Annotated in this window: 52 protein-coding genes (1 of these 52 running past the window's edge); 20 read left to right on the plus strand and 32 right to left on the minus strand. The window is 58.9% G+C overall.

All coding sequences use genetic code 11. The features are described 5' to 3' along the window. Nucleotides 1–599: 599 nt before the first annotated feature. The 7 genes from GE543_RS15940 (at nt 600) to GE543_RS15975 (ending at nt 9,380) form a co-directional block, all read left to right on the plus strand. On the plus strand, nt 600–1,415 hold the full coding sequence (locus GE543_RS15940; RefSeq protein WP_003348489.1) for a class II aldolase/adducin family protein: 816 nt from the start codon (nt 600–602) through the stop codon (nt 1,413–1,415). Nucleotides 1,416–1,485: 70 nt separating this feature from the next. After that, nucleotides 1,486–2,394, plus strand: coding sequence for a glutaminase B (gene glsB / locus GE543_RS15945; protein WP_004412672.1), 909 nt, complete (start codon nt 1,486–1,488; stop codon nt 2,392–2,394). Between the two features lie 87 nt (nt 2,395–2,481). Beyond that, complete coding sequence (locus GE543_RS15950; RefSeq protein WP_153221844.1) at nt 2,482–3,552, plus strand: DUF1615 domain-containing protein; 1,071 nt, start codon at nt 2,482–2,484, stop codon at nt 3,550–3,552. 195 nt (nt 3,553–3,747) lie between these two features. Then, entirely contained in the window at nt 3,748–5,559 is a 1,812-nt protein-coding gene (locus GE543_RS15960) for an ABC transporter ATP-binding protein (RefSeq protein ID WP_003409888.1), read from the plus strand. Nucleotides 5,560–5,656: 97 nt separating this feature from the next. Continuing rightward, nucleotides 5,657–6,694: an NADP(H)-dependent aldo-keto reductase gene (locus GE543_RS15965; RefSeq protein ID WP_004418008.1), complete on the plus strand. Its 1,038-nt coding sequence runs from the start codon at nt 5,657–5,659 to the stop codon at nt 6,692–6,694. A gap of 66 nt (nt 6,695–6,760) precedes the next feature. Next, nucleotides 6,761–7,561, plus strand: coding sequence for an SDR family oxidoreductase (locus tag GE543_RS15970; protein ID WP_153221845.1), 801 nt, complete (start codon nt 6,761–6,763; stop codon nt 7,559–7,561). Then, nucleotides 7,554–9,380 carry a glycoside hydrolase family 15 protein gene (locus GE543_RS15975; RefSeq protein ID WP_153221846.1) on the plus strand — a complete coding sequence of 609 codons (1,827 nt, stop codon included), beginning with the start codon at nt 7,554–7,556 and terminating at the stop codon, nt 9,378–9,380. The genes GE543_RS15970 and GE543_RS15975 overlap by 8 nt, the downstream gene beginning before the upstream one ends. A 55-nt stretch (nt 9,381–9,435) precedes the next feature. On the opposite strand, the gene GE543_RS15980 is transcribed toward GE543_RS15975, so the two are convergent. Genes GE543_RS15980 through GE543_RS16000 form a run of 5 tightly spaced genes read right to left on the minus strand, consistent with a single transcriptional unit; the run spans nt 9,436 to nt 15,383 of the window. Then, nucleotides 9,436–10,863 carry a glycosyltransferase family 39 protein gene (locus tag GE543_RS15980; protein WP_153221847.1) on the minus strand — a complete coding sequence of 476 codons (1,428 nt, stop codon included), beginning with the start codon at nt 10,861–10,863 and terminating at the stop codon, nt 9,436–9,438. 53 nt (nt 10,864–10,916) lie between these two features. Continuing rightward, nucleotides 10,917–11,885 carry a YbhN family protein gene (locus GE543_RS15985; RefSeq protein WP_371927179.1) on the minus strand — a complete coding sequence of 323 codons (969 nt, stop codon included), beginning with the start codon at nt 11,883–11,885 and terminating at the stop codon, nt 10,917–10,919. After that, nucleotides 11,882–12,622, minus strand: a complete 741-nt coding sequence (locus GE543_RS15990) for an SDR family oxidoreductase (RefSeq protein WP_003409905.1) — start codon at nt 12,620–12,622, stop codon at nt 11,882–11,884. Before GE543_RS15990 ends, GE543_RS15985 begins: the two co-directional genes overlap by 4 nt. Continuing rightward, nucleotides 12,619–13,935, minus strand: a complete 1,317-nt coding sequence (locus GE543_RS15995) for an FAD-binding oxidoreductase (protein ID WP_153221849.1) — start codon at nt 13,933–13,935, stop codon at nt 12,619–12,621. Before GE543_RS15995 ends, GE543_RS15990 begins: the two co-directional genes overlap by 4 nt. Next, entirely contained in the window at nt 13,932–15,383 is a 1,452-nt protein-coding gene (locus GE543_RS16000) for a UbiA family prenyltransferase (protein WP_153221850.1), read from the minus strand. The genes GE543_RS15995 and GE543_RS16000 overlap by 4 nt, the downstream gene beginning before the upstream one ends. A 426-nt stretch (nt 15,384–15,809) precedes the next feature. Here GE543_RS16000 and GE543_RS16005 point away from each other — a divergent pair, with 426 nt between their 5' ends. Next, a complete protein-coding gene (locus GE543_RS16005; protein WP_003407519.1) occupies nt 15,810–16,034 on the plus strand; it encodes a DUF6555 family protein in 225 nt (74 codons plus the stop codon). Between the two features lie 21 nt (nt 16,035–16,055). Here GE543_RS16005 and GE543_RS16010 read toward each other — a convergent pair whose 3' ends face one another. Beyond that, nucleotides 16,056–17,474: an MFS transporter gene (locus tag GE543_RS16010; RefSeq protein ID WP_153221851.1), complete on the minus strand. Its 1,419-nt coding sequence runs from the start codon at nt 17,472–17,474 to the stop codon at nt 16,056–16,058. 303 nt (nt 17,475–17,777) lie between these two features. Between GE543_RS16010 and GE543_RS16015 the strand changes: the two genes are divergently transcribed. Both GE543_RS16015 and GE543_RS16020 read left to right on the plus strand, forming a co-directional pair. After that, nucleotides 17,778–19,097, plus strand: coding sequence for an Nramp family divalent metal transporter (locus GE543_RS16015; RefSeq protein ID WP_371927180.1), 1,320 nt, complete (start codon nt 17,778–17,780; stop codon nt 19,095–19,097). Between the two features lie 61 nt (nt 19,098–19,158). Then, on the plus strand, nt 19,159–20,610 hold the full coding sequence (locus GE543_RS16020; RefSeq protein ID WP_153221852.1) for an MFS transporter: 1,452 nt from the start codon (nt 19,159–19,161) through the stop codon (nt 20,608–20,610). Nucleotides 20,611–20,616: 6 nt separating this feature from the next. On the opposite strand, the gene GE543_RS16025 is transcribed toward GE543_RS16020, so the two are convergent. From GE543_RS16025 to GE543_RS16045, 5 genes are all read right to left on the minus strand, one after another. Continuing rightward, the gene (locus tag GE543_RS16025; RefSeq protein WP_003349205.1) at nt 20,617–20,814 is read right to left on the minus strand and encodes a hypothetical protein; all 198 of its coding nucleotides are present in this window, start codon (nt 20,812–20,814) and stop codon (nt 20,617–20,619) included. Between the two features lie 154 nt (nt 20,815–20,968). Further along, entirely contained in the window at nt 20,969–21,172 is a 204-nt protein-coding gene (locus tag GE543_RS16030) for a hypothetical protein (protein WP_003349206.1), read from the minus strand. Between the two features lie 63 nt (nt 21,173–21,235). Further along, nucleotides 21,236–21,724 (minus strand): DUF3828 domain-containing protein, encoded by a 489-nt coding sequence (locus GE543_RS16035; RefSeq protein WP_178118619.1) that lies wholly within the window; start codon nt 21,722–21,724, stop codon nt 21,236–21,238. A 344-nt stretch (nt 21,725–22,068) separates the two neighbouring features. Beyond that, complete coding sequence (locus GE543_RS16040) at nt 22,069–22,377, minus strand: RcnB family protein (protein WP_003409930.1); 309 nt, start codon at nt 22,375–22,377, stop codon at nt 22,069–22,071. Between the two features lie 97 nt (nt 22,378–22,474). After that, entirely contained in the window at nt 22,475–23,338 is an 864-nt protein-coding gene (locus GE543_RS16045) for an SDR family oxidoreductase (RefSeq protein WP_153221854.1), read from the minus strand. Nucleotides 23,339–23,426: 88 nt separating this feature from the next. Here GE543_RS16045 and GE543_RS16050 point away from each other — a divergent pair, with 88 nt between their 5' ends. The 4 genes from GE543_RS16050 to GE543_RS16065 all read left to right on the plus strand — a co-directional run bounded on the left by GE543_RS16050 (nt 23,427) and on the right by GE543_RS16065 (nt 30,131). Then, nucleotides 23,427–23,891: a helix-turn-helix domain-containing protein gene (locus GE543_RS16050; RefSeq protein WP_046270359.1), complete on the plus strand. Its 465-nt coding sequence runs from the start codon at nt 23,427–23,429 to the stop codon at nt 23,889–23,891. A 138-nt stretch (nt 23,892–24,029) separates the two neighbouring features. Continuing rightward, nucleotides 24,030–25,919, plus strand: a complete 1,890-nt coding sequence (gene mrdA, locus GE543_RS16055; protein ID WP_003409936.1) for a penicillin-binding protein 2 — start codon at nt 24,030–24,032, stop codon at nt 25,917–25,919. Nucleotides 25,920–26,078: 159 nt separating this feature from the next. Next, complete coding sequence (gene poxB / locus GE543_RS16060; RefSeq protein WP_153221855.1) at nt 26,079–27,797, plus strand: ubiquinone-dependent pyruvate dehydrogenase; 1,719 nt, start codon at nt 26,079–26,081, stop codon at nt 27,795–27,797. 372 nt (nt 27,798–28,169) lie between these two features. Beyond that, nucleotides 28,170–30,131, plus strand: a complete 1,962-nt coding sequence (locus tag GE543_RS16065) for a methyl-accepting chemotaxis protein (protein ID WP_153221856.1) — start codon at nt 28,170–28,172, stop codon at nt 30,129–30,131. Between the two features lie 224 nt (nt 30,132–30,355). Here GE543_RS16065 and GE543_RS16070 read toward each other — a convergent pair whose 3' ends face one another. Further along, nucleotides 30,356–30,616, minus strand: a complete 261-nt coding sequence (locus tag GE543_RS16070; protein ID WP_153221857.1) for a hypothetical protein — start codon at nt 30,614–30,616, stop codon at nt 30,356–30,358. Between the two features lie 133 nt (nt 30,617–30,749). Between GE543_RS16070 and GE543_RS27150 the strand changes: the two genes are divergently transcribed. The 3 genes from GE543_RS27150 (at nt 30,750) to GE543_RS16085 (ending at nt 32,343) form a co-directional block, all read left to right on the plus strand. Further along, nucleotides 30,750–31,067, plus strand: a complete 318-nt coding sequence (locus tag GE543_RS27150) for a hypothetical protein (protein WP_178118620.1) — start codon at nt 30,750–30,752, stop codon at nt 31,065–31,067. 206 nt (nt 31,068–31,273) lie between these two features. Then, complete coding sequence (locus tag GE543_RS16080; RefSeq protein WP_153221858.1) at nt 31,274–31,792, plus strand: chalcone isomerase family protein; 519 nt, start codon at nt 31,274–31,276, stop codon at nt 31,790–31,792. 17 nt (nt 31,793–31,809) lie between these two features. Beyond that, nucleotides 31,810–32,343 carry a DUF3833 domain-containing protein gene (locus tag GE543_RS16085; RefSeq protein ID WP_003409945.1) on the plus strand — a complete coding sequence of 178 codons (534 nt, stop codon included), beginning with the start codon at nt 31,810–31,812 and terminating at the stop codon, nt 32,341–32,343. A gap of 39 nt (nt 32,344–32,382) precedes the next feature. Here the strand turns inward: GE543_RS16085 and moaA are convergent, their stop codons facing one another. From moaA to GE543_RS16130, 9 genes are all read right to left on the minus strand, one after another. Further along, a complete protein-coding gene (gene moaA, locus GE543_RS16090; protein WP_003317890.1) occupies nt 32,383–33,381 on the minus strand; it encodes a GTP 3',8-cyclase MoaA in 999 nt (332 codons plus the stop codon). A 265-nt stretch (nt 33,382–33,646) separates the two neighbouring features. Then, entirely contained in the window at nt 33,647–34,993 is a 1,347-nt protein-coding gene (locus GE543_RS16095; protein WP_153221859.1) for a sodium:proton antiporter, read from the minus strand. A 148-nt stretch (nt 34,994–35,141) separates the two neighbouring features. After that, a complete protein-coding gene (locus GE543_RS16100) occupies nt 35,142–36,194 on the minus strand; it encodes an ABC transporter substrate-binding protein (RefSeq protein WP_153221860.1) in 1,053 nt (350 codons plus the stop codon). Beyond that, nucleotides 36,191–37,375, minus strand: coding sequence for an FAD-binding oxidoreductase (locus GE543_RS16105; RefSeq protein ID WP_116816930.1), 1,185 nt, complete (start codon nt 37,373–37,375; stop codon nt 36,191–36,193). Before GE543_RS16105 ends, GE543_RS16100 begins: the two co-directional genes overlap by 4 nt. Further along, the gene (locus GE543_RS16110) at nt 37,372–38,763 is read right to left on the minus strand and encodes an NAD(P)/FAD-dependent oxidoreductase (RefSeq protein WP_153221861.1); all 1,392 of its coding nucleotides are present in this window, start codon (nt 38,761–38,763) and stop codon (nt 37,372–37,374) included. Before GE543_RS16110 ends, GE543_RS16105 begins: the two co-directional genes overlap by 4 nt. Then, entirely contained in the window at nt 38,760–39,050 is a 291-nt protein-coding gene (locus GE543_RS16115) for a (2Fe-2S)-binding protein (RefSeq protein WP_153221862.1), read from the minus strand. Before GE543_RS16115 ends, GE543_RS16110 begins: the two co-directional genes overlap by 4 nt. A gap of 17 nt (nt 39,051–39,067) precedes the next feature. After that, nucleotides 39,068–39,862: an ABC transporter permease gene (locus GE543_RS16120; RefSeq protein WP_003348289.1), complete on the minus strand. Its 795-nt coding sequence runs from the start codon at nt 39,860–39,862 to the stop codon at nt 39,068–39,070. A 3-nt stretch (nt 39,863–39,865) separates the two neighbouring features. Then, complete coding sequence (locus GE543_RS16125; RefSeq protein WP_153221863.1) at nt 39,866–40,738, minus strand: ABC transporter permease; 873 nt, start codon at nt 40,736–40,738, stop codon at nt 39,866–39,868. After that, nucleotides 40,735–41,763 (minus strand): ABC transporter ATP-binding protein, encoded by a 1,029-nt coding sequence (locus GE543_RS16130; RefSeq protein WP_153221864.1) that lies wholly within the window; start codon nt 41,761–41,763, stop codon nt 40,735–40,737. The genes GE543_RS16125 and GE543_RS16130 overlap by 4 nt, the downstream gene beginning before the upstream one ends. A 241-nt stretch (nt 41,764–42,004) precedes the next feature. On the opposite strand from GE543_RS16130, the gene GE543_RS16135 reads away from it, so the two are divergent. Further along, entirely contained in the window at nt 42,005–42,844 is an 840-nt protein-coding gene (locus GE543_RS16135) for an IclR family transcriptional regulator (RefSeq protein ID WP_024961343.1), read from the plus strand. A 45-nt stretch (nt 42,845–42,889) separates the two neighbouring features. On the opposite strand, the gene GE543_RS16140 is transcribed toward GE543_RS16135, so the two are convergent. From GE543_RS16140 to GE543_RS16160, 5 genes are all read right to left on the minus strand, one after another. Beyond that, nucleotides 42,890–43,852: a class I SAM-dependent methyltransferase gene (locus GE543_RS16140; RefSeq protein WP_153221865.1), complete on the minus strand. Its 963-nt coding sequence runs from the start codon at nt 43,850–43,852 to the stop codon at nt 42,890–42,892. 65 nt (nt 43,853–43,917) lie between these two features. Continuing rightward, a complete protein-coding gene (locus GE543_RS16145) occupies nt 43,918–44,622 on the minus strand; it encodes a YoaK family protein (RefSeq protein WP_153221866.1) in 705 nt (234 codons plus the stop codon). Between the two features lie 50 nt (nt 44,623–44,672). After that, nucleotides 44,673–44,900 carry a hypothetical protein gene (locus GE543_RS16150; RefSeq protein WP_003317903.1) on the minus strand — a complete coding sequence of 76 codons (228 nt, stop codon included), beginning with the start codon at nt 44,898–44,900 and terminating at the stop codon, nt 44,673–44,675. Nucleotides 44,901–45,029: 129 nt separating this feature from the next. After that, nucleotides 45,030–45,371: an FKBP-type peptidyl-prolyl cis-trans isomerase gene (locus GE543_RS16155; protein ID WP_178118621.1), complete on the minus strand. Its 342-nt coding sequence runs from the start codon at nt 45,369–45,371 to the stop codon at nt 45,030–45,032. A 154-nt stretch (nt 45,372–45,525) separates the two neighbouring features. Continuing rightward, nucleotides 45,526–45,807, minus strand: a complete 282-nt coding sequence (locus tag GE543_RS16160) for a hypothetical protein (protein WP_003424123.1) — start codon at nt 45,805–45,807, stop codon at nt 45,526–45,528. A gap of 647 nt (nt 45,808–46,454) precedes the next feature. Between GE543_RS16160 and GE543_RS16165 the strand changes: the two genes are divergently transcribed. Further along, the gene (locus tag GE543_RS16165) at nt 46,455–48,023 is read left to right on the plus strand and encodes a TerC family protein (protein WP_032653745.1); all 1,569 of its coding nucleotides are present in this window, start codon (nt 46,455–46,457) and stop codon (nt 48,021–48,023) included. A 70-nt stretch (nt 48,024–48,093) separates the two neighbouring features. Here GE543_RS16165 and GE543_RS16170 read toward each other — a convergent pair whose 3' ends face one another. From GE543_RS16170 to GE543_RS16195, 6 genes are all read right to left on the minus strand, one after another. Continuing rightward, nucleotides 48,094–48,669 carry a GNAT family N-acetyltransferase gene (locus tag GE543_RS16170; RefSeq protein WP_153221868.1) on the minus strand — a complete coding sequence of 192 codons (576 nt, stop codon included), beginning with the start codon at nt 48,667–48,669 and terminating at the stop codon, nt 48,094–48,096. Between the two features lie 56 nt (nt 48,670–48,725). Further along, nucleotides 48,726–49,469, minus strand: coding sequence for a permease (locus GE543_RS16175; protein ID WP_153221869.1), 744 nt, complete (start codon nt 49,467–49,469; stop codon nt 48,726–48,728). Nucleotides 49,470–49,473: 4 nt separating this feature from the next. Beyond that, on the minus strand, nt 49,474–52,854 hold the full coding sequence (locus GE543_RS16180; protein WP_153221870.1) for a toxin VasX: 3,381 nt from the start codon (nt 52,852–52,854) through the stop codon (nt 49,474–49,476). Further along, complete coding sequence (locus tag GE543_RS16185) at nt 52,844–53,725, minus strand: DUF4123 domain-containing protein (RefSeq protein WP_153221871.1); 882 nt, start codon at nt 53,723–53,725, stop codon at nt 52,844–52,846. Before GE543_RS16185 ends, GE543_RS16180 begins: the two co-directional genes overlap by 11 nt. Beyond that, complete coding sequence (gene tssI / locus GE543_RS16190) at nt 53,722–55,755, minus strand: type VI secretion system tip protein TssI/VgrG (RefSeq protein WP_153221872.1); 2,034 nt, start codon at nt 55,753–55,755, stop codon at nt 53,722–53,724. Before tssI ends, GE543_RS16185 begins: the two co-directional genes overlap by 4 nt. Nucleotides 55,756–55,823: 68 nt before the next feature. Next, nucleotides 55,824–56,342: an Hcp family type VI secretion system effector gene (locus GE543_RS16195; RefSeq protein WP_046237595.1), complete on the minus strand. Its 519-nt coding sequence runs from the start codon at nt 56,340–56,342 to the stop codon at nt 55,824–55,826. Nucleotides 56,343–56,931: 589 nt separating this feature from the next. Between GE543_RS16195 and tssA the strand changes: the two genes are divergently transcribed. After that, nucleotides 56,932–57,671, plus strand: partial view of a type VI secretion system protein TssA gene (tssA, locus tag GE543_RS16200; protein WP_371927182.1) — the 5' end (the start) only. It continues 811 nt past the right edge of the window; the window shows 740 of its 1,551 coding nt (coding positions 1–740); the start codon lies at nt 56,932–56,934; its stop codon lies off the right edge, out of view.

A 57,671-nucleotide genomic window follows, 5' to 3' on the forward strand; every position in this document is an offset into this window, starting at 1 on the left:
TGCACACTCAGCGCGGTTCTACCCCGAGGGCACAGACGCCGCAGAACGCGACGTCAGTGACGGCTGAGTCCTGGCGCTGATCCGGGGGTAGCCTGGCAGGACGCCAGGCTCGCCGCACCGGGCCATGGAGGGCCCGTTGCGGCGACCCCCGGATCAGTGACAGGGCGAAGGAACCCGACGAAGTCGGGCCGGAAACGGAGCCAGGGGCTTTGGTCACTTTGGCCCCATCAAAGTGACTCGCCGAGGGGCGAAAAGGTGACCTGAGTCGGACCCCAATCTACCTGACATCAAAAAACCGCCGTGTGACGCAGAGCGTCGGCCGCTGTGAAGCGACTGATACGGAGCAGAAATCTTGCGGTATTGGACATGCGATGATCTATAGGGGTTTGCCAATTCTGGAGCATATCGCTATATAAAAAGTTATTTAAATAACCTTTAGAAATAATCATAGACTTTCGTGGACATGTGCAAAGCCGGTAGCAGGACTGATTTTAATATTCTCATTTTTTATAATTAGCTTAGAAGTAAATGTGATTTTTAATTGAATCCCCATGCGCCTAGTCTTGCTGATCAGTCAGCAGTCATCCAGGAGCAATACCATGAGCAACGTCAGCGCTTTGCCAGCCCACTCAGGTACGACGCCGTCGGGTAGCGGCAGCGTGCGCGACAGAGTGTCGCCGGAGGAATGGGAAGTCCGGGTCAAGCTGGCGGCGGCCTATCGACTGGCGGCGCTCAAGCGTTGGACCGATCATATCTATACGCACTTCTCGGCACGCGTGCCGGGCCCCGACGAGCACTTTCTGATCAACGCGTTCGGGCTGTTGTTCGATGAAATCACCGCGTCCAACCTGGTCAAGGTCGACATTGACGGGACGATTGTCGATGACCCCACCGGGCTGGGTATCAACTACGCCGGTTACGTGATTCACAGTGCCATTCATGCCGCGCGCCACGACCTGCAGGCCGTGCTGCACACCCACACCCGTGACGGTATCGCCGTGTCGGCGCAAAAGGACGGCCTGCTGCCCATCTCCCAGCACTCGATTGCCTTCTCCGGCCGGGTTGCTTACCACGGCTATGAAGGCATTGCGCTGGACTTGAGTGAACGCGAACGGCTGGTCGCCGACCTGGGTGACAAGAGCGTGATGATCCTGCGCAACCACGGGTTGCTGACCGGCGGGGTGAGTGTCGAGCATGCGTTTCAGCAGCTTCATGCCCTCGAGTACGCCTGCAATATTCAGATTGCAGCACAGTCGGCGGGTAACGCCGAACTGGTGTTCCCGCCGCGCGAGGTGATTGCCAAGGTGGAGCAACAAGCAAAGGCCATCAAGGACGGCCATGCGCCGGGTGTCGCACGGCACTGGAATGCCCTGATTCGCGAGCTGGAGCGTAACGACACCGACTACAAGACCTGAGCCTGCAACGCAGTGATGCGAGGCGCTTGAGGTTGGTGTAGTGTGCGCAGCCAAAACAAGGGGCGCACACATGCAAGACCTGCTGAACGAAATCCTCGATGAAGTAAGACCCTTGCTTGGTCAGGGCAAGGTGGCCGATTACATCCCGGCACTGGGCGGGGTCCGGCCTGATCAACTGGGCATTGCGGTGTACGGCAACGATGGCCAGGTGTTCAGCGCCGGTGACGCCGAAACAGCGTTTTCGATACAGAGCATTTCCAAGGTGTTCAGCCTGGTACAAGCCATCGGTCACTCGGGCGAGGAGATCTGGCAGCGCCTCGGGCACGAGCCTTCTGGCCAGCCTTTCAACTCGCTGGTGCAGCTGGAATTCGAGCAGGGCAGGCCGCGCAATCCGTTCATCAATGCCGGTGCGCTGGTGATCTGCGACATCAACCAGGCGCGGTTCGCAGCACCGTCGCTGTCGATGCGCGACTTCGTTCGACGCCTGTGCGGCAACCGGGCGATCACCTCCGACTCCAAAGTCGCCGACTCCGAATACCAGCACCGTTCGCGTAATGCGGCGGCGGCCTATCTGATGAAGTCCTTTGACAATTTCCACGGCGATGTGGAAGACGTGCTGCGCAGCTACTTCCATCATTGTGCGCTGAGCATGAACTGCATCGATCTGGCCAAGGCATTCGGGTTTCTGGCTCATCAGGGCTTTTGCGCTCACAGCGGCGAGCAGATCGTCACTGCGCGGCAGGCCACCCAGGTCAACTCGATCATGGCCACCAGCGGCCTGTACGACGAAGCCGGCAACTTCGCCTATCGCGTAGGCCTGCCGGGCAAGAGCGGTGTAGGCGGTGGTATCGTTGCGATCGTGCCCGAGCGTGCTTCAGTCTGTGTATGGTCCCCGGAGTTGAACGCAGCGGGCAATTCCCTTGTCGGTATGGCTGCGCTGGAAAAACTCAGCGCGAGGGTCGACTGGTCGGTCTTTTGAGGTAAAAAGCCTTCTGAAGTGAACCGCGCCTCGAAGCGCGAACCAGACAGGAGTCATGGATTGAATCGAAGGCTATGCAAATCGCTCATGCTGAGCGTCGGGTTGCTGGTATTGGCAGGCTGTGGCACGCAGCGCGTCCAGGAACCCGAACTGACGCCTGAACAGGCGCGCGCGCAGATCGTGCGCCTGATGCCGGCGACTGTCACGGATCGCCAGGCATGGGCCACGGATATTCACGCCGCGTTTGCCGCGCAGAAGATCCCGCTGACCACCGAAAACCTGTGTTCGGTGATGGCCGTTACCGAGCAGGAGTCGACCTTTCAAGTCGACCCTGCGGTGCCGGACATGGGCCGGATTGCCCGCGCCGAAATCAATCGCCGCGCTGCGCGACTGCACATTCCCAATGCGCTGATCGCCACCGCGTTACGTGTTCGCTCGCCGGACGGCAAGACTTACGGCAAACGCCTCGATTCTGCGCGCACCGAGAAAGACCTCAGCGCGATCTTTGATGACTTCATCGGCATGGTGCCGCTGGGTCAGGCGTTGTTCGGCAACTTCAACCCGGTCAAGACCGGCGGCCCGATGCAGGTCAGCATCGCCTTTGCCGAAAAGCACGCTGAGGATTACCCCTACACGGTCGACGGTTCGATCCGTCGTGAAGTCTTTACCCGCCGTGGCGGCATGTACTTCGGTATCGCCCACCTGTTGGGCTACCCGGTCAACTACACCCAGTCGTTGTACCGCTTTGCCGACTTCAATGCCGGTTGGTACGCAAGCCGCAATGCTGCGTTCCAGAATGCCGTGAGCCGGGCTACGGGCATCGAGCTGGCGCTGGATGGCGATCTGATCCGCTTTGACTCCACCTCGCCAGGCTCCACCGAGCTGGCAGTACGCACGCTGGGCGATCGGATGGGCATGAACAAGTCGCAGATATGGAGCCAGCTCAAGCAGGGTGACACGCTGGAGTTCGAGGAGACCGATCTGTACAGCAAGGTCTTCGCCCTGGCGGACAGGGCGGCGGGCAAACCTTTGCCCAGGGCCATCCTGCCCGGCATTACCCTGAAAAGCCCGAAAATCACCCGCAACCTCACCACCGCCTGGTTTGCCGAGCGCGTCGACGACCGACGCGAACGCTGCGTGCAGCGTGCGCCCAAGTGAGGTTGAGTCCTAAAAAGCTGCTCAGAAAGGCGGGCCGACGCGGAGCGTTGCACGACAGTTCCGATTATCGTTCCGCACGCTCCAGCGTGGGAATGCCGTTCTGGACGCTCTGCGTCCGCTCCTGAGAGGGCTGCGCGGCGAGACATCTGGTGGTTTCAGCCCTTTATTCAAGCTCTTCAGGACTTTTTTAAGCGTATGCCGGTTTTCAAGCGTTTCATTTCGTTCATGCACCAGGCCTTGCGCGCCATGCATCTGGTCTGGACCACTTCCCGAGCGCTGTCCATCGGGCTGATCGTCGCCACGCTGATCGCCGGCCTGCTGCCCGCGCTGGCCGCCTGGCTCGGCCAGCGCATTGTCGATGCGGTGGTCGCTGCCATGCAGTTGCACGCCAGTGCAGGCGAGGCACCGTTGTGGCCGGTGTTGCGCTATGTGTTGTTCGAAGCCGGTGTGCTGGCTCTGCTCGCGGCAGCACAGCGCGGGCTTTCCGTGCAGCAGGCGTTGCTGCGGGTGCTGCTGGGGCAGAAGGTCAATACCCTGATTCTGGAGAAGGCCCAGACTCTGTCGCTGTCGCAGTTCGAAGACTCCGAGTTTTACGACAAGCTTGTGCGCGTCCGGCGTGAAGCCTCGACACGGCCGCTGGCACTGGTGACCAAATCGTTGGGGTTGCTGCAAAACCTCATTTCGCTGATCAGCTTTGCCGTATTGCTGGTGCATTTTTCGCCCTGGGCGTTGCTGATTCTGGTGCTCGGCGCGTTGCCGGTGTTCTTTGCCGAAGCGCATTTTTCCGGCGACGCGTTCCGCCTGTTTACCCGGCGCGCTCCGGAAACCCGTCGGCAGAATTACATCGAAACACTGCTCTCCCACGAGGGCTATATCAAGGAGGTCAAGCTGTTCGGCTTCGCGCCGCTGCTGCTCAAGCGCTACCGCGACACCTTCGAGCGTCTGTATGCCGAAGACCGGCGCCTGACGGTGCGCCGTGATGGCTGGGGCTTTTTGCTCGGTCTGCTGGGCACGGCTGCGTTTTACCTGGCCTACGCCTGGGTGGTGGTCGATGCGGTGCATGGGCGGATCACCCTGGGGCAGATGACCATGTACCTGGTGCTGTTCAAACAGGGGCAGGCGGCGGTAAGCAGCAGTCTCAGCGCCATCAGTGGTTTGTACGAGGACGGACTGTATCTGGCCGACCTTTATGTCTACCTCGGTCAGCCGGTGACGCCGTCTGCTGGCAGCCTCACCGTGGGCGCGCAGCCCGGTGATGGCATGCGCTTCGAGAATGTCAGTTTCACCTACCCGGGGACCAGCCGTCCGGCGCTGGAAAACATCGACCTGCACCTGGCGCCGGGGCGCAGCGTGGCCCTGGTGGGCGAGAACGGCTCGGGGAAAACTACGCTGATCAAGCTGCTGACGCGTCTTTACCAACCTGACCAAGGCCGCATTCTGCTGGACGGCAGCGACCTGCAGGAGTGGGACGAAGATGCTTTGCGCTCGCGCATCGGGGTGATTTTTCAGGACTTCATTCGCTATCAGTTTCAGGTCGGCGAGAACCTCGGCGTTGGCGACACTCAGGCCTTCCATGATGAAGGCCGTTGGCGCGAAGCGGCGGCGCAGGGCATGGCCGCGCAGTTCATCGAACAGCTCGACAATGGCTACGCCACACAACTGGGCCGCTGGTTTGCGGGGGGTCAGGAACTGTCCGGCGGGCAGTGGCAGAAAATCGCGTTGTCACGCGCTTACATGCGCCGCGACGCCGATATCCTGATTCTCGACGAGCCGACTGCCGCCCTGGATGCCGGGGCAGAAGCGGCGGTATTCGAGCATTTTCGCGAGTACGCCAAAGGGCGCATGACGCTGCTCATATCGCATCGGTTTTCCAGCGTGCGCAACGCCGAACACATCGTCGTGCTGGAGCATGGGCGGGTGCTGGAACGCGGTGATCATGACAGCCTGATTGCCGCCGCAGGGCGCTACGCCGCGCTGTTCGATCTGCAGGCACAGGGTTATCGCTAGGTAAAACCGCATAAAAAGTGTTGCAGTGAATGACCAGTCGGCGTTTTATGGGAGCCCTGTTTCAAGCTGTATCTTTTTGAATCAAACGGAGACATCGATGCAATTTCGTAAATTGGGCAAAACCGATCTGTCGGTCAGCGCGATCTGTCTGGGCACCATGACCTGGGGCGAGCAGAACACCCAGGATGAAGCATTCGAACAGATTCGTATGGCCAAGGATGCCAAGGTCAACTTCCTCGACACGGCAGAAATGTACCCGGTGCCGCCGCGTGGCGAGACCTACACCAAGACCGAAAGCATCATCGGCGAGTACTTCAAGAAGTACGGCGACCGCAACGACTGGGTACTGGCCAGCAAGGTCGCCGGTCCAGGTCGCATGGATCACATCCGCGATGGCAATCCGCGCCTCGACCGCAAGAACATCACTGCGGCGCTGGAAGCCAGCCTCAAGCGTCTGAACACCGATTACCTGGACCTGTACCAGTTGCACTGGCCGGATCGCAAGACCAACTTCTTCGGCGTACTCGGTTACACCCACGACCCGGATGATCAGGCTGTCGAAATCGAAGAAACCCTGTCGGTACTGGGCGATCTGGTCAAGGCGGGCAAGATTCGCCACTTCGGTCTGTCCAATGAAACGCCATGGGGCACTCAGCGTTTTCTGCACCTGGCCGAAACCCTCGATCTGCCGCGTGCCGTCTCCATCCAGAATCCCTACAACCTGCTTAACCGCACCTTTGAGGTCGGTCTGGCGGAAATCGCCATTCGCGAACAGATCGGCCTGCTGGCTTACTCGCCGCTGGCGTTCGGTGTGCTGGCGGGCAAGTACCTGGACGGCGCACGTCCGGCCGATGGCCGTCTGACCCTGTTCGAGCGTTTCCAGCGCTACAACAACCCGCAGGCCGTCACCGCCACAGCCCAATACGTTGCGCTGGCTCGCGAGCATGGTCTGGATCCTTCGCAGATGGCGCTGGCCTACGTGACCAGCCGTCCGTTCGTGACCAGCAACATCATTGGTGCCACGAAACTGGATCAACTGAAGATCAATCTGCAGAGCATCGACGTCACGCTGTCCGATGAAGTCATCGCCGGTATCGAAGCCATTCACACCTCGCAGCCCAACCCTGCGCCATAACCTGCACTGAACTTAATTTCAGCCTCGCCAGTCAGCACTAGTACGCTTACTCCGAGGCTGAAATTGATGCACATCTCACTCAAGCAACAAGTCGCAATCGTTACCGGCGCCAGTTCCGGTCTGGGCGCAGGTGCTGCACGCGCGCTGGCAGAGGCCGGTGCCGCCGTGGTGATCAACTACAACTCCAAACCTGAACCTGCCGAGAAGCTGGCCGAAGAAATTCGTGCAGCCGGGGGCAAGGCTTTGGCCGTGGGGGCCGACGTCTCGAAAGAAGAAGACGTCGAGCGGCTGTTTGCACAGACCATCGAACATTTCGGCGCGCTGGATATTCTGGTCGCCAATTCCGGCTTGCAAAAGGACGCGTCGATCGTCGACATGTCCCTCGAAGACTGGAATACCGTCATCAACGTCAACCTGACCGGGCAGTTTCTCTGCGCCCGCGCGGCATTGCGCCAGTTCATCAAGCAGGGCTTGCGCCCTGAAGTGTCACGGGCCATGGGCAAGATCATTCACATGAGCTCGGTGCATCAGCTGATTCCATGGGCCGGGCACGTCAATTACGCAGCGTCCAAGGGCGGCGTCGACTTGTTGATGCGCAGCATCGCCCAGGAAGTCGGCGAGCTGAAGATTCGCGTCAACAGTGTTGCACCGGGTGCCATCCGCACACCGATCAATGCCGATGCACGCAAGGGCGACGCCGAGAAGGAAATGCTCAAACTGATTCCTTATGGCCGTATAGGCGAGCCGGAAGACGTCGCCAATGCGGTGCTCTGGCTGGCGTCCGATGCCTCGGATTATGTGCACGGCACCACCCTGTTCATCGATGGGGGCATGACCCTCTATCCGGAGTTCCGTGGCAATGGCTGACTTTCCCGCAGAGGCGCAAAACCGTATCGAGGATCACGGCATCATCGGCGACATGCGCAGTGCTGCGCTGATTGCCAACACCGGCAGTATCGATTTCTGCTGCTGGCCTGACTTCGACAGCCCGTCGATTTTCACTGCGCTGCTGGACACGCCCGACGCCGGGATCTTTCAGCTGGCGCCCGATCTACCTGACGCCAGGCGGCTGCAGATCTATCTGCCGGATACCAACGTCCTGCAAACCCGCTGGATTTCCGAGGACGCGGTGGTGGAAGTCACCGACCTGATGCCGATCGGCGAGGATCAGGATGATCTGCCGCGTATCGTGCGCCGCGTTCAGGTGCGTTTTGGCGAGGCCACGCTGCGCATGCGCTGCCGGGTGCGCATGGATTACAGCCGTGCCGACACCAGCGCGCGAATCGATGGTCAGGACATCTGTTTCGAAGCCGTCGGGCAACCGGGCATGCGTTTGTCGGCAACGACGCCGTTGCGTCTCGAGCAGCACGACGCCGTGGCCGAATTTCATATGCACAAGGGCCAGACCATAGAGTTCATCCTCGGCGGAATCGATGATTCGAATGTCGCTGCTGGCCGGTGCTCGCGCTATTTCGATGACACCTTGAAGTTCTGGCGGCGCTGGTCCGGGCAATCGCAATACACCGGGCGCTGGCGTGAAATGGTCACTCGTTCGGCGCTGGCCCTCAAGCTGCTGACCTCGCGCAAGCATGGCGGCATCGTTGCCGCCGCGACGTTCGGTCTGCCGGAAACCGAGGGCGGCGAGCGCAACTGGGATTACCGCTACACCTGGATACGTGACGCGTCGTTCACCGTGTATGCGTTCATGCGCCTCGGGTACACCGACGAAGCCAATGCGTTCATGAGCTGGGTGCGCGGGCGACTGGATGACTGCTGCGAACAGACCGAGAAGCTCGGCATTCTCTATGCGCTGGATGGCCACGCTGAGCTGCCGGAAGATAATCTCGATCACCTGTCCGGCTACGGCGGGGCTCAGCCGGTACGCATTGGCAACGAAGCCTACAAGCAGGTTCAGCTGGATATCTACGGCGAGTTGATGGACGCCGTGTACCTGGCCAACAAATACGGCGATGCCATTTCCCATGACGGCTGGCAGCATGTGGTTCGCCAGGTCGACTATGTGTGCGAGCACTGGAACGACCGGGACGTGGGCATCTGGGAAATGCGCGGCGGCGACCAGCACTTCCTGCACTCGCGGCTGATGTGCTGGGTGGCCCTGGACCGGGCTCTGCGCCTGGCCTTCAAGCGTTCACTGTCGGGGCCGTTCGAGCGTTGGACCAAGGTGCGCGAGGAGATCCACGACGATATCTGGAAGAACTTCTGGAACGACGATCTGGGGCACTTCGTGCAGCACAAGGGCAGCCGCAACCTGGATGCCTCGATGTTGCTGATGCCATTGGTGCGCTTCGTCGGCGCCAACGATCCCAAGTGGCTGGCGACGCTGGATGCCATCGAGGGCGCGTTGGTGCGTGACGGAATGGTGTTCCGTTACCGCAACGACGACGATCATGATGACGGCCTGGCAGGTGAGGAGGGCGCCTTCGTGGCCTGCTCGTTCTGGTACGTCGAATGTCTGGCCCGCGCCGGTCGGGTCGAACAGGCGCACCTGGAGTTCGAGCAACTGCTGCGTTACGCCAATCCGCTGGGCTTGTACGCCGAGGAATTCGACGCGCATGCTCATCACCTCGGCAATACGCCGCAGGCCCTGAGCCATCTGGCGCTGATCAGTGCGGCCAGCTTTCTGGACCGCAAACTGGGCGGCGGGCAGGCGCTCTGGCAGCCTTGATACGGTGAACAAACGGATCATGAATGAACGTTCAACGCTTCAGCCATGATTCGTTTCACTCGGCGTGTAATGAATACCCCACTGGCTGTTCTTCAAGTCGGTGGTCTTGCGCCACAGTCGCACAATAACTCAACCGCGGCAGATAAACGCCGTTGCTGCGCATGGCTGCCCGAATCGCCACGTCGTCATCACAGGTCGCCAGCGTGCGTCCGGCAAGCAGCCCGATCGCTTGCGCCGAGCGCATCGCGCCCATCGGTGTCCAGTCGGCAATGATCAACGCACCTTTGGGCACTACCGGCTCGTAGGCGCGCACGAAATGCTCAGCGGACCGGTCGCGCAGGTAGGGCACCATGAAGTAGCGAATATCGTCACGATAGGGCAGTTGCTCCTTGTGCGCCGGAAGGGTGATGACCCCGTTGGCGTATAGTGAATACGTCAGCAGGATGACTGCCGGTGCCGACAATGCCGAGAGATTGAGCAATGTGCCGCGTGCCGCTGTGCGGGGCAGGATACGCCGCAACTGAATCATGCCGAGGATCGTCAGTAGCGCTGCACCGGGCAGAAAAAAGGTAAAGCGGTCGGTCACATTGTAGGAAATGGCGAACACCAGATTCAGCAGCGCGGCGCTCCATAACAAGCGCAGCCGGCTTCCCCTGGGAAACAGCAGCAGCCCCGCCAGTTGCGGCCCGATCAGCGACAGCAGCAACAGCGCTACCGCGCTCTTCTCCTCGAGGAGTTTGTCGAAACGCAACAGACTGCCTTCCCACTCCGGCCCTGCAACGGTCGCGCTGGCCCCGGTCATGTAACGATGCGCAATATCCAGCAGGCCCATCCCGGCGTTCAGGTCATTGATTACCGCAACAGCGGCCGCCGCGAAACCAAGCATGAAGCCGGGCAGGGTGATCAATACTCGCGCCTTGTGCTGAAACAGCAGGTGCAGGTAAAGCGGCAGCAGAACCACGAACGTCAGTTGATGAACCGAGGCCGCCAGCCCCGTGAGGACGCCAATCGCGAAGAGTTTTTTCAGCGGCGACAAAACGGGACTGTCATTGAAATACAGCGCATAGGCCAGTAGCACGATCAGCGTGTGCAACAGGTAGACCTCAGCCTTGGTCGACACCCAGAACACGCCATGGGTCAGTGTTGTCGCCGCAGCAGCGAGCAGCGCCTGGCGTGCACCCGCGCCAACGCTCTGCGCCAATCGGTAGACGACCCAAGCCAGCGGCAGGAGAAGCACCGAATTCAGCAGGCTGAGCGAGCGTGCACCGAACAGGTTGAAAAAAACCGTATTGAACAGCTGATAAAACGGATGCTCCAGTGGCCCGAGCGACTGGCTGAAATACTGACCCTCATGGGCGTTGGCCAGGAACATGCCATTGTCCATCCATTGCACGGGGCCACTGGAGGCTAGAAAACTCGCCGTGATGGCGGCACCTAGCAAAAACAGGGGGATACACATCGATGTGCGCGAATCGAGTGGCATTGAACCGCTCCTCCGTGAGGTGAACAAAAATGTCGAGGGTCTGTGTTATGGCCTCAAGGCTGAGGATTCGGTACGGGTGTCGAGCCGGTAAAGCGCGAGAGCATCACGGCGCCGATGGCCACCGCAAACCACAGGGTCGCCAGACGTATCAGCACTGTGGCAGCCACCGCATCCGCCCCCGGCATGCCCTTGAACATCAGCAGCCCGACCATCACCGCTTCGGCGCTGCCCAGCCCGCCCGGCATGAAGCTCAATGCTCCCGCGAGCATCGCCAGTGCGTAGGTGAATACGGCAAAGGTCAGCGGAATCTGTGCGCCCATCCAGCCAAGCATCCAGTAAAACGCCAGTGCCTCGGCGCTCCAGGCCAGCAGACTGAGCAGGCTGGCAGTCAGCAGCACGTTGCCATGCAGGCACTGGCGAGCGGCAAGCAGCACGTTGAACAGCTGCTGCCACAGGCTACTGACGCGCGTGTTTTTTGTGGGCAGTGAAACCTGTAAACGCTCCAGCAAGTGACGGCGAGACAGCACCAGCGAGCCCGTCAGAACCAGTGCCAGACCGAGCAGGATCATCGGCTGCGCCTGCGGATACCACGACAGGCCGAACAGCGTGAGCAGTACGATGGCCAGCAGATCGGAAAGACGCTCGCTGACAAACGCGGCAAAGCTTTGCGGGTAAGGCACGCCCAGCGGCCTGAGCAATACGCCACGCAGCGCTTCACCGGCCTTGCCGGGAGTCGTGGTCAGGGCGAAGCCAGCCAGATAGATCCGCAGGCTTTTTCGCCAGGCCAACGGATGCCCCAGCACTGAAAGGTAGAGTTGCCAGCGGACGAAGCGCAGCGCGTAGTTGATTGCAGACATCAACAACGCCACGCCGATGCCGAGCAGCCCGACCTTGCCCGTCGCTGCGCTGACCGCCTGCCAGCCGCCCCACAGCGAGAAACCCAGATACCCCATGGCCGAGAAGACGATCGACAGAAGCACTGCCCGATAGCGCCATCCGGACAGCAACAGCGAGCCGGTCACAGGTTGAGCCTTTTGAACAACGGCTGCGGGATCGAGCGAATCACCCACATGATCCATGCCCAGAAGCCCGGCGCGTAAAGGCTGGTGGATTGGCGTGCGATGCCATTGACGATGCGTTCGGCAACGTCTTCCGGTTGCGCCACCAGCCAGGCCGGCAGTGGCAGACCCCGGGTCATGGGCGTGTCGACAAAGCCTGGTTTTATGGTCACTACGTGTACGCCCAGCTTGAACATCCGCGCCTGTAACCCGTCGCAGAACGTCGAGACGGCAGCTTTGGCCGAGCCGTACAGATAATTGGAAGGGCGCCCGCGATCCCCCGCGACCGAGGAAATCACCGCCAGTGTGCCGCAACGCTGGACCTCGAACTGCCTGGCCAACACGGTCAGTAAGGCAATTACCGATGCACCATTGGTGATGAATTCCTGCACGGCCAGCCCTGCGTTCTGCTCGCAAGCCTTCTGATCGGGCAAGGTGCCGTGAGCCAGAAGCACGACATCGATCTGCTGCAGTACAGCCAGGCAATCAGCCAGCATCGCCGGGTGCGCCGAGAAGTGAGTGATATCCAGTTGATAGGTGTCTACGTGTCCGGCACCGCGGGCCCTGAGGTCTGCGGCATTAACCGCGAGCTTGTCCGTATTGCGCGCGACCAGGAAAAAATCGCAGCCTTGCGCAGCCCAGCGCCGGGCGCAGGCATGGGCAATGGTTGATGTAGCGCCAATGATCAGAATCTTTTTCATGACATCACTCGTTTCCAGAAGCGGGACATCAAAGAGGGGTCGCGCAGGGCTTCCAGTTGTTCCCACGCCGGATAGGCCTGACGGAAGTCGCTGCCGCTCATGTGTGCATCCTTGGCCGGGTACAGTCGTCCACCCGCGTCACGGACAATGGCGTCCAGACGCGGGAACAGTGACTCGGCCAGATCGCGCGTTTGCGCAAAGTCCAGTGCCAGCGAGGTGCCCTGCATCGGAAAAGACAGCAGCCCGGGCGAGGCGATGTCACCGCAACGCTTGAGCACCGCGAGGAATGACCCCTGTCCCGAGGCTGCGATGGCATCGAGCAGCAGTTTCATGGCCTGGGGTGCACAATGCTCGGGAATCACGCACTGGTATTGCTGAAAGCCCTTGCGACCATAAAGACGGTTCCAGTGCAGCACTCGATCCAGCGGGTAGAAAAACGCCTCGCAGGGGCTGCGGCGGGGCGTCGGCAGGTCTGAGTGCGCGTGCCAGTACAGCGAATTGAACGCACGCAAGGACAGGGTGTTGATCAGCGACACTGGAGGCGTGAACGGCACGCTCAGGCGATTGCGCGCCTCAACCGACAGTGACCCGTAACGGGCGTGGTCGCCGACAATGTAGACCCCGCGGCCGCTATGCGCACCACGGGCCAGGCAGTCGATCCAGGCCACGCTGTATTCATGCTGCGCATCCAGCTCGTGCGACAGCGTAAAGAACTCCTCCAGATTGGCGAAGCGCACTGCCGTACTGTCGATCTGGCTGCTGCGGATCGGCATCAGTTGCAGCTCGACCCAACTGATAACACCGGTCAGACCGAGGCCGCCAATGCTGGCGGCGAAAAACCGGGAATTGTCCACGGCCGAGCAGACCATGGGCGGCTGGTCATGACGGATCAGCTCGAAGCGCATCACATTACAGCCAAAGGTGCCGCGCCGATGATGGTTCTTGCCGTGCACATCATTGGCCAGCGCGCCGCCTATGGTCACGTACTGTGTGCCAGGCGTGACCGGTAGAAACCAGCCGTGCGGGATCGCTGCCGCGAGCAGTTGCGACAGTGTCATGCCCGCTTCCAGTTGCACCACACCGCGCTGCCAGTCGGCAGCAATGAAACGATCCAGTCCGCGCATGTCCAGTACGTGATCGCTGCTGGCCAGACAGCTGTCGCCGTAGCTGCGGCCGTTGCCGAAGGGCAGGCTGGTGTGATGGCGTGCAACGGTTTGCGAGATGTGCGCAGGCAAGCGTTTTATCGAATCACATTCGTGACCCTGCTGGGCAACCTGCGGATAGCGGCCCCAGGAGTAAAGAGGCCCGCTCATGCTGCGACCCAGAACACCAGCAGGAACAGCAAGCCGATCCCCTGGCTGATCCGGTCGCGAATCGCGAAAACCACCGGGTCCTCGTTCATTTCACCGCGATGGGTGAGCATCCAGATCCGGGTGATCCAGAACAACAGCAATGGGCAGGCCAGCCAGATAACGTGCGGGTGCTGATACAAGGCCACCGTCGCACCTTCATGGATGTAAAGCGCCAGCACCATCACTGCCAGATTGCCTGACGAAGCCCCCAATGAGGCGATCATGTCCAGATCGCCCGGGTAGTAACCACGGCCAGCCGTCTTGCCTGTTACCGCGCGCAGTCGTGCCTCGCGCAGTTCGGCATAGCGCTTGACCAGCGCCAGGCTGAGAAACAGAAACATCGAAAACGCCAGAATCCAGAACGTCAGTGGCAATTGAAACGCCGCCGCACCGGCCAGGATGCGCGTGGTATAGAGCATCGCCAGAACGATGACGTCGACGGCCATGTGGCGCTTGAGGTAAAGCGAATAAACCAGCGTCAGCAGGTAATAGGCTGCCAGCACCGCCGAAAACTGCCACGGCAATCCGGTTGCCGCAGCGGAGAAGGCTGCGGCGAGCAACAGCGGTATGACCAGCAGGCCGGATTGTATCGACAGCGCACCGCTGGCGAACGGGCGCTCGCGCTTGCTTCTATGGTGGCGGTCGTCTGCCAGGTCAAGGAGGTCGTTGAGCAGGTATACACTGGATGCGCACAGCCCGAAACACAGAAAGGCCAGCAAACCGTCGAGCAGCAACTGCGTGCTCTGGACCTGATGGGCAGCCAGCAGGGGCACAAAAATCAGCGCGTTCTTCAGCCATTGGTGCAGGCGCAGCGCCTTGCGCCAGGCGCTGGTCCCGGACGTTGCCGATTGGATAACCTGCTCGACATTGCCTTGTGCCCGCGCCTTGCGCTCCACACCGGCAAGCGGGCTGGCGACGATGGCCTTGCGTGAGACACCCCAGATGCACAGATCGTCCCGGGAGTTGCCGATGTAATCGAAGCCCTGCTCACCATAATGGCTAACCAGCAAATCGCGTTTGCGATGCGCGGAAAGGTTGGTTCTACCGTCCGAGGCCCACACCTGATCGAACAGTTGCAGGTGTGCCGCGATCCGGTTGGCGAGGGTTTCGTGGGAGGCGGTAGCCAGAATCACGCTTCTACCGGTTTGCCGCTCGGTCTGAATGTAATCAATGACGTCAGCGTTGAACGGCAGTAACGCCACGTCAATCTCGGTACCCAGCGCCAGGCCTTGCTTGAGAGACGCTTTGCCCTGCAGCAGCCAGGCGAAAAGACTGAACAGCTTTAACGGATGACCACGGATAAACGCCACTGCGGTTTCAAACAGCATGTCAGTTCGCAGCAATGTTCCGTCGAGGTCGACAACCAGCGGTGTATGAACCTCAAGAATTCTTCCTTGAATACCGGGCATGAATAGTTGCTCCTGTGAACGTGAGCGCACTATGGAACGAAAACGGACATTCGCCACTTCAATAAAGTTAAACGCTATCGATAATTCAGCCGTGCCGATGGCGTCAGAAAAATCAGCTGTTTGACACTATTCGCCACACGACGGCTATTGATCCGTTAGTCGATCAAAGACCGGAATCTGGCGGTGGCAACGGTGATGGCTGGCGAGTGCCGCGCCACCCATCGCGATGGCCGGGGCAGTGCGCTTTCGGCGATTCTTTGCCGATCGGTATCAGCGACTCCGAGTGACCCGTTGCAGATCCCGGCCCCGCGCGGACTGCGCTTGAGATGTTCATTGGTCGCAGACATCAAAAAAATAATGAATTTCTTCGCCACGAATAGAGTCACCTATACTTCAAGCCACTGCTGAAAAAGGATCAGACTTTCAATGGCACTTCCAAAGCATTACCGCATTGATTATCTGCTAAATGGTTCGTTCAAGAGTTTTTATATACGAACCGAGAATATGGATAACGCTGAAGCATGGCACTGTGCAAGTGTCGATGCAGGCCTCGCACGCATACCTAAATATAGATTGGAGAAGGTTGCTCGCGTATCCAAACCTTATGCCGAGCACTTCGGTGTCACCAATGTTGAGTGGGCTCAGGCCTGAGCCCACTCAACCCTGCACTCGTCAGCGGTGAGCGATCTGCTCCAGCGCAAGATTGCGTGTGCGCGGCCCGAACCGGCCGATGGTGACGATCACGATCAACATGCTGCCGACAATGAAGGCCAGTACGCCCGGCGTGCCGAAGTGGTCGAGAAATATCCCGATCAGGAGGCTGCTGAACACCGTTGACAGTCGGCTGAACGAGTAACAGAAGCCCACTGCGCGAGCGCGGATGTTGGTCGGGAACAGCTCACCCTGATACGAGTGGTAGCTGAAGCTCAGCCATGCGTTGCAGAACGTGATCATGATCCCGCAGAAAATCAGTCCTGCCGCGCTGCTTTGAAAGGCGAACAGGCTGCCAAAAATCATGGCGCCCAATGCGGAGCCGACGATTTGCCATTTGTTCTCGAAGCGGTTGGCAAACTTCACGAACAGCAACGGCCCCAGCGGATAAGCCAGCGTGATCACGAACGCATACCCCAGGCTGTGGGTGACACTCAGGCCCTGACCCGAGAGCAGGGCAGGCAACCAGTTGCCGAAGCCAAAGAAGCCGATCGCCTGGAATACATGAAACACGATCAGCATCAACGCGCGGCGACGATAGGGCGGTTGCCACATGTCGGCAAATCGACCGTTGCCTGACAGCGCCACGTTGTCCGGTTGAGGCTCATCCAGTGGTTTGCCGTGGTCCTTGATGCAGCGCGCCTCGATTCCGTCCAGGACTCGCTCGGCTTCATCGAAGCGTCCCTGCTGCGCCAGCCAGCGCGGCGATTCCGGCAGCGCCGAGCGCAGCCACCAGACGAACAGGGCAAAGACTGCACTGCTGATCACGACCCAGCGCCAGCCGGAAAAACCGAAAGGGTCCTGGGGCACCAGCCACCACGACATCAGTGCAACGCTGGGGACTGACAGAAACTGAATGAAGAAGGCAAAGGCGAACGCCGAACTGCGTATGCGCTTGGGCACCAGTTCCGACAGGTAGGTGTCGATGGTGACCAACTCGACCCCTAGGCCGATACCCACGACGAAGCGCATGCCTATCACGCCCAGCGCAGAGGTCTGCAGGCCCATGATCACGGTGGCAACGGTGTACCAGATCAGCGCGAAGGTGAAGATCGCGCGGCGTCCGTAGCGATCGGCAATCGGGCTGACGAGGCTGGCACCGAAGAACAGGCCCAGAAAAGTCGCCGAGGCAAAGGCCGCCTGATCGGAGAAGCCGAACAGACCCTGACTGCCCGTGGCGAAGATTCCGTCACGGATCAGGCCGGGACTGATGTAGGCGGTCTGGAACAGGTCGTAAAGCTCGAAAAAACCGGCGATGGACAGCAGAGCGACCAGCCGCCAGATGGTCGCGACCGCAGGCAGTCGATCAATACGCGCCGAGATATACGCTGCCCGCAACGGCTCGTTCGCGGCTGCCTCGGCATGAGGTAGTGAGGTCATGGATGGCCATCCTGAGTTCTTGTTAAGGCCTGAATACTACTCCTTACAATTTGTAATCATTGGCCTTTTAATGCGGTTATTAAGGTTTAAAAGATGAAAAATTGTTTATCGGATCAATTTTTCGAATTTTTATATCGGATCCATTAAAGCGCTGGAATTACGTGGACATGAGAGCGGCGCAGTGATGACCTTGTCAGGCAAAGAGGCAGGCGAAAAACAGCAGGCATGAAGCCATCAACGATGTATCAACATGTGTCGCAAAACCTTAGGATTAGGCCTTTACTTTCTGCATGCCGGGTTCCCGTGACGTACAAACTGCCCACTACTGCCACTGCTCCTTTCTGCCCCTCGGCGACTACGGACAGTGTGGCCATTCCGCCGAACGCGTCCTTGCTGCGCAAAATGATGCTGTTCGTCGGGCCTGGCCTGCTGGTTTCCATCGGCTACATGGACCCTGGCAACTGGGCGACGGCCATCGAGGCCGGGTCGCGCTTCGGCTATTCACTGCTGTTCGTGGTGGTGCTGGCCAGCCTCTCGGGCATGGTCTTGCAGAACCTTTGTTCGCGGCTGGGTATCGCCACCGGCCGTGACCTGGCGCAGTTGTCCGCCGCCCGCTACAGCCGCAAGGTCGCCAAGGGCCAGTGGCTGCTGGCAGAGCTGTCGATCATTGCCACCGATCTGGCGGAAGTGCTGGGGGCTGCGTTGGCGTTTCATCTGTTGCTCGGCGTTTCCATCACCACCGGTGTGGCGCTGACCGCTTTCGATACGCTGATTGTGCTGGCTTTGCAGGGCGCCAATTTTCGTCGTCTGGAAGCCATCGTGCTGGGGCTGATTGCAACCATCGCCAGTTGCTTCGCCGTCGAGTTGTTTCTGATCAAGCCGTTCTGGCCGGACGTCGTCGCGGGCCTCAAGCCGAGTTGGGATGTGTTGAGTAGCCAGGAGCCGCTGTATATCGCCATCGGCATTCTGGGCGCCACGGTCATGCCGCATAACCTTTATCTGCACTCATCCGTGGTGCAGACGCGGGTCAACGGTGCCGACCAGGCCAGCAAGGCCAGCGCCATCCGCTATGCGCGGCTCGATACCATCGGTTCGCTAAGCCTGGCGCTGTTGATCAATGCGGCGATTCTGATCCTCGCTGCTGCGGCTTTTCACAAGACCGGGTATACCGAGGTGGTCGAGATTCAGGACGCCTACCACCTGCTTGATCCGCTGGTGGGTGGTGCGATCGCCAGCGTGCTGTTCGGTATTGCCTTGCTGGCGGCGGGGCAGAGCTCGACCTTCACCGGCACCATCGCTGGCCAAGTGGTGCTCGAAGGTTTTCTGCAGGCGAAGATTCCGTGTTGGCAGCGGCGCTTGATCACTCGGGCGTTGGCACTGATTCCGGCGCTGATCGGCGTGGTCTGGCTGGGTGACAGCTCGGTGGGGCAGATGTTGGTGCTCAGTCAGGTCGTGCTGAGCCTGCAACTGCCTTTCGCGCTCTGGCCGTTGATTCGTTTTACCAGCGACCCACAACTGATGGGGCCGTTCGTCAATAGCCGGCTGGTGAAAACGGCTGCCTGGGGGCTGTTCGGACTGATCTCGGCGGCCAATCTGACGTTGCTGTGGTTCTGGATCAGCTGAACTTGATCGGCGACAGCGACTCTCACACCTGACACCAATGTCAGCCGTCAGGTAGCCGGACATGAGCACACTGAACGATAAGGGCAGCGTCTTCGAAACCGATTTGCCCGCGCGACTGGACCGCCTGCCCTGGGGGCGATTCCATACCTTGCTGGTCGTGGCGCTGGGGATCACCTGGCTGCTGGACGGCCTGGAAGTGACCCTCGCAGGCTCGGTCGCCGGGGCCTTGAAAGCCAGTCCGGCGCTCAATCTCACCAATAGCGACATTGGCCTGGCGGGCGCCGCGTACATTGCCGGTGCCGTGTTGGGCGCATTGTTCTTTGGCTGGCTGGCGGACCGTCTAGGGCGTCGCAAGCTGTTCTTCATCACCTTGCTGCTGTATGTCGGTGCAACGGCCGCCACGGCGTTCTCTTTCAGTGTCTGGAGCTTCATGCTGTTCCGTTTTCTGACCGGCATGGGCATCGGCGGCGAGTACACGGCCATCAATTCGACCATTCAGGAATTCACCCCGGCCCGCTACCGGGGGTGGGTTGACCTGACCATCAATGGCACATTCTGGCTGGGCGCTGCGCTTGGTGCGATTGGCTCGATTGTCTTGCTCGATCCGCTGTGGATCGGCGCCGAACTGGGCTGGCGCCTGTGTTTCGGAATCGGTGCGGTATTGGGCCTGCTGGTTCTGCTGATGCGACTGTGGCTGCCAGAGAGCCCGCGCTGGCTGTTGATACACGGCCAGGCTGAACAGGCGAAGCAGATCGTCGAGCAGATAGAAGCAGACTTGCAGCGCCAGGGTCACGTCTTGCCCGCCGTGTCGGGACCCCCACTGCGGCTGCATGCCCGTGACCACACGCCGCTGGGCGAGGTCGCCAGAACGTTGCTGGTGACGTTCCGTCAGCGTTCTCTGGTAGGCCTGACGCTGCTCACGGCCCAGGCGTTTTTCTACAATGCGATTTTTTTCACCTACGCACTGGTGCTGACCGACTTCTATGGCGTGCCGGCCGAGCGCGTCGGTTGGTACGTGCTGCCACTGGCGTTGGGCAACTTTTGCGGTCCGCTGCTGCTGGGCAGACTGTTTGACGTGGTCGGCCGACGGGTAATGATCAGCCTCACTTATGGCGTGTCGGGCGTACTGCTGGCAATCAGCGGCTACCTGTTTCAGCAAGGCTTGCTGGACGTTACCCAGCAGGCCATCGCCTGGATGGTGATTTTCTTCTTTGCATCGGCAGCGGCCAGCTCGGCCTACCTGACCGTCGCCGAAACCTTTCCACTGGAAATCCGTGCCTTGGCGATTGCGGTGTTCTACGCATTCGGTACCGGGCTGGGCGGGATGATTGGTCCGACGCTGTTCGGCGAGCTGATCGAAACCGGCGAGCGCAGCAATGTGCTGATCGGCTATCTGATCGGAGCGGGGCTGATGCTGCTGGCGGCGATTGTGCAGTCTATATGGGGCACGGCTGCCGAACGCAAATCTCTGGAAGATGTGGCCAGACCGTTGTCGCAGGCCGGAGACCGATAGGGGGCGTTATCGGAATATGCCGCGAAGGCTGTCCACGGACGCCTGCAGGCCGATGATCCGCTCACTGACCTCTTGCGCTTCGTGTGCCCGGGAAGTTCGCTCGAGGTACAGGAGGTGTCCTGCGAGGTTGGCCGAAACAAGTTCCAGGTCGTCGGCAGTACGCCGGATGTAAGCCTGCATGTCTTGCAACTGTTCGATCTGCACGGATGGTGCCCTTATAGGTCGCATCCGAGCGCACTAAATGAATGGGTGGCAATCATCAATCCACCCAACCGGGTTGTCGGCGGCAAGGCCGGTTTTCTTTAATGTCGCAGCTAAATAAACAGGCCAATCAGGTTTTCGCATCGTGCCGAACGATCTATTCGTCTTCCTGATCATCGTGTTCCGAGTAGGAGTCCAGCAACTCGGCCAGTGCCAGGGTGCGGTCCAGCCCACTGCGGGTGGTCATGATTTCGGCTACCGCCTGCGTGGCGGCAACTCTGGCAGCTTCGCGTTCGGCATCGGTGTTATTGGGCGTGGCGGCCTGCGCAGCCTCAATAATCGATTGCTCAAAGGTATTCATGGTGCTCGCTCGTGAAATTCAAGTGCCTGTGATACCGAGAATGGCGGATTGTTTCAAGGCCGATCAATCACCTTCGTAGGGAAATTCCTCCAGGCTCTGCATCAGCGCGACACCCTGTGGGCCCTGAAGATTCTCCAGCACCCAGCAACTGTTGGCATTTTTGGCCAGCAGCAGGCGTGTCGTCTGACTGGCGACCGGCTGCTGCGGGGCATCCTTGTAACCCAGGTTATAGGTCATTTCGACCACGGCCTGCTTGTCCGAGTTGGACACCAGCTTCCAGTCGATCGGCTTTTGCACATCACCGTCCTGCGCGTCGGTCCACGGGTTGGCACTGACGGCGCATTGATCGCCGTTCTGGCACGCCCAGTCCTTCTTGAGCAGGCTCAGCAGAGGTTTGGACAAATAATCAGCGCTGCCTTTGCCGTTCAGATAAAAATCCTGGTGCTTGTCGTAGATCCAGCGCGCCGTGTCGACCGGGGTTGCAGCCGGGCAGGCCGCATGGGCGGTGGTTGAAAGCAGGCAGGCGAAGGCAATGGCGGCGGTTCTGGACATGGAGCGGGCTCGCAGAAAAGGTGGCAGTGAGAGTGACAGGCACATGACAGTGCATTTGTAAGCCAAGTGGACAAAAAAGCAATGGTTTTGGTCATGTAGAGCAGGGGGCGGTTCGGCAAAAACCGATTGCGGGTCATTCAGTCAATACGCAGTTCGCTGCCGGCACTCCCTTGATTCGGGGATTTGCCCCGTCTTTAAAGAAGGTTGCCATGAGGCTGCTTATTTTAATGGAGGCATTTGCACAGGGGGGTTATCGAATCATGCCCTGCGCTGGCATGTTCGTCGTCAAGCCTGCATCATTTGGGCGTGCTCGCGCATAGCGCGAGCACCAAGGAGCGTAGCCCTTACTTCTTGACCGGCACGATGTCCATGATCTGGCCATTGACCTTCTGGAAACGCACGTACTTGTCATTAATCTTCACCCATTCGCTTTCCTTGGCGGGTGTTTCCAGGCCTTTGCTTTTCCAGTCCTTCACTTCCAGATCGCTGCGGCGATATTTTTCCGGAACGCGGGAGCCTACTTCCAGTTCGTGGACGTTGTCCTTGGATTCGCTGACTTTCGGGTCCGCCGTTTCTGCCGCTTGAACGGGCAGGGTGACGGCGGAAAAGCAGCCGAGCAAGGTCATGCAGGCGATCAACGATTTGCTGTTCATGTGAAGACTCCCAGTCTTTGGTATCAGGCGATGGCTTAATGCCTCGTAATAACTCGGACCCTCACTGTTGCAAATCATTCGATCGGGTTTGCTGTGCTCAGCCTTTCAGTGTCTCGGCGATGGTTGCAGAGAGCGGAGTGGTTGGGCGGCCGATCAGCGCGCTCAACTGGCGACTGTCATCGAACAGGGCGCCCTTGGCAGCCGCGGCATCGGAGTCGGCCAGCAACCGGGCCACGAAGTCAGGCAGGCCTGCCTGGATAAGCGCCGCTTCGAATTCGGCCTGTGACAGGTTGACGTAAGGCAGGGACTTGCCGCTCTGCGTCGACAACTGCGCTGCAAATTCGGACAGCGTGTAGGACTCGTCGCCTGCCAGTTCATACACTTCACCGGCCTGTGCTGTTTCCGAAGTCAGCAGCACAGCGGCAGCCTCGGCGTAATCCAGACGCGAAGCAGAGCTGATACGACCCTCATCGGCACACCCCATGACCGCGCCATGCGCCAGTGCGCCAGGAATGCCCGCCGTGTAGTTCTCGGTGTACCAGCCATTGCGCAGCAAGGCGAACGGCAGGCCGCTGGCGCGCAGGTAGTCTTCGGTTTCGCGGTGCTCTTTGGCCAGGCTCAGCGCCGAGGTGTCGGCATGCAGAACACTGGTGTAGGTCAGCAGCTGGACGCCGGCACGTTTGGCTGCATCGATAACCGCCTTGTGCTGCGGCAAACGCTGGCCCACTTCGCTGGAGGAAATCAGCAACACCTTGTCGGCACCGGCAAATGCGCTGTCCAGTGTCGCCGGCTGCGAATAGTCGGCCTGACGAACCTGAATGCCCTGCCTGGACAGATCGGCGGCCTTCTCCGGACTGCGCACGGCTGCAATGATTTGCGAAGCAGGTACGCGGCCGTGGGCAAGCAGCTGTTCAATGACGAGGCGGCCAAGCTGGCCGGTGGCACCGGTGACAACGATCATGGAATGATTCCTTGAATCAGGTTGAAAGGAAGCGCCAGCATAGTCATGATGCTTACCTTTAGTAAGTACGTACAAAAAGGTAAGTGTCATGAGCGAATCCGCCTCGCAATCAACTGCCCCGCGATCAGATACTGTGCAGCAAGGCCTCCAGCCGGAAGCGGCCGAGACGCTGTTGGCGCTGGTTCGTCAGGGCCAGGTGCTGGCGTCTGACTGTCCTTCGCGGGTGGTGCTCAATCACGTCTGCAGCCGTTGGGGTGTGCTGGTGCTGGTGGTGTTGCGGGGTGGCATGCATCGCTTCAGCGAAGTTCGCCGCAAGATTGGCGGGGTGAGTGAGAAAATGCTCGCGCAAACGCTCCAGCATCTGGAGCATGATGGTTTCGTCAGCCGCAAGTCGTTGCCGGTAGTGCCACCGCATGTTCAGTACCGCTTGACCCCGATGGGCGAAGAGGTCGCCTTGCAGGTTGAAACCCTCGTCACCTGGATCGAGAGCAATCTGCCGCGCATCATGCAGGCCCGAGAAGCGTCGAATACGCTGCAGACCACGCTCGAATGAGTCTTTTCTGACAGATTTTTCATCCTGCGATTGTCGGCTCGATCGCCTGTAATCAGCCGCTTCTTGGTATGGTGCGCGCCGAAATCTTTATATACACGTTCAGTTGCGCCGTTTGCCCTTCACCGAGAAGCTGTAGAAATGCCCAATCCAATTCCCCTGAAAGACCACGAAAAAGAGACGCGGCTGGTCAATCAGCGCCTGATTGCCTGCGCGGTGCTGGTCGGCCTGCTGGCGGCCTGTCTGGTCGCGCGCATGTATTTCCTGCAAGTGACCGAGTTCGACTATCACTCGACCATTTCCGAAAACAACCGTGTTCACGTGCTGCCGATCCCGCCCGAGCGCGGTTTGATCTTTGACCGCAATGGCGAAGTGCTTGCCGACAATCGTCCCAGTTTCAACCTGACCCTGACACGTGAGCGCGCGGGCGACTGGCACAAGGTGATCGATGAGCTGATGACCCTGCTGGAATTGCCCGACGAAGACCGGATTCTGTTCGACAAGGAGCTGAAGCAGGTTCGTCACCCGTTCGAGCCGGCAACATTGCTCTACGAACTCACCGAAGAGCAGATCGCAACGCTGGCGGTCAATCAGTACCTGCTGCCGGGCGTGGACGTGGCGGCGCAGTTCGTCCGTCACTACCCGCTGGGCGCCCATTTTGCGCATTCGATCGGCTACGTCGGGCGTATCAACGAAAAGGAAGCAGCCCATCTCGACAACGAGTACCGCGGCACGCAGTCCATCGGCAAGACCGGTGTCGAGCGCTTCTACGAGTCCGAGCTGCACGGCCACGTAGGCTATGAAGAGGTCGAAACCAACGCCCAGGGCCGCGTGCTGCGCGTGCTGAAACACACTGACCCTGTGCCGGGCAAGAACATCACCCTCACGCTGGACGCGCATTTGCAGGCCGCAGCGGAAAACGCACTGGGTGATCGGCGCGGCTCCGTGGTTGCACTGGACCCGGAAACCGGCGACGTGCTGGCGATGGTCAGCAAACCAAGCTTCGACCCCAACCTGTTTGTCACCGGCATCAGCTTCAAACAATATGCGGCGCTACGCGATTCCATCGACCGGCCACTGTTCAACCGCGTGCTGCGTGGCCTCTACGCGCCGGGCTCGACGGTCAAGCCGGAAGTGGCGATTGCCGGTCTCGACAGCGGCGTGATGACCGCCTCGACAAAGGTCTTCGACCCCGGCTACTTCCAACTGCCGGACTTCGACCACAAATACCGTAACTGGAACCACAGTGGCGATGGCTGGGTGGACATGGACACGGCGATCATGCGTTCCAATGACACCTATTTCTACACCGTGGCGCACAAGCTCGGTATCGATCGGCTGCACGACTACATGACCATGTTCGGCATCGGCCAGAAGGTGTCGCTGGACATGTTCGAGGAGTCTGCAGGCTTGATGCCGTCCCGCGAATGGAAGCGGGCCACGCGTCGACAGGCGTGGTTCCCCGGCGAAACGGTGATTCTCGGCATCGGTCAGGGCTATATGCAGGTCACGCCGTTGCAACTGGCTCAGGCCACCTCACTGATTGCCAGCAAGGGTGTCTGGCATCGACCGCACCTGGCGATGGAAGTCGGTGACAAGGCACCCGTCGACGAGCATCCGATGCCAAATATCGTGTTGCGCGATCCTAACGAATGGAATCAGGTCAATACCGGCATGCAGATGGTCATGCACGACCCGCGCGGCATTGCGCGGGATGCGGCCAAGGGCGCTCAGTACCGCATCGCCGGCAAAAGTGGTACGGCGCAGGTGGTGGCGATCAAGCAGGGTGAACGCTACAACCGTCTGAAGACACTCGAGCGTAACCGCGACAACGCGTTGTTCGTCGGCTTCGCGCCGGCCGACCATCCCAAGATCGTCGTGTCGGTGACCATCGAGAACGGCGAGGCGGGTGGCCGGGTAGCGGGCCCTGTGGTGCGGGAGATTCTCGATGCCTGGCTGCTGGACAGCGAGGGCAAGCTCAAGCCGGAGTACGCGACACCCGCCAAGGCACCGGGCAACCCGCACGCCTGATCAGCGTTTTAAAGCGCTGGCCGAATGACCTAGCCCTGAACAGGGCTCAGGTTTTCTGAACTGTCGAGAATGCATCGGGTCGACCACAACAGGCGTGGCAGAGCGCTGCGCGCGTTTTACCGAACTCATCATCATCATTGCCTCGACAAGGAACCCCGCATGTCCAAGACCATTGCCGACCACCTCGCGCAAACCCTCGCAGCGGCAGGTGTTTCGCACATCTGGGGGGTGTCCGGTGACAGCCTCAACGGCCTGACCGACAGCCTGGAACGCACCGATTCGATTCGCTGGATGCACACCCGTCATGAAGAAGTCGCAGCCTTTGCTGCCGGTGCCCAGGCAGCGTCCAGCGGCAAGCTGGCGGTCTGCGCCGGCAGCTGCGGACCGGGTAACCTGCACCTGATCAACGGCCTGTATGACTGCCACCGCAACCGTGTGCCGGTACTGGCCATTGCTGCGCATATTCCGTCCTCGGAAATCGGTCTGGATTACTTTCAGGAAACCCATCCGCAGGAGCTGTTCAAGGAGTGCAGCCACTTCGTCGAGCTGGTCAGCAACCCCGAGCAGTCCCCGCGTGTGCTGGAACGTGCCATGCGTGCCGCGATCAGCCAGAAAGGTGTGGCGGTGATTGTTTTGCCGGGCGACGTGGCGCTCAGCGACGCGCCGGATGTCGCGGCAAAATGGATCGAGGCTACAGCGCCCAAGGTCGTGCCTGCCGAAAACGACCTGCAGTCGATGGCCGACATGCTCAACGCTTCCAAAGCCGTCACGCTCCTGTGCGGTGCGGGTTGCGAGGGTGCCCACGAGCAGCTTCTGGCATTGGCGGATACGCTGGGCGCGCCGATCGTTCACGCATTGCGCGGCAAGCAGCACGTCGAATACGACAACCCGTTCGACGTCGGCATGACCGGCCTGATCGGGTTCAGCTCCGGCTACCACGCCATGCTGTCCTGCGACACGCTGGTGATTCTGGGCAGCAGCTTTCCGTACCGGAATTTCTACCCCGAAAAAGCCGACATCATCCAGATCGACCTCGATCCGACCCAGCTTGGTCGCCGTACGCCGGTGGCGCTGGGTCTGGTTGGTGGGGTGCGGGAAACCCTTGAAGCGCTTCAGCCAAAGCTCAAGCCGCATACCGATCGCCGTTTCCTCGACAAGGCCCTGAAGCATTACGCCAAGGCCCGGGAAGAACTGGACGAACTGGCCACCCCGACGCCGGATGGCACGCCGATTCACCCGCAGTACCTCACTCGACTGGTCGACGAGCAGGCGGATGCCGATGCGATTTTTACCGTCGATGTCGGTACGCCGACGCTGTGGGCGGCGCGCTACCTGCACATGAATGGCAAGCGCAGTCTGCTCGGCTCGTTCAACCATGGATCGATGGCCAACGCCTTGCCACAGGCTTTAGGCGCCAAGGCTGAACATCCGGATCGTCAGGTCGTCGCCCTGTGTGGCGACGGCGGCCTGTCGATGTTGCTGGGCGACCTGTTGAGCATTCGTCAGCTGAACCTGCCTATCAAGATGGTGGTGTTCAACAACAGCTCGCTGGGCTTTGTCGACATGGAAATGAAAGCCAGTGGTTATGTGCCGCACGGCACTGATCTACATGAAACCAACTTCGCCGGTATTGCCCTGGGTGCAGGCATTCTGGGCCTGCGTGTCGAGAACGCCGAAGAGCTGCCTGCCGCCTTGCGCAAGGCGTTCGATCATCCTGGTCCGGTGCTGATCGACGTTGTCACCGCCAAGCAGGAGCTGGGCATTCCACCGAAAATCAAGCTGGCCCAGGCCAAGGGCTTCAGCCTGTACATGATGCGCGCGATCACGAGCGGGCGCGGCAGTGAAGTGGTGGAACTGGCGAAAACCAACCTGCGTTAATCAGTTATAAAAACGTATGAGTTGAATAGAAAAAAGTTGCAACTTCTATCCACTGAGATTGTCACCGCTGTTACCGGTGACAATTTAGGTGTCTCTATATTTCTTTTCCCGCGATGACTGTGCAAGACGGTCATTTCTTTGTGGATCCAAACTTCTCGCACGCTGTGCTTTATTGAATTCGCTATTTGAATTAACAAATTCAAATAGTGGGTAAAGCTTCCCGGCAGACAGCCGAGACAGTGATACGGGAGCAAGACCGGCTACGGCAGGCTGATTACCGAACAGTCCCTGGCGACAAAAAAACGTCGACGCTACAGAACGTTACGCCCTGGATATTCTTTATAGAAAAGTCTGCATGTCATGAGGTCTGCAATGCTTAGAAATGCTCCTTTGAGTATGAAACTGCTGCTTATTTTAATATTCCCCCTATTGGGCTTCCTGGCCTTCGCAGGTCTGTTCGTTGCTGACAAAAGCGAAAATCTCGGTGATATGAGGCGCGCGGTGACAGCCACCGCGGTTGCACAGAAACTGAGTAACGTGGTCACCACCATCCAGCGTGAGCGCGGCGCCAGCGGCGTGTTTCTGGGCAGCGGCGGCAAGTCCATGCAGGACAAGCTGAAGGCCTTCCGTCAGGAAACCGACAAGGCGATAAGCGAGATGCGCGCCCAGTCGACCGACGGTATTCCCGGTCCGGACAAAGTCTACCGCGCACTGGATGACCTGACCGCGCTGCGCCTCAAGATCGATACGCTGGGGATCAACAACACCGAGTCCTCTACGCGGTTCACCGACGTTATCAAAACACTCGTCGGGTTCTCCTATTCGCTGGAAGCGAGTATCGAAGATCCGGAAATACTGCGTGGCCTGAGTTCGCTCAACCAGTTCGTGGATATGAAGGAGCGTGCCGGTCGCGAGCGCGTACTGCTCGTTCAGGCATTCAATCAGAACCGCTTTGATGCGCCACTGTTGTCGCGCTTCAGTCGTAACCTCGGAGAGTTCTCCGGCTACCTCGAAGCCTTTCAACGCTGGTCCCCTGAAGTATTCAAGACCAAACTCAATGATGTCATGCAGCAGCCGGGCTCGCTGGAAGTGGCCCGCTTGCAACGTCTGGGCTTCGATACCCCGATGGGTGATCCGCTCAACGTCAAGCCGGAAGACTGGTTCAACCTTTCCACCGCACGTATCGACATGATGGCCAATGTAGAAGCAGAGCTTGGCCAGAACGTCGTCGGCCTGGCAACGGATGCGCGCAGCTCCGCTCAAAGCAGCCTGTACGTGGCGGTTGCCATTGTTGTCCTGATGCTGATCGTGGTGCTGTGGCTGGCGTCGGTGATCATCCGCAACATCAAGGTTGCGGTTGTCGATGTGAACCGCACGCTGATGGCACTTTCCACTCGCGACCTGACCGCGCGGACCCGCTATATCGGCAAGGATGAGTTTGGCGAGATCTCACGCAATCTTGACAACATGGCGCATCAGATCAGTGAGGTTATCAGCGAAATCGGCAGCGCCACGGCGCAGGTTGCCACCGCTGCCGAACAGTCTTCCGCAGTGGCGTTGCAGACCAATCAGAACGTGGCGCAACAACGCCAGGGCACTGATCAGGTCGCTACTGCCATCAGCGAGATGAGCGCCACGGTCAAGGATGTAGCACGCAGCACCACCGATGCGGCCGAGATGTCGCAGCGCGTCAACAGCAGCACCGTGCAGGGCAAGACAGAAATCGACAACACCATCGGCCTGATTCAGGAGCTCTCGGTGCAGGCTGAAGAGACTTCACGGATCATCGACGAGCTCAAGGGCGAGAGCAACTCGATTTCTTCGGTGCTCGATGTCATTCGTGGTGTCGCCGACCAGACCAACCTGCTGGCGCTCAACGCAGCCATCGAGGCTGCACGTGCCGGCGAGCAGGGGCGTGGTTTCGCGGTGGTGGCCGACGAAGTACGCAATCTGGCCAAGAAGACTCAGGACTCTACCGTCAGCATCCAGAAAATGATCGCCAACCTGCAGTCCGGCTCGGAACGCGCTGCCGCGTCGATGCAGGAAACCCTGGGCAAGGCGCAGGAGGGTGCCAGCAACGTCGTGCGCGCTGGCGAACTGCTGGAAGAAATCGCCGAAGGCATCGCGACCATCAGCGACCGCAACATCCAGGTCGCTTCGGCCGCTGAAGAACAAAGCCTGGTGGCCGAAGAGATCCACCGCAACGTCGACGACATCAACTCGCTGGTCATCCAGGTCAGTGCCGGTGCCGAGCAGACTGCCGTCACCAGCCGCGAACTCGCGCGTCTGGCGGAGCAGCAGCAGGGGCTGGTGGGTCGCTTCAAGGTGAGCTGATAACAAGCTGTTAGTGTGTTGTGAAAAGGCCTGGAAGCGAAAGTTTTCAGGCCTTTTTGTTGGTCTGCGGATACTGTCGTGCCGCGGTCTCTGATCACCATCGATAGTCCGTCAGCCATGACCCTCCAGTCACCTTTTCACGTAACCCCGCGTCCCGCTTACGATTATGTAGTGACTAAAAATAATCACTACATAATCGTTGACGCACTCCATTTGCCCTTGCATTATGCAGCTGTCTCCCCGATCGGGAGCGCTGCAAAAGGTGTGATGAACAGGCTCGGCAAGCCGTCGAGATGTTCTCGGATGTAGGCTGCCCACAAGGCAGATTGATGGAGCTGAACTGGCATTTGTCGTCGATAAGGGCGAGAAGCTGGCGAAATGTCCTCATGATGCTTGTAACGGATCGATTGCCGATCCTGGGCCGGGTCTTTGGGTTTCGTGACTTCTTCTCTCTGCGCTGATGCCGCTGTGTAGCGGCTCTTCATCAAGGCTACCTGCATGTCCTTGAGGGCTGGAACTGTATTCGACGCACACTCAATCGTGTTGCGTTGCTGAAGTTCTGGCGCATGAACTTGATGTATCAATTATTGAACAGTCTATGAGCGAAGGGGCATCAACATGAATATCAACACACAACCGACTATTGATGAACTGGCTCGTCTGTTTGCTGCATGCAAAGACACGCTGGATAACCATATCGCCTGGGTTGCCGAGTCGGGTGAAGTTCGCGTCGACGCCATGTCGCCGTTCACGCAAGAACACGAGTTTCGTGATGCGCACCCGCAACTGCGCGCAGCCCTGAAGATGTTCCGTCGTGGCCAGGGTTATGTCGGCAAGAAAGCCGCTGCCGATCGTGCCTACCTGGAGAACACACTGCAGGCGTTGAAAGGTGAGTGGCAGAAGACTCGTCGGCAGGCGCACTCGCAGGTGGCCTGATCAGGTCATCGCATGTCTTGAAGCCTGTTCCCGATCCGCGATCGGGAACAGGCTTTTTTGTTTTTCGGCATCGGGAGGGCGAAGGCCTTATCGGTTGTACAAAGTGATTTTGCTGGTATAGATTCCGGGAGTGAGTCAGTGCATCTGACTCGTCTCATTCCCAGCCTGCCATTGAAGTCGTGGCAGTGCCTATACAGAGGTTGCCGATGCGTGCGCCACGATGGTTATGGTTGGTGATGTTACTCAGCGCCGGCGCTTCGGCGGATTGGCGCGAGGCATTGCCCAATGCTCAGGTCGTCGGCGGTGGTGAGTTGAGCCTGTTCGGCTTTCGTGTCTACACCGCCAGGCTGCTGAGCCCGGTCAAACCTTTCGTGGCAGACGCGCCACTGGCACTTGAACTGACCTACCACCGCGACATTGACCGGGAAGATCTGGTCGATGCCAGTATCGATGAGATCAAGCGTATTTCCGGTTCGAAGGTGACCGAACAGCAACTGACTGAATGGCGCCGGCAGATGAACCAGTCATTTGTCGACGTCCAGCCGGGCATGAAGATTACCGGTGTCTACCTGCCGGGCCGCGAAGCGCGGTTTTATGTGGGTGACAAGCTCCAGCATGTGGTGCCTGACAGCCAGTTCGCCAAGGCCTTCTTTTCCATCTGGCTGGACCCGAAAACCCGTAACCCCGAACTTCGCGAGCAGTTGCTCGGCAGTACCGGCTCATGACCCATCAAGGAGGGCGCATGCTGAGAAAGTGGATATTGATGCTGTGTGTGGGGCTTGTACTGAGCGGTTGCGGTGGCGTGCCGGTAACCCGTTACAGTCAGGAAGCGCCGAAGCTCGATCTGCGCCAGTACTTCACCGGGCGTGTCGAAGCCTGGGGAATGTTTCAAAAACGCTCCGGTGAAGTCACCAAGCGCTTCACCGTGGTGATCGACGGGCACAGTGAAGGCGAAGTGCTGGTCATGCACGAGGCCTTCAGCTACAGCGATGGCACCAAGCAGGTGCGGGAGTGGCGCTTGCGTCCCGATGGCCCGGGGCGCTGGAAGGGCACGGCAGGTGATGTGGTTGGCGAGGCCTATGGCGAAGTGTCAGGCAACAGCTTCCACTGGAACTATGTGCTCAGGTTACCGGTGGATGGCACCGAGTATGACGTGAGCCTGGATGACTGGATGTACCTGATCGACGAGAAGACCATGGCCAATCGTTCGTCGATGACCAAGCTGGGTGTCGAAGTCGGGCAAATCACCTTGTTCTTTCGCAAGGCCGGTAAATAAATAACGCCTCGTATGAGGCGTTATCCTTCAGGGCGGCTGTCAGCCGCCCGTCATATTCATGAAGCGCACCACCTGCACGCCATCGTCGTGGGTGAAGTTGTGGCTCCACGGCTTGAGCTGCATGGCGTCGATGATGGCTTTTTCGAGCTTTTCCGGCTGGCCAGGATTGGCGCGCAATACCGCCTTCAAATCCACGGAATGCTCGTTGCCCAGGCACAGCAGCAGGCGACCTTCGACGGTCATGCGCACGCGGTTACAGGTGCCGCAGAAGTTATGGCTGTGCGGGGAGATGAAGCCGATGCGAATGCCCGGCGCCTCGGCCAGGCGCCAGTAGCGCGATGGCCCTTGAGTCGAGTCAGTCGAAGGCACCAGCGTGTAACGTTCGGCAATGCGTTCGCGCACCTGATCGCTGGAGTAGAAGGACTCGGCACGGCTGTGCTCGCTGATGATGCCCAGCGGCATCTCTTCGATGAACGAGACGTCCAGGTTGCGATCAATGGCGAATGCCAACAGGTCGTTGATCTCATCATCATTGCGACCGTGCATTACCACGCAGTTGAGCTTGGTGTGCACAAACCCGGCGGCGTTGGCGGCATCGATGCCGGCAATCACCTTGTGCAGATCGCCTGTGCGGGTCAGCTCGCGGAAACGCTGTGGATCGAGGCTGTCCAGGCTGATGTTCAGGCGCGTGACGCCGGCCTTGAACAGCGGGGCAGCCAGTTTATCCAGCTGCGAACCGTTGGTGGTCATGCACAGTTCACGCAAGCCGGGCAGGGCGGCGATCTTTTCACAAAGCCCCACCACGCCTGCGCGTACCAGCGGCTCACCACCGGTAAGACGAATCTTGCGCGTGCCCAGTGCCACGAAGCGCTCGGCCACCTGGAGGATCTCCTCTAGCGACAGAATCTGTTGCCGAGGCAGAAACGTCATCTCTTCGGCCATGCAGTACACGCAGCGAAAATCACAGCGGTCGGTGACCGACATGCGCAGATAATCGACTTTACGTGCAAAGCGGTCCATCAGGACGGGTTCTGACATTTCACCTTCTAAATAATCGAGTGGGCTGTATTACCGGATTTGGAGGCCAGTGCGTGACAAGGGTTCAGCCAATTTGCGATGCGCCGATTTCAGGCCTGATCGCAGACTGGCAAAGTGCCTTGCACGAGTTACATAGTAGCTGCACGCATTGCTGCTTGCACTGGCTGCATGGGCGCCACGCTAACCGAGTCGAAATGCCGCAGTCCAATTGCTTGTTCCAATACCCTCATCGACACGCTCTATGGCGCTTTGCCTTGATGGCTGATCAGTCAGGACTGGCGGCAGTACTGCGCTCGTAACGCTCCAGCAAAGGCTGGATACTGATGCCGTGTACCAGGATGCTTAGCGCAACAACCGAGAGCGTCATGCCGATCACCACATGGCCGACGTCATGTGCAAGACCATGTGACAAGGCGAAGCACAGGTAATAAAGACTGCCGATGCCGCGAATGCCGAACCAGCCAACCAGTGCTTTTTGCCTGACGTTGAGCAGACGACGACTCACCAGCAACCAGACGCTGGCAGGACGAATCACGCAAAACAGCGCGATCCCCAGGCCGATGGCGCGCCAGTCCCAGTACATCGCCAGCGCCGCGCCCAGCAGGGTGATCAGCAGGACTTCCATGGCGCGCTCCACCAGGCTACCGAACGCCAGCATATCGCCCATCATCACGCCGGCAGCCAGTTGCGAATCGCTCATGTCGTCGACCTGCGCGACCGTGCCCTGTTCGAGGGATGACGTCATATGCCCGAGGACCGGCTGCGCGACATGCTCGGACGGCAGCTCTGAACGCGTGACACGTACCTCGGCCTGACGCAGCCCGAACCCAGCGGTAAATACCGAAAGAAAGCCAAAGGCCCCGACGCTTTGCGCAACGACATAAGCCAGGGCGATCAGTGCCAGCGCCAGAAAGTCATTGGGCGAGGTGGTGCTGTCGGCGTTCTTGATGCGCAGAAAGATCATCAGATGGCCGACCCCGCGGCCCATGCCGTAACCAATCAACAAACCGGCCGGCACCGCCCAGACCAGGTCCTTGATCAGCCATCCCTGGACCCAGTCGCTCATCGCGCCCCCGGAACTCAGGTACAGCAAGGCAAAGATCACGAATGGAAACGCGGTTCCGTCGTTGAGGCCCGCTTCGCCGGACATGCCGAAGCGCAGGCGGTCCTGATCCTGGGCGTTGTTGACCTGGACCATACCGGCCAGCACCGGGTCGGTCGGCGACAGCATCGCGCCGAGCAACAACGACACGCCCCAGTCCAGGCCAATGATGTAGTGCCCCGCGACCGTCACGCCAGCGATGGTCGCCAGCATCACCGGCCCGGCCAGCCAATAGGCTGAGTGCCAGGCTTTGCCGCGCAAGGGCAGGCGCAACTTGATGCCCGTACCGAACAGCGAAAACAGCACCGCCACTTCGGTCAGGCGTTCCAGCCACTCGTAGGATTTCTCGAAATCCAGATCGACGATATCCAGGCCCATCGGGCCGATGCCGAAGCCGAATCCCAGGCACACGGCCGATGTGGTCACTGGCATCCAGCGCAGGTAAGAGGAAGTGAGCGCCAATAGCATCAACAGCACGCCAAGCACGCCCATGCAGACAATAAAACTCATAGAGAAAGAACCACCGTCAAATGCGCCCGAAGAAGAGGGCGTAACGGTGGGACTCCCTTGCACGGTAATAAGTTGAAATAATTTGCCGGATGGCAATCAGCATGCGTCTTTTAAGCACGGCGATGCCTTTCGGCGTCGCCGCTGATCTCTAGCGCTCGATGCTGCGGCTCCAGCGTGCGTTCCACTCGGGACGGATCTGATTGACCTGATCCCAGTCGATGGTCACTGCTGTTTCCAGGTACTTCTCCATGGCCTCGACCTGACTGCGTGTCTTGTCAGTGGTCGGGGTTTTCGGGTTCGACGGAATCTGGTCACCGAACTCCAGCGCAGGCGCCTGTGCTTCCGGCGTCAGCAGATAAGCGGCCAGCTTCTGCGCCAGCTCCGGCTGGTTGTTGTTGGCTATCGCACATTCAGCCACGTTCAACACCACGCCGCCTTCCTTGGGCGATGCGTACTCCACCGGTACGCCCTTGATCTTCAGCGCGGTGACCTGGGTCGGCGTCAGCGGGAACAGGGCGGCTTCGTCGGTCTGCACCATTTCCGAGATCTTGGCGGAGCTGGCGATGTACTCCAGCACGTTCGGGCCGATGGTTTTCGGCCAGGCCTTGAAGCCGGGCTCGACGTCTTTCTCGCTGCCGCCCTGGATACGGTTGAACATCAGAAAGCCATGCAGGCCGAAGGTCGAGGAAGCCAGTGACTGGAACACCACCTTGTCCTTGAAACGTTTGTCGGCCAGGTCCATCCATGAGGTAGGCGCGCTCCAGCCCTGTTCCTTGAACATCCATGTGTTGTAGGCCAGGCCGGTCACACCCAGGCTGACGGCTGCTGCCTGTTCCTTGATTTTGGCCTTGGCAGGCAGGTCGGCCAGACTGGCGCTGGGTTGCAGCGTGTCGCACAGGCCCATGGAAATAGCGCGGTACATGATGCCATCGTCGAGAAAGATGACGTGCATCTGCGGGTTGTCCTTACTCGCCTGAACCTTGGCGAGGATATCGGCCGACGTGCCAGGCACGATCACCACCTTGACGTTGTTGGCCTTCTCGAACGCCGGCAGCACCTGATCGGCATACAGGCGCTCCATGGTCCCGCCGTTCATGCCCAGGTACAGCGTGGTTTCGGCCATGGCAGGCGTGGACAGAAGTGCGGCGGCCAGCGGCAGGCAGGACAGCCCGGTGAGGGCGAGACGTTTGGTGCTTTTCATAGGGACGACCTTCCTCTGTGCAATGGGATGACGTTCGTAACAGGTTCGATGGCAGGGGGTTGCAGAGCGATTTGCTGAAAGCGGTTGATGGAAAAGGCATCGAGCGAGATCCGTGAGGCGCCGTCGCAGACCCATTCGGCCAGCGCTTCACCCGCTGCCGGACCGATCTGAAAGCCCGCCCCGGCAAAGCCGAAGCCGTGCAGCAGGCCCGGACGAGTCAGGCTCGGACCCAGCACCGGCTCGCGATCCGGCAGATAGCCTTCGGTGCCACTCCAGGTGCGAATGGCCTGGGCGCCGGCGAGTGGCGGGTAGAGTTCGACGGCGTTGCGCAGGATATCCAGCACTGCCGCCTGTCCCGGTCTGGCGCGCGCCGGGTCGAGGGCGAAGCCTTGTCCGCCACCCAGGATGCAATTGCCGCGTGCCACTTGCCGGGCATAAATGCCGCCGCCTTCGACACCGGTGCTGACGTCCATGAACATCGGCAGCGGTTCTGTCACCAGCATTGCCGGGTGCCCTGAATACATCGGCACCGGTTCGTTGAATTGTGCTGCCAGCGCTGCGGCCCACGCCCCGGCGCAGTTGAGCAGCCAGGTGGCGCGCAGTGTCAGGCCGCTGGCGGTGGTAACGACGAACACGTTGCCGTCGTGGCTGACTTCACTGACCGGCGCCTGCTCGAACACCTGCGCGCCTGCCCGACGCGCAGCGCGGGCGAAGGCCGGCGATACCAGACGTGGATTGGCGTGTCCGTCGTCGGCGCACAGCGATGCACCGACGGCGACATCGCCGGCCCAGGGATAACGCGCGCGCAGTTGATCGCGATCAAGCAACTGCAAATCCAGGCCGAATCCCTGGCTGGCTTCAGCGTAGGCGCGTAAGGCATTCATGTCCTGTTCGCTGCGCGCCAGTTTGAGATGGCCCGAGCGCTGGTACTCGCCGTCGATGCCGATCAGCTCGCGCAGGTTGCCCCATATCTGATGCGCCCTTTGCGACAAGGGCAACTGCGACAGCGGACGGCCCTGACGCCGCACGCCGCCGTAATTGACGCCGCTGGAGTGCGATCCGCAAAAATCGCGTTCCAGCAAGGCGACCCGCTTGCCCTTCAGGGCAAGCGTCAAGGCTGCCGAGGCGCCGACAATGCCGCCGCCGATGACAATCGCGTCGGTTTCAATCAGTGTGCTCATGGTTGCGTCTCCACTGATTGCTTCTCCATGGGCTGCATCCCCAGACCGAAGGGCAGCGGCTTGATCGGTGCCTGACCGCGCAGGCGGCCGACGTGCTCGACGGGCCGGCCGCTCTCGCGGGCGATGATCTCGGCCGCGGCCAGGCCACACATCCGGCCCTGACAGCGACCCATACCGACCCGGCACATGGCCTTGACCCGATTGATCTCCCAATGACCGTCCTGCACGGCACTGCGAATCTCACCTGCAGAGACTTCTTCGCAGCGGCACACCAGCGTGTCATCCGCCACAGTGGCGGCCCAGTCCTCAGGGAACGGAAACGCGGTTTCCAGCCCGTGGCGGAAGCGTTCGATGCGTCGCAAGGCAGTTTTCAGCGTATCGATACGCCCAGTGTCTGCGACCCCACCGATGTCTTGCAGCAGCCCGAGCGCGGCCAGTTCGCCGGCCATTTCCGCAGCGTCTGCGCCCATAATTCCCGCGCCGTCGCCCGCCAGATAGATGCCTGACACGCTGCTGCGTCCACAGTCATCGCGGGTCGGCAGCCACGCCCGGTTGAGCGCGCTCCAGGCGAATTCACAGCCCAGCAGGTCGGCCAGTTGCGTCTCGCTGCGCAGCGCATGGGCAAAAGCGACGGCGTCACAGGCCAGGTGGCCCGATTTGCCGTTACGTTGCCATTGAATGCCGTCTACGCGTTTTTCCCCGTCGATGCGTGTCAGCTGCGCACCTTGATGCACCGGAATGCCGTGCGCGCTCAGCCACGCGCGGTAGTAGATGCCTTTGGCCAGCGTTGCCGGTTGGCCCAAGAGCGCCGGCAACGCCTTGCATTGCGCCGAAAACGGCGCGCTGTCGAGCACCGCCAGCACTTTTGCGCCCGCCTTGGCGTACTGATAGGCGACCAGGTACAGCAACGGGCCGCTGCCACAAAACACTACGCGCTGGCCGATCGCACAGCCCTGGTATTTGAGCGCGATTTGCGCTGCGCCGAGGCTGTACACGCCGGGCAGGGTCCAGCCGGGCGCTGGCAGAATGCGATCCGTAGCACCAGTGGCGACGATCAGGTGGCTGAAGTCGAGTGTGGCGGCGATACCGTTTTGCAGGGTATCGAGTTGATGATCTTCGGCATTCCAGACCAGCGTCTGCGGCCGGTAGTCGATATGCGCTGCGAGCGTGTCGAGCGCGTCGTGCACCGCGACCGCCTTGGCGCTTTCAAAGCCGTAGAGCGCCCTGGCCGAGCGCTGGAAGTTGGCCGGCTGGCGACGGTAGACCTGGCCGCCGCCGCGCAGCCCTTCATCGATCAGGCAGGCCTTGACGCCGTGGGCCAGTAGCGTCTGGGCGGCGCGAATGCCGGCCGGTCCTGCGCCAACAATGGCAATGGCCTGATCGCTCATACGCAGCGCCCCGGTTCACGAATCACCGCCTGACCGGCCTCCAGCAGCGTCGAACAGGCACGCACTCGCTGACCGTCACTCAGCCTTACCCAGCAGTCCTGACAGGCGCCCATCATGCAGAAACCGGCGCGAGGCTCGGCACTGAAGTCACTGCCGCGCAAATGGTCGCTGGCGGTCAGTACCGCGGTCAGCAAGGTATCGCCCAACAGACCGCTGGCCGGTTGGCCGTCAAGGGTGAAGGGCAGAACCGGGCGGTCATGTTCGGTCAGTCGTTTCAGCAATGCCATAACGTCAAAGCTCCGGGTTAGTGTTTGCCGACCAGCACGCGATCCAGCCCGTAGACCCGGTCGAGCAGGATCATGGTGGCGGCGGTGAGGGCGATGACCAGTGCCGACACGGCGGCCATCATCGGGTCGATGGATTCGGTGGCGTAGACATACATGCGCACCGGCAGGGTCTGGGTCGCGGGCGAGGTGACGAAGATCGACAGCGTGACTTCATCGAAGCTGTTGATGAACGCCAGTAACCAGCCGCCTGCCACGCCGGGCAGGATCATTGGCAGGGTGATCTGCCGAAACAGCGTGAAACGATCGGCCCCCAGGGACTCGGCGGCGTGCTCGGCGCTGCGGTCGATGCCGATTGCCGCTGCCAGTACCAGGCGCAGTACGTAAGGCGTGATGACCAGCACATGGGCGAAGATCAGCCAGGTGAAGCTGCCGTTCACACCCATCAGCGCAAACAGGCGCAGCATCGCCACCCCCAGTACCAGGTGCGGAATGATGATCGGCGACAGAAACAGGGCATTGAAAAAATTGCGGCCCGGGAATGTATGGCGAGTGATTGCCAGAGCGGCGGGTACCGCGATCAGGGTGGCCAGCGTCGCCGATACGAACGCCAGTATCAGGCTGTTGTAGAAGGAATCGATAAAGTCGGCGCGCTCGAAAACGGCCTTGAACCAGCGCAGCGAGAAGTGGGTGGTGGGCAGGCTCAGGGTGTTTTCCGGGGTAAACGCCACCAGGCACACCACCACCAGAGGGGCCATCATGAAGATCACTACCAGCGCATGAAACGAGAGGGCCAACGGACCGTTCTTGGACATGGATCATTCCCCCAGAGTTTTTTTGTAACGGCCTTCGAGCATGCGGTTCCAGGACAGCATGACCAGCAGGTTGACCAGCAGCAGCGCCACGGCAAGGGTTGCGCCCATCGGCCAGTTCAGCTCCGAGAGGTACTGGTCGTAGATCACTGTGGCGACCATCTTCAGGCGTCGTCCGCCGAGCAGGCCGGGAATGGCGAACGAACTGGCGGCCAGACCGAACACGATCAGCGAGCCGGACAGCACGCCGGGCATGACTTGCGGCAGAACGATCAGACGCATGACTTTCGCCTGGCTGGCGCCCAGCGACAGCGCGGCCTGTTCGGCTGTGGGGTCGAGCTTTTGCAGCGAGGTCCAGACCGGAATGATCATGAACGGCAACATGACGTGGACCAGCGCAATGACCACGGCAAACGGGGTGTACAGCAGTTTCACCGGGCGTCCGCCCATGAACTGGATGACCTGATTGATCAGACCGTCCGCGCCCAGCAGCAGGCTCCAGCCGAACGCCCGGACCACCACCGAGATCAGCAGCGGCGTGAGAATCAGGATCAGGAAGATCGAGCGCCATGGTGTGCCCATGCGGCTGAGAATGTAGGCTTCCGGCACGCCGATCAGCACGCACAGCAGGGTGACCAGCGCACTGATCCAGAAGGTGCGCAGGAAGATTTCATAGAAATACGAGTCGGTGACCACGGCCATATAGTTGGCCAGCGTGTAGCTGTCGCTTTTCACCCCGACCTGATAGTCGAACACGTTGAACGACAGCACCAGGGTCAGACCCAGCGGCAACACCAGCAAGCCGATATACAGCGCCAGCGCCGGAGCCGACAGCCAATAGCCGCGACCGCCCTGACGCATTTCGCTCAGCAGGCTCATGCGCGCACCTCGTCGGCATCCAGCACGCGCAGCAACTCGGTGGGCCAGTTCATGTCGACTGCCGCGCCTTGTTCCAGCGGCGCCTGGCCGTCGTTGCGACGTACTACCGTCACTTCGCCAATGCCGGTCTGGATGCGATACAGCCACTGGCTGCCGAGGAAGTAACGGGTGACGATGCGTCCGGACAGTCGTCCGCAGCCAGGTGCCACCAGATCGATCTTCTCGGGACGCAGGCTGAGGGTCAGGCTGCCATCGCCGGGCACCTGACGAATCTGCGGAATGCCGCTGCTGTCCAGATCACCCTGCAACATGTTGGCCTTGCCGACGAAACCCGAAATGAAGCGTGTGCGCGGGTGTTCGTAAAGCTTGTAAGGCTCGTCGATCTGGGTGATACGACCGGCCTGCATCACCACGACCCGATCGCTGATCGACAGGGCTTCGGCCTGATCGTGGGTGACCATCAGCGTGGTAATGCCGACTTCGTTCTGAATGCGGCGGATCTCGAACTGCATCTCTTCGCGCAGGTTGGCGTCCAGGTTGGACAGCGGCTCGTCGAGCAGCAGCACTGGCGGCTCGATTACCAGTGCGCGTGCCAATGCGACCCGTTGGCGCTGACCACCGGACAACTCGCGCGGGTAACGCTCGGCATGCTGACCGAGGCGCACCAGTTCCAGTACCCGTTTGACACGCGGCTGCAACTCGGCGGCAGGCACCTTGCGCATACGCAGGCCGAACGCAACGTTGTCGGCCACGGTCATGTGCGGAAACAGCGCATAGCTTTGAAACACTACGCCGAGGCCTCGGCTGCTGGGTTTGGCATGGGTGATGTCGCGCCCGTCGAGCACAATGCGTCCGTCACTGACGTCAACGAAGCCGGCGATCATTTGCAGGGTGGTGGTTTTGCCGCAGCCGGAAGGGCCGAGCAGTGAAACGAATTCGCCCTTGTCGACGGCCAGGTTGGTGGCAACCACCGCGTCAATGGAGCCGTAGCGTTTGGAGAGTCCTTCAAGCTGCAGAAATGCCATGCCTGCTTCCACCTTTGTGCATGCGCGCCGAAGCACGCGTTTGTCATGGGCAGATGCGAAATGAAGTCATGCAGTTCTGTGGACGTTGGTGCTCGCTCTGCGTCGGCTACCGATGATTGTTCAAATCGCCCCTGTGGACTGAGAGTAGGGCGAAGGCTAGGATGGGCTCAACAGAGAATTTCACTGAATAACATTTTTCTTTGAATTAATTCTTTTAGTGGAAATATAAAGAGATATTGCCATGGATAATTCCACTGATCGGAATAGCGAGAAAGCTGAAGTCGGAGTGGGAGCCGTTTCCCGTCTGTTCGCGGTACTGCGCTGCCTGGGCGATTGTGATGAAGGCGGTGAGCGGGTCACGCAACTCGCCCAGCGTGTCGGGCTGTCGCAACCCACCACACACCGCTTGCTGCGCAGCCTGATGGATGAGGGCATGGTCGAGCAGGATCTGCTCAGCAAACGTTACCGGTTGAGCATCGAGTTCTTCGCCCTGGCCGCCAAGGCGGGTAATACCGGCAACCTGCGTGACGTGGTGCGCCCCAGCCTTTTGCGCCTGTCGGCCTCACTGGGTGACTCGCTGTTTTTGCTGGCACGCAGCGGTTTCGACGCGATCTGTCTGGACCGCAGCGAAGGCCCGTATCCGATCCGCACGTTCACCGGCGACATCGGCGGCCGTGTAGCCTTGGGCGTGGGGCAGGGCAGTCTGGCGATTCTTGCGTTTCTGCCCGAGGACGAGCGGGAAACGGTCATTGCCTACAACCTGCCACGGCTCAAGGATTTTCACCTGTACGACGAGGTGTTTCTGCGTTCGGAGGTGGAAAACGTACGGCGCCAGGGCTACGCGGGGCGCAACACCGGTGCGCTTCCGGGCATGGCCGGGCTTGCTGTGCCGATCCTGGACCGCAGCGGTCGTGCAGTGGCTGCGCTCAGCGTGGCGACCATCTCCGACCGGCTGGGGCCCGATCGCCTGATGACCGTGGTCGAATTGCTCAAGCGCGAAGCCACGGCCATCAGTGCCAGAATCAACCCGTTCGACCCGTCGCTGCGGCGGCCCAGCCAGGTGTTCGGGCAGGTTGAATAGGCAGCATGCCTGTTCAGTTTCGAAGCGGCTGTCGGTCTTCGCTCGTTACGCCCATCCGCTGCGGCTCAGGCCTTCTGCCTTGAACACCAGCGCCTTCAGGCCGCCCTCAACGCGAGCGTCGGGGAACTCCGGCGGGTTTTCCAGGCGTTGTTCGAAGCGCAGGCAAGGTGCTTCGATTGCGGTGTGCTGAATCAGAAAATCCGGTCCCAGCGCGGGATCGTTCATGCACGCCAGCACCGAACCGTTCTCGTCCAGCAACTCCGGCAATCGACGCAGGACACGCTGGTAGTCCTTGTCGAGCATGAAACTGCCTTTCTGGAAGGACGGCGGGTCGATGATGATCAGGTCATAAGGGCCGCAACGGGTGACTTTGGCCCAGGACTTGAACAGGTCATGGCCCAGAAAGGTCACGCGGCTGAGGTCCTGATCATTGAGGCGATGATTCTCGCGACCGCGATTCAACGCAGCACGGGCCATGTCCAGATTCACGACGTGGTCGGCACCCCCGGCCAGGGCGGCGACCGAGAAGCCGCAGGTGTAGGCGAACAGATTGAGGATGCGTTTGCCCTTGGCCTGAGCCTGCACCCATTCACGGCCGTAGCGCATGTCCAGAAACAGGCCGCTGTTCTGCTTTTTGCCGAAATCGACTTTGTAGCGCAGGCCGTTTTCGGTGATCACCCATTCATCCGCGACCTCGCCGGTCAGCCATTGGGTGGTGCTCTGAGGCAGATAGCGGTGTTGCAGCAGCAGGGTGTGAGCCTGGCTCTGCTGCCACTGGGGCGTGTCGATCAACGCGTGCAACAGCTGCATCAATGCTGCCAGCTCGGATTCAAGAGGTTCCTTGAACACCGAGACCAGCACCACGCCCTGCATCCAGTCGACGGTGATGTGCTCCAGCCCCGGCCACATACGACCACGGCCGTGAAACAGGCGGCGGGTTTCATTCGGGACGTTGTTCAACGCGTCGATCAGGTGCTGTTGCAGAATCGCGAGTGCTTCAGGGGTCATGGCGCAGGTCGGTCAGGAAAAGCGGCGTATGGTAAACGTATTTCAGCAGATGGGCATCGCAGGGTTCAGCGTGGCATGTATTGGCGTTGCCAGCGGTGCGGGATTTTCAGCGAAACCAGCCCCAGCAACGCCGACAGGCTGCCGCTGATCAACAGGGCGTTGAGCCCCAGACGATGCTCGAGTATCGCGCCTATCACGGCGCCGATGAACATGCCGACCCAGGGGACCAGTTGCACGCGCCAGCCGTCCCGGCGTTCCCCCAGCATCCAGCGACCCAGGCCACGACCGAACCGCGACAGCGCGCCGGTCACGTAAGTCAGACCGACCGGCAGCCCGTTGACCTGCTCGACGGCGGCGTTGAGCATGCCCATTGCCAGAATCGCCCAGATCAGCGCGAGCATGTTGCTTTCCAGTGGCCATGCGGCAGCCGCACACAGCAGCGTGGCGATGCCCAGCAGCAAAGGCAGGGCACGTCGCCCGCCAAGGCGCGTAACCACCACGCCCAGCGCATTGCCGGCAATGAAAGCAAGGATTGCGAGGGTTAGACGCACCGTCACGCTCAGGTCGCCATCACTGATTGCGACTGCAAGCCGGGTGGTGTTGCCGCTCATGAACGAAACGAAATCGCCGGTGGCCATGAAGCCGATGGCATCGGTCATGCCGGCCAGAACCGACAGGCTCGCAACCAGCCCCATACCGACCCGGCCACGCCATTTCTGCATGTTCAGGTGCCTGGGGCTGACGCTGGAAGTGGCGGGCTGTGGCAGCATCGAAGGTCCTCTGGACCGAAGAAAGCGCGTCTGAACTCGGGTGCAGCGATTTACAGCGGCTTGGCGCGCACGATCCGCTTGGCCTTGACCTCATCAGCATAGGCTTTGAGCTGGTCGGCATCGCTGTAAAGGCGGTTGACCATCTGCAGCACTGCGGTGACATCCACATCGTTCATCTGCGAGGCGAGTTTGAGAATTTCCTCCGCCGTGTTTTCCAGATTGGTTGCTGTCCCTTTCAGGTGTCGCTTCAGCTCCTGAGTCGACTTATTGAGCGCCATACGTGTTCCTGTGCCAAGACCTTGAATTCCATACCCGGAGCATGGCTTTTTCTGCGATAACAAGCAATCAGGCGTGTGCCTGTGCGTCAGGGTATCGGCCGATTCAGGCTGATCTGCAAGGCAAGCTGCTCAATCGTCGCGGGTCAGCACTTCCAGCAGTTCTATTTCGAACGTCAGGTCGGCTCCGGGCTTGATGTGCGCGCCCATGCTTCTGTCGCCGTAGGCCAGGTGAGCGGGGACGAACAATTGACGCTTGCCGCCGACTTTCATGTCCATCAGGCCCTGGTCCCAGCCTTTAATGACGCGACCAGTGCCGATCACGCACTGAAACGGCTTGCCACGCTCGTGGGAGGAATCGAACACCGTGCCGTCTTCAAGGGTTCCGGTGTAATGCGTGGTGATCAGCGCACCCTTTACCGCTGCCTTGCCCTCGCCGAGGTGCAGCTCGGTAATCTGTAATTCTTTGCTCATTGCCATGCTTCCGGTTGCAGCGCGCTCTGTCATTGGCGCGAGCGGGCTTTCTCGCAGAAAAGCCGCTTCATGACAAGCCGCCTCATGACAAACCGGTGGAAACGAAAACGGGGGAAGCTTTCGCTTCCCCCGTTTAGTCGAACCCCAGTAACTGTCAGAGATTCTGCGAGCTGACCACCATGGCCTGCGCGATGTTCTCTTTCTGCTCTTGAGTGAAGCCGTCCCAGATATTGGTCTTGGCGTAGTAACCCAGGCCCGCCAGGCAATAAAGGCTGAGGGTCAGAACGATGACGATCGAAACAAAGGTCCAGCGGCCTTCGTCATCGTCTTCCCGTGTGAAGCTGCGCGAATAGTTGTCCTCTGCGCTGCGGAAGAACAGCGCGGACGACAGACGCTTGAGCCACTGGAACAAATGAACAACAACGATGCGCAGCATGGGTAAATCACCTCAAAGGTTAAGAAAACGGGTTACCGGGATGCCGTCGAGGGCATCGGATGCAAAAGCTGAAAACGAAAAAAGCCCGTCTATGACGGGCTTTCTTTTTATGATTCTGTTCAGGCGAGCAGTGAAGGGCGACGTTGAAACGGATCGCGGGAAGCACTGCGCGTGCCTGACGTTATGGAAACATTTTAAAACAAATGGAGGGTCGCATCTACCCGCGCCATTCGGTTGTCAGACAACTGGTAGTGCCTGGAGGTGTGACAAAACGTCGCCCTGTGCTCATTTGCTGCTCAGCAAGCAGCATGCTCCGTGGTCAAGTCTTGTAATACTTTCTCAGCGTACGAAACATCTATGTGTATTGTACGATCAGCGCCCGTATTGATTTTCAGGACTGTATGAATACCCTCCAGGAGCCTCCGAGTTGTCCTCCTTCCATCGCTTATGGCTGGCCGGTAATCTCACTGTTACCCAGCAGGCCGCTTCATTCGAACGTCTCTCTACTTAACGTCTTGCACTGCATGCATTACGGCAGACCTTCGCGTCCTGACGCTGCAACGCCATGCCTGACGTTCAGTCATGGTGTCTGGTCTACAGTGACCCATACCAACCCCTGCCATTTTTATCGTGAGGCTGCATAAACCATGGAATGGATCGCTGATCCCACGGCATGGCTTGGCCTGCTGACCCTTATCGTGCTGGAACTGGTGCTGGGCATCGACAACCTGGTGTTCATCGCCATCCTGGCCGACAAACTGCCCCCTGAACAACGCGACAAGGCGCGCGTCATTGGCCTGTCGCTGGCGTTGATCATGCGCCTTGGCCTGCTGGCGAGCATCTCGTGGATGGTGACGCTGACCGAGCCGTTGTTCGAAATATTCGGCAAGACGTTCTCCGGTCGCGACCTGATCATGCTGTTTGGTGGTGTGTTCCTGCTGTTCAAGGCCACCATGGAACTGCATGAGCGGCTGGAAGGGCATGTCGCCCAGCGCGCCGGTAATGCGGGCTATGCGTTGTTCTGGCCTATCGTTGCGCAGATCGTCGTACTGGACGCCGTGTTCTCGCTGGATGCGGTGATTACCGCCGTCGGCATGGTCGAGCACCTGTCGGTGATGATGATCGCGGTGATCTTCTCCATCGGCCTGATGATGATTGCCAGCAAGCCGCTGACCAAATTCGTCAACAGCCGCCCGACGGTGATCATGCTGTGTCTGGGCTTCCTGATGATGATCGGTTTCAGCCTGACCGCCGAAGGCCTGGGTTTCCATATTCCCAAGGGCTATCTGTATGCGGCCATCGGCTTCTCGATCCTCATCGAGGTGTTCAACCAGATTGCCCGCAAGCGCAGCAAGAAGTCGGCCCATGGCCACCTGCCGCGCCGCGAGCGGGCAGCCCATGCGGTGATGCGCCTACTGGGCGGTCGCAAGCTGGAGTCTGGTGACGTCGATGAGGAAATCACCGACATGCTGGATGGTGAAAGCAGCGAGCCGGTGTTCGACCGTCGTGAGCGCGTGATGATCAGCGGCGTACTGCAGCTGGCAGAGCGGCCGATTCGCACGGTGATGACGCCGAGGGCGGAAGTCGACTGTATCGACCTGAACGACAGCGCCGAAAAGATTCGTCTGAAACTGATGCACTCGTCCTACTCGCGTCTGCCGCTGATTGGCGAGCGCGGTATCGATGAGCCGCTGGGCTTCGTGCACAAGAAAGAGCTGTTCAAGGAGCTGTTGTCCGGCAACGAGCCCGACTTGAAACTGATGTCGCGCAAAGCAATCAACCTGCTGGAAAGCTTCACCATCCTCAATGCCCTGGAGCAGATGCGCAAGGAATCGACGCACATCGCGTTTGTGGTCAACGAGTTTGGTGACTTCATCGGCGTGTTGAGCATGACCGACATTCTCGAGTCCATCGCTGGCCAGCTGCCTGACGCCAGCGAAGTGGAAGGCCCGGACATCGTCGAGCAGGGCGAGGACTTCGTGGTATCGGGAGCCTTGAACCTGAGCCTGATTCGCGAGCGCACTGGCTTCCAGGCCAAGGCGACCGAGGATTATCAGACCCTCGCCGGACTGGTCATGAGCCTGCTGGATCGCCTGCCGTCTACCGGCGACAGCCTCAGCTGGCAGGGCTGGAACCTGCACGTCGTCGGCGTGGAAGAGCGCCGAGTGACTCGGGTGTTGCTGCAGAAGCAGCCCGACATGGGGGCTGGCAAATAAGCACCGAGCTGTAATGCAAAACGGGGCCTGCTCATGCTGAGCAGGCCCCGTCTTCATGTGTGCGTCACGCTTATTTTCGACGCGGACGCGACACCACGGATTCGATATTCTTGCGGCCGATCAGCTTGGGCTGCGCAGGCTCTTTGGCCACCGGCTCATCAGCCAGCCACTTGAACATCACAAGACAATCCACCAGGCCCAATCGGGCATGACGATAAGCCTTGGGCAACCGCCCGACCGTCTCGAAACCCAGCTTGCTCCACAACCCGACCGCCACCTCATTGCTGGCGACCACCGAATTGAACTGCATCGCCAGGAACCCGCTGTCGCGCGCCAGTCGCTGCGAATGCTCGCACATCAACCGCGCCACACCGCGCCCTCGCGCCGCTTCCGTCACCATATAGCCACAGTTGCAGACATGATTACCCGGGCCTGCCGCATTGGCCTTCAGGTAATAGCTGCCCAACAGCTGGCCATCTTCCTCGGCAATCAGCGTGTGCAACGGCGCCTTCATCCACAGATCGCGAGCCTGCTCCTGAGTGAGGGCAGGGTCGTAGGCGTAGGTTTCCTGAGCGATGACGACAGCCTGGAAGGTGGGCCAGAAGCGCTCGAAATCTTCCGGTGTCATGGGGCGAATCTGGATCATGGTGAGGCCTTGGTGGGTAGGGCTTGAAGTCCGGCGTGTACGTTAGCTTGGGTGTGCTACCACTTCCAGGCTTTTTCGGTGAACTCGGCCGTGGAGGGGAGCACGGTATGGAGAAAGCTCAGGTACTTGTTGAACAGTACCTCGTGCTGGAAGCGGGCCTCGAAGCCGAGAGTGACGTCCGTGCGGTGCGTGATGATCATCAAGCGTTTGCGGTCGACAGTGACGAAGTTGTACTCGCCCCATGGCAGGCTTTGTTCGTGGTGGATGGGGTTTTCCCAGTTGAGTAGCTTGATGGCTGCGATGAATGCCATGGCCACGGGGCCGATCAGGAAGAGCAGCGAGCCGGTGAGTATGGCTACTAATACGAACAGCATGATCACGGCGATGGCGATGCCTTTGAAAAAGGAAGAGGCGAAGTCGGGGTAGTGGAGGTAGTACTCGAGGTGGGCTCTGTCGGTTTTGATGGTGTAGTTGTAGATGGTTTTTTGGCGGACGCCTAACGCTATGATGTAGATGGCGGCGCCCGCAAATGTGTACACCAGAAAAAGTGCCTCAGAGGGCTTCTCTAGATAGACATCCCTGCCAAGCCATATGCAGAAGCTCATGGGCAGCGCGCATATAAATATCGTACCTAGCTGGGTCCAAAATATTTCATTGGGGGATCTTGCCATGGTTTTTATGGACCAGTTAAAAATATCGTTGCTCGCTAGGCTCGGACTGATTGTTTTAGCATTACCTGAATCATCAGCGATATTGTTTTTTGTTTTTTGCAAGATAGGGGCTTTCGTTTTATCAGTCATGATGTTATTCCGCTATTTCAAGTGTCAAGGTGCTGATTCGACTAGACGCTTTTATTTCCAGTTCGATATGTGCCAGCCCGTCGACTGCTGTATCTCCCTGACTATCAAGTTTCAGTTGAAACAGGTAGCCTACGTCCTGTTGACCAGGTCTTATCAGACTGTCGGGATACCATATTTGTAGTTCCAGATACGTTGCGTCTTTCTCAAGCGGCACCCAGGTTTCCCAAACAACATCTTCACTTTCAGGGGGCATAAGCGGAAATGTGAAATCTTCTTGGGCTTTGCGAGCGGGCTGATTGACAAGCTTTTTAAATTGATCAACCTTCTTGAACTGTCCTCTATCGAGAAAGGGGTCGAGTATCGGGTCATCAATTTTTGCTACAGGCAGCACGCCCAGTGGACGTTTACTACTGATGATATTGAAATGTACTGATTGTCCGCGCACTGCGCTTGGCAGAAGAATTTGCACACCAGCACCGTATTGTACCGGAGCGCTATAGGGGGTATCTCTACCAAAATAATGGTCTTCGTCGCGTGTGGTGCTTTTAACATGAACCTGAGGGCTCAGCTGTATCGTGAGCAGAGCAAGCTTTTCTTCAAGTTGACCATCTGCATCTGTTGAATAATGGTAGTTGATTGATTTGGACCAGCTGCATTTTCGCAGCCACCATCCAACGCTATCTTGCTTGAAATAATTCAACGCCATATTAGTCAATAGATAAATCACACCTGTTAGCAGAATTGCTACGCTAAACCACGGGTTCATTGCAACCAATGTATAAGAACTGGTTGGAAGAATTCCTGCAGCGAGCTGGAATGTGCTGCCTATCGCCATAAGGCCTACTGAACCAAATTTTATACGTGTGACAGTTGCCTCTTCAGTTGTTTTTGTTTTAGTCAGGTCATCGTAGATGTCTATCAACTCCAACGTAGACGCCGCTACCCCAAACGCCCCCATCGCCACCATCGAAACCCTGAACCCACGTATCGCATCACTCCACGCCGCATTTCCCTTTGCCCTCCAATAACCCGCAGAACGATCCAGAATCCCCACATTCTTGCCGTCAATCAGCACCGGCGTCGCATCCCTGATAATTGCCCACGGCGCTTCAACAAACACCGCCATCAACAAGTTAAAGCTATACCCCAACCCATACGTCACCTTGCCGATGTCCTTGGCACTGAAGTCTCCGTCCCGAGTAAGGTCGCGATAGGTGAAAGCGGTGTTGATGAAGTTGAGCATGATCACGCCCCAGGTGATCGAGCCGGCAATCCCTCCCAGTCCATCGAGCCAACGCTTGGCGCTGCTCAGCCATTCTTTGGTGATGGCTTTGCCGGACTGGAAGTGCAGGCGAATTTCGTCCTGCAACTGCTTGGCGTATTGGTTGTTCTGATAGTCGAGCAGGGCGGGCATGCTCAGTTCGTGCAGGCGAAGCTTTTGCTCGAGCGCGCGCAGGTGGCTGGCGATGCTTTTGCGGGGGTTGTAAGCGGTTGGGTAGAGCCAGCTGCGACGGATATCACTGATCTGTTTGTTGAGTACCCGCCATTCGCTGATCCAGTTTTTCAGTTTCGCGAGCATGTTGTGATCGATCGCAATACGCGCCTTTGAATCGAGCAAAATCTGGCCGATCAACAGTGTGCGAATCAGTGCGGCGATGTTCTGCTGCTTGCCCACCGCCAGGCGGCTGTCGATGGGCACCCAGGCCAGCAGGATACTTTCGAACGTTGCCTTGCCAGCACCGCTGGCCAGTTGGCCGAGGGCTTTGAAGGTGTCCTGAACGGGGTGTTTCAGCGCCTTCATCCACGGCTTGTCGGCAAAGCCCTGGTGATTGAGCGTGCCGTTAAGTTCGCCAATGCGGGTGGCCAGGTTGGTGATGTCGCCGAGGCCGTTCAGCAGCGCGTTAGCTTCCTGGTGTAGGGCATGTTTGAGCGCCGGTGAGAAGCCGTAGCGCAACGTGCCAAACAGGCTGCTGTCGTTGGCTTCCTGCTCGGCGAGCCAGGCGCTGGCGGCGTTGTCCTGAGCGTAAATGATCTGCAGGTTAAGCATGAGCGTTTGCAGATAAAGCAGGCTTTCAGGGTGTGTGGGGTCGACAAACAGCTTGAGCGGTTCCGTGCCCAGATGTGTCGACCATTGCCGAAAGTCGCTTTGCGTGTCACGCACCTGTTGCAGCAGTGTGTCGCCGGTTGGCAGGTGCTGCTGAAGGTACGCACGCGCACCACTCAGATCGACCTCGCGCCGCCATTTGTGGCGATCTTTCCAGGCTTGCAGGGCCTCGTCGGAGGGCGCGCTGCCGTAACGCATTTCAATCGATTTGCGCATGTCCAGGCTCTTGAACATGTCCGGCATCAGCAGAAAATCGCCGGGAACGTTACTGCTGCTGATCTGCGCTTCCTCAAGAATGCACTGCTCGAAGTAAGCTTCGAGCTCGCCCAGATACTGGTGAGTGAGCGCGGCATTGTTGCGCACCGATGCTGGCAGTTTCTCCGGCTCGCTTTCAGCGCCACATAGCGTGGTGACGGTCTGGGCGATCTGGATCTTGTGTTCGTGCTCGGCTTGCCAGTTGCGGTACGCGGCCTGATCGGCGGCCAGTTGCATGCCCAGATCGTTGAAAATGGCCAGCGGATCATCAAGGGCTATGAGCAGGGAGCTGTCCTGATCTTCAACGCTGCCCTGCCAGAAAACGTCAGCGCCGATTGGCGAAAACAGCGGCTGGGTTTCTTCACTGGAGGACTCGGATGTAGGAACAGCCGAGTCTGCAAAGCGGTCATCACCAACCACATGCTCCTTGTCGATGTCCGCCACCGCCTCGGCGATGCGGTTCAGTGGCAAGGTATCCGGCTCGGCCATGGTCATGCAGTAGCGTTTCAGATCCAGCGCTTTCATCCATGAAGCGCGGCTTTCCGGATTCGAGCGCAGGTGTTCGCAGATTTGCCAGGTCCACTGCTGCGCTGAAAACGCGATGCGCAGCAGGTTGTTTCGCGGATAGAGCAGAAAAGGCTTGGCATCGCTGCCGCCACTGCGCTGGTCGCTGCCAAGCTGCGCATCGGTCCAGATAATACGACTCAGGTTGCCAGTGGCGGCTGACACCGCGTATTCATCTAACGTTTTGGCGTCCTCGTCGTAGACATACACGTAGCCGTCATACAGCTGGCGAAGGGTATAGCTGCGTGTTTTCAGCTTCGGCATCACCGCCCAGCGGCTGCCTTTGAGTAGCGGTTTCAGCTTGTTGGGCGAGGTATCGTAGCGGGAGCGGTCCAGCGCATAGCGCACGGGTACGATGGCGACTTCAGGTTTTCGGAAGGGGCACAGACTGGTAGCCGTGGCGGGTATCTTGGCGAACGTTGCAGCACGTCGTTGCGTTAGTGTGCCGGATTTATCGGTCATGCATGGCATCTCTGTCGGTACGAACTTTCTGACGGTATTCATCGAGTGCGTTTATGCGCAGTTCCGGGGGTAAATGCTGATGCTCGGGGTACTGAACGCACCAGGATTGGTAGTGGCCCTTTGGCGAGCTTACAAAGCCCAGGCCCCAGTCGTGGCAGATGTCGGCCCAGGTCGCCAGTGCGTACTCACTGACCAGCCCCCACTCAATTGCGCTGTCCACGACATGCGTCAGCCAGATTTCGATTTGATCGTCGCTCTGGTCCAGAAAGGCCAGCGGATCCTGCTTTTTGATCCATTCATATAGGCGCCCTTCGAATAGCCATCGATGGCAGCTTTCGAAGGCTTGCAACTGACGTTCGCTCACCAGAGGAAAATGCGCTCGAGAGACTTTTTGCGCACGCTCGTTAACAAATGTCGTGATCGCTGGATCGAGGTTTTGTTGCCAGCTGCGCAGGGGTGACTGAACCCAGAGTTGATCGATGGGGCCTAGCGTCGAGTTCAAATGTTCAGGGTCATAGCTCGATAGCCAATAGTGCATCACCAGCGGATCTGCGAAGCGCAGCAGACTTGAATGACCGAGATAATCAAGGGGGCTCAGGAAACGCTGCAAATGTTCAGAGACGCTTTTCAAGGACGCATCGCTGAAAAAAATGCAGGCGTCGATACGTTGTTCAGGATGTCGATGCCACTGCGCAATGAGTTCGGAGGGATGAGCCGTGCGCACAAGTACCGGGCCTAAATCCATGATCTCTGCCCACCGTGTGCCGAGATAAAGCGGAGCGATATCGATAGGCTCGTCGCGCTGGTATAGCTGCTTTAAGGCGTCAGGTCTCAGCACTCCGTCAATCAACAGATAATTGGCTTGATTCATTTTTTCGTTTCTTCGGTTGCTTGGGAGCATTGGCTACAAAGTGGGCTGCGTATCATTGCCTGTCGCTGTGCGGAGATCAGCATGTCACCTGATTCGCCAGCTTCTGGTCGCTCTGCATTACCTGGAAGTAGCGGGGTTGCTCCAGAGCCGTTTCCGGGGCTGCCCCCCGAATTGAGCTTTATCTGAGACCCGTTCACGGTCACGCCACTGGCATCGATCTTGATAAAGGAGCCGGCTGCTTTTAGCGTGATTTCAAGCCCCGCCTCAATGATCAGTTTGTTACCGGCTTTGAGGTGGATTTCCTGTCCTGCGTGGGCCAGCAATCCATCCCCCACTCTGATGTGCCGGGTTCCGCCCACGGTGACGTGATCGCTCGTTTTTACCTCGGTCAGCCGGTCGCCATCGACAGTCCGATGTTCCTCGGTCTTGAACTCGCTGTAGCTGTTGCCTTCGATCCGCTCATGCCGATGATGACCGACCCGGATTTTCTGCTCGTGCTCGACGTTTTGCTCCCAGTCGCGCTGGGCATGAATGTAGATCTGCTCCTGACCGGCCCGGTCTTCGATGCGCAGTTCGTTGGAACCATTGCCACCGGGGCTGCTCAGGCTCTTGAATACACTGCGCGTCTGATGTGCAGGCAGGTCGTAGGGCGGGACGTGCTCTGCGTGGTACAGGCAGCCGCTGACCAATGGACGGTCAGGGTCGCCGTCAAGGAACGTAACCAGTACTTCCATACCCACTCGCGGGATGACCATGCTGCCGTAGTGATTACCGGCCCAACCGGACGAAACCCTTACCCAGCAGCTGCTGCGATCATTGGCCTGCCCCTCGCGGTCCCAATGAAACTGCACTTTGACCCGACCGTGCCGGTCGCAGTGTATTTCCTGATCTTTCGGGCCGGTGACCACAGCGGTCTGGCTGCCGAATATTCTTGGCTTGGGATGATGCCGGGGAGGGCGATACGAGGCTTGCCACGGTGTAGCGAGAAAGGTATTGCGATAGCCTTGATGAAAGTCCCCCTTGTTCTGTAATGCATGGGCGGACTCCTCAAGCCCCTGCGGCTGGCGGCCCTCATGACGAACTTCGGTCAACAGCCACAGGTCGTTCCATTCCTCATTGGGGTGCTCGCGCAAAGGTAGAAAATGACCGCTGACCAAGGTGGGTTGATCACTTTGGCCATCGCCCAGTCGGTAATCCTGGCGATGGCGCTCAAGTGCGCGGCTCGCCAGATGCGCTCCTCGATCCCGATGAATGAAGCCGCCCGGGTACTCGTAGTGCTCCAGCTCTGGCCGGGCGTCGTCATATGCCGAACCTTCCATTTTCAGAAGTGGTTTTTCAAAGTGATAATCGCGATGAGTAACGCTGTTTGTACGTGTTTCCAGGCGCAACCTGAAGCGCTTGATGACCGACTTACCCGGTACCAGGCCACTGTCCGGCTTATAGATAACCGGATTTAGTTTAGGAAATACGGTCTGGTCATCACCAAACACCAGTTGATGTGCTGTGTGGCTGTGTTTGAAGTGGTAGTGCAGGCCTTCCTCTTCGCAAAGCCGCTGGATGAAGTGCAGGTCGGACTCGCCATACTGCACGCAGTATTCACGCTCGGGATAAGTCATACCGAGCTGGAAGCTGTAGGCGTCGCCTATCAGGTGATGTTCTTTCAGTACCTGCTCAATAATCTCCTTTACTGTTCGATTCTGGAAAATACGCTGATTGGTACGATGCCTGAGCCTTGCCAGATTCGGTCGCAAGGTGACGGAGTAGTGCGTAAGACGCCTGCCGGAATCGCCTTGGGAAACCTGATCGATCACTCCATGAATGCCGTTACCCCTGGATGTGTACTGCAGAAATGCGGGGCAATTCAGCAGGCTTTCGAGATCCATCGACGTGCGCTCGCTGACCAGCTCAAGCTTGAAACAGAAGGGCTGATTGATAGCTTCATGGCCGGTAAAAGAAAGGATTTGAAAATCATGCTCAGGGCCGTCGACGCTCATGCTCAAGTAAGGTCGATCAGTGGGGTTCAGCATCATAGGGACCACCGTGTCTAGCCGGTTTATAAAAACCCCGCCGATCCTGTCGAACCGCCGGGGCAGCGGAGTTATTCCGACTTCGGACTTCTCCAGTCATCAGACCCGGTAGTAGTGGCCTTTACGTGGTCCCAGGTTATTTTGCGATAGCTGAATTGAACGTCCTCCAGGTGTCCAAAGTGCGAGTTCTGCGGATCCTGGCAGTTGTGCATGTAGGACTTGATGTTGACGATGACCGCATCCTCCAGGGTGGTGGTGTAATAGTGTTCCTGCTTGCCATCGATAGACGTCCGGTACCACTTGATTTCGACTGTGCTTAGCGTTGAGCCTGAGCAAAGAGCCTCCAGAAGCAATGGCGAGGTCTTGTCGAAAATTTTCGTGACACACGCAGGGCCATGAATGCGTTGGCCAGTAGGCTGTCCTGACTGCGTATCACAGGGTGTAATGATGTTATGGCTGAATGCCTGGATTATTGCTTCATCTGCATGGCCTTCCTGATAGACGTTGCCGACAGAGTCTGCTGTGAAAGCTCCTGCTGTCAGTTTTTTCTGATTGGCATCTATGACAGTCATATAGGCGGGTGTAGGCATTAACGTCCTTCCTTACAGTCGGTGGCGCCTCACAAGCGAATTGGCTTGGAGATCGAAGCATCGCTATAACAAGTTACGTGCCAGGTATCTCTTAAGTCAGTATTGTCAGCTGATTTGGCTATGAGGGTGCCGCTCGTTGTGAGTTTTTTCGAGTAACTTGCGCAAGTTTCTGCGCACTATTTACATTTTTTTGCGCAGCTTTCCAGGGTTCTATCCAGATATATCCATATTTTTATATCTGGTCTTTTTGTGCGGAAGGTCATGGATTTTGTACGTGCTATTGGCAAGGTTGCTGGCCGTTTAATGGCGCCTTCTGGGTGAGTTTTAAACCAAATATATATGTGTGTTCTGATGAGCATGTGATAGCGTGTTTAGTCAATAGATAGTTAGGTTGTTAAATATTTTGGTACATAAATTATATGCGTTCCTACGTATTCTCTTCGTTTGTTTGTAAGAATTTTCCGAAAGTTTAATATCTTTCAGGTGTCACCTTGCTTGCTGGTTTTCATGGCGATAAGGTCTGTCTGGCTTTATGAGTGGTTGGAAAAATCGTTAACAATGAAATGCACGATGCGTGGGAATATGAGCAGTGGCCAGTAAAGACAAGCTCTCTATTCGATATCTGAATCTGGCCCGGCATCCTGTCGCAACGGGTGATTATGCAGGCGAAGACATCCGTTTTTCTACGGCGTTTGAAGCCTTGGAGCGTGAGTTGGGCGGTGCACAGGCCATTCTCGGGGAAGTGAATGTAGACTGGCTGCGGATCAGAGAGGGCTGCGAACATATCCTTTCAAATCAGTCCAAAGACCTGCGCGTCGCCAGCTGGCTGGCGTGGGCTCTATATGAATGCGAGTCTGTTAACGGATTATCTGCGGGGCTGGGATTGATTCATTATGTGTGCAAAGAGCATTGGCTGCTTTTTCATCCCAAAAAATTACGAACACGTTCAGCGGCCATGCAATGGCTCTTGCTGAAACTCGACAAGGCGCTGGGAGAGGATATTTCCATTACTCACCAGCTTCCTGAATTCCAGCAACTGCTCAGACAGCTTGATGGCCTGGACGAAATATTTAATCTGTATCTGGGAAGTGATGCCCCGTTGCTGCTGCCGTTGCGAAGACGGCTCGCCCGTATGATTCAGCGCGCTGAGCAAGTTGAGAAAGAGCCTGTCAAGGCGGTGGAGCGTGTCAAGCAGGCTGCGGTCCAGTTGTTTTCAAGTGACTCTCATATCGACAACGAGAAAGACGCCCAGCGGACGTTAAGTGTGCAAGAGAACTCGGTACGTAGCCTTTGCAGATGGTGGCTTAAGCAGAAAACTACAGATCCGCG

It is taken from the genome of Pseudomonas sp. SZ57 (assembly GCF_009495975.1).
Taxonomy (GTDB): Bacteria; Pseudomonadota; Gammaproteobacteria; order Pseudomonadales; family Pseudomonadaceae; genus Aquipseudomonas; species Aquipseudomonas syringae.

Bases quoted from the DNA above. Each gene is read 5' to 3' on its own strand.
- GE543_RS15940 (WP_003348489.1), top strand. From the start codon at position 600: ATGAGCAACGTCAGCGCTTTGCCAGCCCACTCAGGTACGACGCCGTCG.
- glsB (WP_004412672.1), top strand. From the start codon at position 1,486: ATGCAAGACCTGCTGAACGAAATCCTCGATGAAGTAAGACCCTTGCTT.
- GE543_RS15950 (WP_153221844.1), top strand. From the start codon at position 2,482: ATGCTGAGCGTCGGGTTGCTGGTATTGGCAGGCTGTGGCACGCAGCGC.
- GE543_RS15960 (WP_003409888.1), top strand. From the start codon at position 3,748: ATGCCGGTTTTCAAGCGTTTCATTTCGTTCATGCACCAGGCCTTGCGC.
- GE543_RS15965 (WP_004418008.1), top strand. From the start codon at position 5,657: ATGCAATTTCGTAAATTGGGCAAAACCGATCTGTCGGTCAGCGCGATC.
- GE543_RS15970 (WP_153221845.1), top strand. From the start codon at position 6,761: ATGCACATCTCACTCAAGCAACAAGTCGCAATCGTTACCGGCGCCAGT.
- GE543_RS15975 (WP_153221846.1), top strand. From the start codon at position 7,554: ATGGCTGACTTTCCCGCAGAGGCGCAAAACCGTATCGAGGATCACGGC.
- GE543_RS15980 (WP_153221847.1), bottom strand. From the start codon at position 10,863: ATGCCACTCGATTCGCGCACATCGATGTGTATCCCCCTGTTTTTGCTA.
- GE543_RS15990 (WP_003409905.1), bottom strand. From the start codon at position 12,622: ATGAAAAAGATTCTGATCATTGGCGCTACATCAACCATTGCCCATGCC.
- GE543_RS15995 (WP_153221849.1), bottom strand. From the start codon at position 13,935: ATGAGCGGGCCTCTTTACTCCTGGGGCCGCTATCCGCAGGTTGCCCAG.
- GE543_RS16000 (WP_153221850.1), bottom strand. From the start codon at position 15,383: ATGCCCGGTATTCAAGGAAGAATTCTTGAGGTTCATACACCGCTGGTT.
- GE543_RS16005 (WP_003407519.1), top strand. From the start codon at position 15,810: ATGGCACTTCCAAAGCATTACCGCATTGATTATCTGCTAAATGGTTCG.
- GE543_RS16010 (WP_153221851.1), bottom strand. From the start codon at position 17,474: ATGACCTCACTACCTCATGCCGAGGCAGCCGCGAACGAGCCGTTGCGG.
- GE543_RS16020 (WP_153221852.1), top strand. From the start codon at position 19,159: ATGAGCACACTGAACGATAAGGGCAGCGTCTTCGAAACCGATTTGCCC.
- GE543_RS16030 (WP_003349206.1), bottom strand. From the start codon at position 21,172: ATGAATACCTTTGAGCAATCGATTATTGAGGCTGCGCAGGCCGCCACG.
- GE543_RS16035 (WP_178118619.1), bottom strand. From the start codon at position 21,724: ATGTCCAGAACCGCCGCCATTGCCTTCGCCTGCCTGCTTTCAACCACC.
- GE543_RS16040 (WP_003409930.1), bottom strand. From the start codon at position 22,377: ATGAACAGCAAATCGTTGATCGCCTGCATGACCTTGCTCGGCTGCTTT.
- GE543_RS16045 (WP_153221854.1), bottom strand. From the start codon at position 23,338: ATGATCGTTGTCACCGGTGCCACCGGCCAGCTTGGCCGCCTCGTCATT.
- GE543_RS16050 (WP_046270359.1), top strand. From the start codon at position 23,427: ATGAGCGAATCCGCCTCGCAATCAACTGCCCCGCGATCAGATACTGTG.
- mrdA (WP_003409936.1), top strand. From the start codon at position 24,030: ATGCCCAATCCAATTCCCCTGAAAGACCACGAAAAAGAGACGCGGCTG.
- poxB (WP_153221855.1), top strand. From the start codon at position 26,079: ATGTCCAAGACCATTGCCGACCACCTCGCGCAAACCCTCGCAGCGGCA.
- GE543_RS16065 (WP_153221856.1), top strand. From the start codon at position 28,170: ATGCTTAGAAATGCTCCTTTGAGTATGAAACTGCTGCTTATTTTAATA.
- GE543_RS16070 (WP_153221857.1), bottom strand. From the start codon at position 30,616: ATGAAGAGCCGCTACACAGCGGCATCAGCGCAGAGAGAAGAAGTCACG.
- GE543_RS27150 (WP_178118620.1), top strand. From the start codon at position 30,750: ATGAATATCAACACACAACCGACTATTGATGAACTGGCTCGTCTGTTT.
- GE543_RS16080 (WP_153221858.1), top strand. From the start codon at position 31,274: ATGCGTGCGCCACGATGGTTATGGTTGGTGATGTTACTCAGCGCCGGC.
- GE543_RS16085 (WP_003409945.1), top strand. From the start codon at position 31,810: ATGCTGAGAAAGTGGATATTGATGCTGTGTGTGGGGCTTGTACTGAGC.
- moaA (WP_003317890.1), bottom strand. From the start codon at position 33,381: ATGTCAGAACCCGTCCTGATGGACCGCTTTGCACGTAAAGTCGATTAT.
- GE543_RS16095 (WP_153221859.1), bottom strand. From the start codon at position 34,993: ATGAGTTTTATTGTCTGCATGGGCGTGCTTGGCGTGCTGTTGATGCTA.
- GE543_RS16100 (WP_153221860.1), bottom strand. From the start codon at position 36,194: ATGAAAAGCACCAAACGTCTCGCCCTCACCGGGCTGTCCTGCCTGCCG.
- GE543_RS16105 (WP_116816930.1), bottom strand. From the start codon at position 37,375: ATGAGCACACTGATTGAAACCGACGCGATTGTCATCGGCGGCGGCATT.
- GE543_RS16110 (WP_153221861.1), bottom strand. From the start codon at position 38,763: ATGAGCGATCAGGCCATTGCCATTGTTGGCGCAGGACCGGCCGGCATT.
- GE543_RS16115 (WP_153221862.1), bottom strand. From the start codon at position 39,050: ATGGCATTGCTGAAACGACTGACCGAACATGACCGCCCGGTTCTGCCC.
- GE543_RS16120 (WP_003348289.1), bottom strand. From the start codon at position 39,862: ATGTCCAAGAACGGTCCGTTGGCCCTCTCGTTTCATGCGCTGGTAGTG.
- GE543_RS16125 (WP_153221863.1), bottom strand. From the start codon at position 40,738: ATGAGCCTGCTGAGCGAAATGCGTCAGGGCGGTCGCGGCTATTGGCTG.
- GE543_RS16130 (WP_153221864.1), bottom strand. From the start codon at position 41,763: ATGGCATTTCTGCAGCTTGAAGGACTCTCCAAACGCTACGGCTCCATT.
- GE543_RS16135 (WP_024961343.1), top strand. From the start codon at position 42,005: ATGGATAATTCCACTGATCGGAATAGCGAGAAAGCTGAAGTCGGAGTG.
- GE543_RS16140 (WP_153221865.1), bottom strand. From the start codon at position 43,852: ATGACCCCTGAAGCACTCGCGATTCTGCAACAGCACCTGATCGACGCG.
- GE543_RS16145 (WP_153221866.1), bottom strand. From the start codon at position 44,622: ATGCTGCCACAGCCCGCCACTTCCAGCGTCAGCCCCAGGCACCTGAAC.
- GE543_RS16150 (WP_003317903.1), bottom strand. From the start codon at position 44,900: ATGGCGCTCAATAAGTCGACTCAGGAGCTGAAGCGACACCTGAAAGGG.
- GE543_RS16155 (WP_178118621.1), bottom strand. From the start codon at position 45,371: ATGAGCAAAGAATTACAGATTACCGAGCTGCACCTCGGCGAGGGCAAG.
- GE543_RS16160 (WP_003424123.1), bottom strand. From the start codon at position 45,807: ATGCTGCGCATCGTTGTTGTTCATTTGTTCCAGTGGCTCAAGCGTCTG.
- GE543_RS16165 (WP_032653745.1), top strand. From the start codon at position 46,455: ATGGAATGGATCGCTGATCCCACGGCATGGCTTGGCCTGCTGACCCTT.
- GE543_RS16170 (WP_153221868.1), bottom strand. From the start codon at position 48,669: ATGATCCAGATTCGCCCCATGACACCGGAAGATTTCGAGCGCTTCTGG.
- GE543_RS16175 (WP_153221869.1), bottom strand. From the start codon at position 49,469: ATGACTGATAAAACGAAAGCCCCTATCTTGCAAAAAACAAAAAACAAT.
- GE543_RS16180 (WP_153221870.1), bottom strand. From the start codon at position 52,854: ATGACCGATAAATCCGGCACACTAACGCAACGACGTGCTGCAACGTTC.
- GE543_RS16185 (WP_153221871.1), bottom strand. From the start codon at position 53,725: ATGAATCAAGCCAATTATCTGTTGATTGACGGAGTGCTGAGACCTGAC.
- tssI (WP_153221872.1), bottom strand. From the start codon at position 55,755: ATGATGCTGAACCCCACTGATCGACCTTACTTGAGCATGAGCGTCGAC.
- GE543_RS16195 (WP_046237595.1), bottom strand. From the start codon at position 56,342: ATGCCTACACCCGCCTATATGACTGTCATAGATGCCAATCAGAAAAAA.